Here is a 57,400-nt window from a genome sequence, read left to right as displayed (position 1 = left end):
GTCGCCTTCTCGTGGGAGCTGGCCTGGGACCACGCCGCGGGCCTGCTGCTCGTGGCGGAGGCAGGCGGCGCCGACCTGACGCTGACGGGGGAGCCGTTCCGCATCGGCGGCGGCAACACGCTGCCCTTCACCGCGGCCCGCGACGCGGCCACGGCCCGGCGCGTCGCGGACCTTCTCTCCAGCGGCGCCTGAGACGGCCGGGGCCCGGGCAGCGGCGCCGGTGGCCCGGCCTATCCTGGCGGCAGTGGCCATCGGCTGACAAAGGAGTCCGAAGGTGCCGTCGATGCTTGACGCCGTCATCGTGGGGGCGGGACCGAACGGGCTGACCGCAGCCGTGGAGCTGGCCCGCCGGGGCTTCTCCGTGGCCGTCTTCGAGGCCAAGGACACGGTGGGGGGCGGGGCGCGCACCCAGGAGCTGACGCTGCCCGGATTCCGGCACGACCCCTGCTCGGCCGCCCACCCGCTGGGCATCAACTCCCCGGCGTTCCGCGCCATGCCCCTGGACCGGTACGGACTGGAGTGGCTGCAGCCCCCGCTGCCCATGGCCCACCCCTTCCCCGACGGCACCGCCGCCGTGCTGTCCCGCTCCGTCGCCGAGACCGCCGCCTCGTTCGGGCCGCGCGACGCGGGGGCGTACCGAAGGCTGGTCGAGCCCTTCCTGCCCAAGTGGGACGCCCTGCTGCGGGACTTCATGGCGCTGCCGCTGAGCTCGCTGCCGAGGGACCCCGTGACGCTGGCCCGGTTCGGGCTCGTGGGGCTGCCGCCGTCGACATGGCTGATGCGCCGGTTCCGCGACGAGCGGGCCCGCGCCCTGTTCTCGGGCCTCGTCGCCCACGTCATCGCGCCGCTCGACGGCATCGTCACCGGTGGTGTCGGCCTGGTCTTCGCGCTGGCCGCGCACGCCCGCGGGTGGCCCGTCGCCCGGGGCGGCTCGCAGTCCATCTCCGACGCGCTCACCGCGTATCTGAAGGACCTCGGCGGCTCCGTCCACACGGACTACGAGGTCAAGCGGCTCGACGACCTGCCGCCCGCCCGCGCCTATGTCTTCGACACCTCGCCGACCGCGCTCGCCAGGATCGCGGGGCTCGGCAGCGCCTATGCCGGGTACCGGTACGGCGCCGGCGTCTTCAAGATCGACTATGCCCTTGACGGGCCCGTCCCCTGGACCGCCGAGGAGGCGCGGAGCGCCGGAACCGTGCAGGTCGGCGCGGACAGCAAGGAGATCGGCGCCGCACTGCACGCCGCCTCCCGGGAGGGCCGGGCGCCCGACGCGCCGTTCCTGATCACGGTGCAGCCCAGCGTCGTCGACCCCTCCCGCGCCCCGGCCGGCAAGCACGTCTTCTGGGCGTACGGCCATGTCCCGAACGGCTGGGAGGGCGACCTCACCGACGCGATCGAGCGGCAGCTGGAGCGCTTCGCCCCCGGCTTCCGCGACCGCGTCCTCGCACGCGCCACGGCGGGCCCACCGGAACTGGCCGCCCACAACGCCAACTACGTGGGCGGCGACATCGCCTGCGGCGCCGCGAGCGGCCTGCAACTGCTGCTGCGGCCCAAGATCTCCCTCTCCCCCTACACCACCCGCCACCCCGCGGTCTTCCTCTGCTCGTCCGCGACGCCCCCGGGCCCCGGAGTGCACGGCATGTCCGGGCACAACGCCGCGAAGGCCGTGTGGAAGACGCTCAGGAGGCAGCCGTGACCGTCCGCATCACCCTGGTCGAGGGCGACCTCACACAGGAGCACGCCGACGCCGTCGTCAACGCGGCCAACTCCTCGCTCCTCGGCGGCGGGGGAGTCGACGGCGCCATCCACCGGCGCGGCGGCCCCGACATCCTCGCCGACTGCCGCGACCTGCGCGCCTCGCGGTACGGCAAGGGTCTTCCCACCGGCCGGGCCGTAGCCACCACCGCGGGGCGCCTGCCCGCCGGGCACGTCATCCACACCGTCGGCCCGGTCTGGTCCGCCACCGAGGACCGCTCGGAGCTCCTCGCCTCCTGCCACCGCGAGTCGCTGCGCGTCGCCGCCGAACTGGGCGCGCGCACGGTCGCGTTCCCCGCGATCTCCACCGGCGTCTACCGCTGGCCGCTCGACGACGCTGCCCGCATCGCCGTCCGGACGGTCCGGGAGTCCGCGGATCCCGCGCTCTTCGACGAGGTGCGCTTCGTCCTCTTCGGCCAGGAGGCGTACGACGCGTTCGCCGCCGCGCTGACCCGCGAGCAGGCCCGCCGACGCGACGTCGATGTCGGATTCTCGCCAGCAACCCGGACCGCCGACCGCGATCCTTGAGCACATGCACACCGACACAGAGCGCTGTGTACGCGCCGTACAGTCGAAGGACGCCCGCTTCGACGGCTGGTTCTTCACGGCAGTCGTCACCACCCGGATCTACTGCCGCCCCAGCTGCCCGGTCGTGCCGCCCAAGGCCGAGAACATGACGTTCTACCCCAGCGCCGCCGCCTGCCAGCAGGCCGGCTTCCGGGCCTGCAAGCGGTGCAGGCCCGACAGCAGCCCGGGCTCGCCCGAATGGAACCAGCGCGCGGACCTCGTGGCCCGCGCCATGCGCCTCATCGACGACGGCGTCGTCGACCGCGAGGGCGTGCCCGGCCTCGCGGACCGCCTCGGCTACAGCACCCGGCAGGTCGAGCGGCAGCTGCTCGCCGAGCTCGGCGCGGGCCCGCTCGCGCTCGCCCGCGCCCAGCGGGCGCAGACCGCGCGGCTGCTCATCGAGACCAGCGCGCTGCCCATGGCGGAGATCGCCTTCGCCGCCGGGTTCTCCTCGATCCGCACCTTCAACGACACGGTGCGCGAGGTCTTCGCCCTCGCCCCGGGGGAGCTGCGGGCCCGCGCCCCGAAGCGGCCCGGCGCCGCGCAGGCCACCGGCGCGGGCGGCGTCCTCTCGCTGCGCCTGCCGTTCCGCGCCCCGCTCAACCCCGACAACCTCTTCGGACACCTCGTCGCCACCGCCGTGCCCGGCGTCGAGGAGTGGCGGGACGGCGCGTACCGCAGAACCCTGAGCCTCCCCTACGGGCACGGCATCGTCGCCCTCACCCCGCGCCCCGACCACATCGGCTGCCGGCTCGCCCTCACCGACCTGCGCGACCTGACCATCGCGATCAGCCGCTGCCGCCGCATGCTCGACCTGGACGCCGATCCGGCCGCCGTCGACGGCCGGCTGAGGGCGGACCCGCTGCTCGCGCCGCTCGTCGGCAAGGCGCCGGGGCGGCGCGTGCCCCGCACCGTCGACGAGGCCGAGTTCGCCGTGCGCGCCGTCCTCGGCCAGCAGGTGTCCACCGCCGCCGCCCGCACCCACGCCGCCCGCCTGGTCGCCGCCCACGGGACGCCGGTCGATGACCCCGAGGGCGGCCTCACGCACCTGTTCCCCACGCCCGCGCAACTCGCCGCGCTCGACCCCGAGTCGCTCGCGCTGCCCCGCAGCCGCCGTGCCACCCTGACCACGCTCGTGGACCGGCTCGCCGACGGCCGCCTCCGCCTCGGCGTGGCGAGCGACTGGGACGAGGCCCGCGCCAGGCTCACCGAGCTCCCCGGGTTCGGCCCCTGGACGGTCGAGGTCATCGCGATGCGGGCGCTCGGCGACCCCGACGCTTTCCTCCCCTCCGACCTCGGTGTCCGCCGCGCCGCGCAGGAGCTGGGCCTGCCGCACACCCCGGCCGCGCTCACCGCGCGCGCCGCCGCCTGGCGGCCCTGGCGGGCGTACGCGGTCCAGTACCTGTGGGCCACCGACGCCCACCCCATCAACTCCATCCCCGCGTACAACTCCATCCCCGCGTAAGGGACATCGAGGACCATGCTCATGGAACGTCTGCACACCCACGTCGACAGCCCCTACGGGACGCTCACCCTCGTCGCCACCGACGGCGTGCTCAGCGGCCTCTACATGACCGACCAGCGCCACCGCCCGCCCGAGGAGGACTTCGGCCACCGCGACCCGGCCCCGTTCGGCGAGGTGATCAGCCAGCTGGCGGCCTACTTCGCCGGAGAGCTGACGGAGTTCGACGTGCCGCTGAAACTCGACGGCACCCCGTTCCAGCGCACGGTCTGGCGCGAACTCCAGCAGATCCCCTACGGCGAGACCCGTACGTACGGCGAACTCGCCGACAACCTCGGCAAGCCGGGCGCCTCCCGCGCGGTAGGCCTCGCCAACGGCAAGAACCCGATCGGCGTCATCGTGCCCTGCCACCGCGTCATCGGCGCAGGCGGCAGCCTGACGGGGTACGGCGGCGGACTCGACCGCAAGCGGCGGCTGCTGGCCTTCGAGGGCGGGGCGGCGAGCGCGGGCGAGGACGTCCTGTTCTGAGGGGCTGTCTGTTCTGAGGGGCTGTCTTTGAACCCCCGCCTGCGCAGCGGCGCTCGGCGCGCGCGACAGGTGCCGGTCAGCCGACCCGGTGCCCGTCCTCCAGCTCCGCGGGCCCGCCGCCCCGCGCCAGCACGTCGAGGGCGACGGCGACCCGGCGCCCCAGCGAGCCGGACAGGTGCTCCGCGAGGTCGGCGGGTTCCACCAGGCGCCAGGAGAGCAGCTCCTCCTCCTGCAGCCTGATCGACTTCAGCTGGTCGGTGTCGAGCACGCCGCCGTCGTACAGATAGGCCACCAGCGGCGGCCGGTCGCGCACCGGGCCGGGCGGCACCCAGTCGACGACGAGCAGCGGCCCGAGCCCGACGTCGAGCCCTGTCTCTTCGAGGGTCTCCCTGCGCGCCCCCTGCCGCGGCGTCTCCCCGGCATCCGACTCGACCGTGCCGCCCGGCAGCGCCCAGCCCTCGCGGTAGTTGGGCTCGACGAGCAGCACCCGGCCCGCCGCGTCGCGGAAGAGAGCGGCGGCCGCGACGAGGACGCGGGGGAGGCCGGCGATGTACGTGGCGTAGTCCTGGATGGTCACGGGGGAAGGGTAGCCGGGGCCGCTCCGTCCCCGGGCGGATCCAGTTCGGCCAGCACGCGCCGGGTGGCCTGGGTGTCCGGATGGCCGGTGCCAAGGACGAGCTCGCGATCCTCGAGGACGGTGCGGGCGACGCGGCGGGCCATGGTGGTGTGGCCCGCACCCCCGAGCGCGATGGCCAGTTCGTGGCCGCTGCCGAGGGTGCTCGGATGCCGGCCGCCGAGGACGGCCGCGCGGCCGCTGCGGGCGAGGCGCGCCTCGTCCACCGCCTCGTCGTAGCGCCCCAGGGCGATGAGGGCGACGGCCAGGTTGTGGCGGCACAGCAGGGTGTCGGGGTGGCCGAGGCCCCGGACCTCCTCCCAGCGGCCGAGCACGGCGCGGTAGATCGCCTGTCCCTCGGCGTGGCGCCCCATGCGGCAGAGCACGAAGGCGCACTGCTGGCGCGCGGTCAGGGTGTCGACGTGCTCCGCGCCGAGCACGGCCTCGCGCCGTACCACGCAGTCCGAGAAGGAGGCGAGTGCTTCCGGCAGGAGATCCAGCGTGAGCTGGAGGTGGCCGATCTCGTAGCGGGTGGCGAGCAGGTGGGGGTGGTCGGGGCCCAGGTGCTGGTAATGGTCGGCGTCCAGCCGTTCCAGCCAGCTCAGCGCCTCCTGGTGATGTCCCTTGCGGCCGTGCGCCACGGCGGCGTGGAGCTCGCCGGCGAGGAAGGCCTCGTGCGGGACGCGGCGGGGGAGCGGGAGCCGGAAGGGAATGCCGGACGGGCGGGCGCCCGAGTGGTGGAGGACGGGGTTCCCGTCGGTGAGGTCGATGCGGAAGTCGAAGTCGACCGGACCTCTCGTGGTGCCCTCCAGGAGGAGGAGATGGATGCCCAGGTCCTCGAGCCAGCCCAGCTCGCCCGGCAGAGCCTGCGGCGTGAGGACCACGATCAGGCTGGTCAGCCGTGGGCGCGGATCGCCGTTCGCGCGCGCGGCGGCGAGCAGCGTCCGACGGCGGCCGCGCTCGGCGTCCAGGGCCTGTTCCAGGGTGCGGGGGTCCTCGTCCGTCACGATGTGGGGCAGCGCGGTCGCCGTCGTCGTACGCAGGTACCGCTCCGTCGAGTCGAGCAGGTGGAACTGCACCGCTGCCGGGGAGTGCTGGTCGGCCAGATCGCGGACGATCTTGTCGAGGACGGTGGAGCAGTCCTCGGGCGTGCCCCTCAGGACGCCGTGCGGGCCCATGGCGCGGAAGTCGAGGACGACGTCGGCGCCCTGCCCGTCGCGGCCGATGGCCACGGCGAGGCGGTCATCGGCCGCGCCGTGCGACGCGGGGTCGCGTACGTACGCGTCGATGAACGCCTCGAAGTGGGCGGCCACTTCGGCCGCGGTGGGCCGCCGGTCGAGCAGGGGGAAGCCGCAGCGCCGCAGGATGGCGGTCAAGGACCGGGGGACGGCGTCGCCCGCGGCTTCGAGGAGGACGAGGCCCAGCTTGGAGACGTCGTGGGCGGCGCCGTCACCGTGCTCCTGCACGCACCAGCCGGTGACGCACACGTCGCCCGGCGTGAGCAGCACCCTTCTCGGCGAGAGGTCACCGTGGTGGATGCCCAGCGCGTGGGCGTCCGCGAGCACTCCGGCGACCGCATGGGCGAGCCGGGCGAAGTGCAGGAGGTGGTCGGGGAGTGCCGCGGCCGGGAGCGGGCCATCGAGGTGCGGAAGCGGACGGCCGACGTCCGACAGCTGGAGCTCCGTCGCCAGCCAGGACGGCTCCGGCGCGGGGTCCACGCCGAGGAGACGCGGCACCCGTCTGCCGTCCAGGAGGTGCAGGGCCTCGGCCTGGCCCGCCAGGGAGAGGCGGCGCGCGGAACCGGGGCGCGTGAGCCTGATCGCCGCGACCTCGCCCTGCTCGGTCCGCCCGAGGAACATCCCGCTGCTGCTCCTGGCGCTGCTGTGCCGGGCGAACAGGTGCCAGGGGCCCGCCCGTCGGGGGTTCCCGGGGGTCAGCGACCGCCACAGTGAGCCCGGCGCGTCGACGTACGGCGGGGGCGCCGGACCCACGGGCGTTACGGGAACCGCCCTCGGCGCGCCCACCCCGAGACGCCGCATCAGCCGCTCGTCCACCCACCCGAACGGCCGCGCCCCGTCCCCGCCCCGGTCGGCCCCTTCCGGATGGGCGAGCCAGGCGGGGAAGTCGGCTGAGCGGCCCGCCAGTTCGGTCAGCCGGGCCGTCACCGCCCGGCCGGTGCCCAGGAGTTCACGGACCGGTGCGGTGCCGAGGAGGATCTCGCGGGCCTCGGCCGTGACGTCGTAACTCCGGTGCCGTGGGGCGAGCTCGGCGGCGTCGTCGCAGCGCCGGAACAGGCCGCTCAGGAACACCTCCGCCAGATGCCCGGTCGTCACGCCGGGCCCGAGCACGTCCTGCACGAGGCGCATCACCGGCACGGACACCGGGGCGACGGCCGCGAGATGGGCGGCGAGACGGTACGACTCCGGGGACGCCGTGTCCCGGAACCGCAGGATGTGCTCGCCCGCGTCCGGGCCGGCGGGTGCCCGTGGTGCCGTGTCGAAGGGGGCCGTCAGGAGCGGGAGCACCGCGCTCGCACCCGGGGAGGCGACCAGGCCCGCCCAGGCGCCGACCGCTCCCGGTTCGGGCGCGAGCACCGGGACCGGCACACCGTCGAACGCCGTGAGGCCCGCGGGCAGCACCGGATCGGCCACGTCCCAGGTGAGGTTGGGGGCGCCGCGGCGCCGGGTGGTGACCTGCCAGCGTTCGGCGCGGATGCCGGAGCCGTCCCACAGCTGTGGGGGCAGCGCGTGCAGCACGGCCGTCGGCCCGAACCGTCCCCACTGCTTCAGGAGTTCCCGCATCCGGCCGTCCCGCCAGGCCGCGCCGACGCCGTCGCTGAGGACGAGGATCAGGGTGTTGCCGCCGGGGTCGGTCACGGTGGCGGGCGGCAGCACGGCGGTGCCGGGCGTGAAGGGGCGGCGGCCGAGCAGCGGGGCGCCCGGAGTGCGGGTGTCCAGGCCGTGCACGCGTACGTCACGGAAGGCGCCGCTGCGCTCCAGGAGCAGCCGGGTCTCCGTGGCGAGCCGCTGCCAGAGCAGCATGGAGGCGCCGTCGTCCACGAGCAGCGTCAGATCGAGCCACCGCGCACGGGCGGGGCGCAGCACGGCGTCGGTGAGGCCGCTGTGGGCGGTCGAATCGGCGGTGGCTGTCTCGTCGAGCTCCCACCTTCTGCGGTCGGCCACGGTCTGCTTCAACGGGCGCAGTGCGCGGCCCAGTTGCAGCTGCCGGGAGCCGAGGGCGCGGGTCTCGGGCGTGCGGACGGGGCGGACGGGGGTGGTGCGGTGGGGTGGGGTGTGGCCGGGGGCGGTGCCGCCGTAGAGGGGCGCGTCGCCGGTCGGCTGCCGGACGCGCAAGGTCCGGGTCGAGCGCAGCGCGAGGTCGTCCTCGGGGTCGCCGGCGGCGTGTGGTCGCTCCCCGGGCGGCGGAGCCTGACTCCCGTCCGTCTCCCGGCTCTCGTCCGCGTCCGGCCTGAGCCCCCCGGGCCGCGCGGGCTTCGGCGCCACCGGTGTCCCGGCGGCCGGGGGCTGCCATCCGTCCCCGTACGCCTGCCGGGCCGGCGTGATCGTCCCCGAGGCCCGGGCCAGGGACGTCGACGCCCCCTCGGGCAGCCGCCCCGCGAGCCACAGCGCGTCGAGCAGTTCCTCCTGGGTGAGCTCCACGCCGCTCGCCGCGAACGCCCCGAGCACCCGGCGCAGCCCCTCGGGCCGCCCGCGGACGGCGGACTCCCTGATCAGCCGCCTGAGCAGGGCCATGTCCAGGTGCTCGGATCCCACCCCCTACACCGCCCCGCCGAGCCGGTGCAGGACGGCGTCGAGCAGCGCGCCCGGCTCCAGGTCGAGGCCGCCCTTGCGCAGGAACACGGCGTTCAGGAGCTGGTCCGTGGCCAGTTCGCCGGGGGCGCGGCGGCCGAGGAAGGCGTGCAGGAGGTCGTCGACGCCGTCGAGCGCCGCGTCGCCGAGGTGCGCCCCGACGATCTCGCGCAGCCGCTGCTCGTCCGGCTCCGCGAGGTCCAGACGCACGCAGCGGCGCAGGAACGCGGGCGGGAACTCGCGCTCGCCGTTGCTGGTGATGACCACCACGGGGAACTCGGAGCAGCGCACCCGGCCCCGCGTCACCGGCGCCCGCACCTGGGGATCCGAGGTCAGGACGTCGACGCGCGACTGGTCCTCGGGCAGCCTGGCCAGCTCCGGGATCTCGAACTCGCCCTCCTCGAAGACCGTGAGGAGGTCGTTCGGCAGGTCGACGTCGCCCTTGTCGAGCTCGTCGACGAGCAGGACGCGCGGGCGCTCGCCGGGGACCATGGCGGTGCCGAGCGGGCCGAGCCGTACGTACGAGCCGATGTCGGGGCCGCGCTCGGGCCGCTCCCCGACGGATCCGCCGGCGTCGGCCTCGCGGCGCAGGTTGGACTCCCGCAGGCGGCCGATCGCGTCGTAGTCGTAGAGGGCGTCGCGCAGTGTGGAGCGGCTGTTGACCGGCCAGGTCAGGACCCGGCCGAGCGCCAGCTCGTGGGCGACGGCGTGCGCGAGGGAGGACTTGCCGGTCCCGGGATGGCCGGTGACCAGGAGCGGACGGCGCAGCAGCAGCGCGGCGTTGACCACCTCCGACTCGTCGGGGCCGATCAGGTAGGGGCGCGGCCGTGGCGCGCCGTCCGCCGGGGCGAAGCGGCGCCACGGCGGAGCTTCCGGGAAGTCGACGGGCCGTGCGTCGCCGTCCCCGCGGAAGAGCCGCCAGTCGCCTTGCTGGGGTGCCGTCATGAACTGCGTACTCCTTCGTCGGAATGCGGGCGCGGGGCGTCGGGGTCGGTCAGCATCGGCTCGCGGTCGGCGCCGGTGAGGCCCTGCCACGTGACGTCCTCCCAGACGAGGGAGGGGCGCGCGAGGACCGCGGGGTCCGGCGGCGGCGCCGCCCGGTACCGGTGCACCCGGAAGGGCAGGTCGTGCAACAGGCCGGTGGGCGCCAGGGGTTCGAGGCGGTGGGCGTGGTCGTGGCCCTCGGCCTCGCGGTCCCAGAGCACCACGGGGACGCCGAGGGCCAGACAGAGGTCGAGCAGCTGGGCGCGGAGCGCGGGCGGGCCGTGCAGGACGACCTGGTTGGCGTCGCGGTGGGTGGAGCCGAGCAGCGCCGCGACCTGTCGCCCGTCCGCGCAGCTCGGATCGATGACCAGGGCTCTGCCGTGCCCGTCGCCCCAGCGGCGGCGGTGCTCCGTCTCGCGCCGCGGCACCCGGCGGCTCATCTCCGGGCAGCGCAGCATGAGCGGGAACGACGCGCCGAGCGGCAGGCTGGGCACGAATTCGTTGGGGCTGCCCGCGTCCCATTCGTCGACGGGCAGATGGAGTCCGGCGCGGTCGACCTCGATGTCGACGGCGGGCAGTCCGTCGCCGGACCGCTCGGCGCCCTCGCGGATCACCGCGCCCACCTGCGCGGGCGTCAGGGGCGTGTCCCCCGCAGGGGTCTCGAGGCGGCGCACCGTGCCGTCCTCGTGCTGCTGCCACAGCCGGCAGCGGAAGCGCTCGGCCCGCTCCGTGCCCTCACTCTCCGGCTCCGCCCGGGTGAGCCGCGCGAGCAGCCGGATCACCGCGGGGGGCCGGGTGTTCGTCCAGTGCGCGGCGTCGGCCCTGCGCTGGTCGCGGGCGGCGGGGTGCACGCCGAGGCGGGCGCAGACCCGCTCGCTCCAGCCGCACAGCGCCTCGCGGACCGGGCCGCCCGCGGCCGCGGCGATGAACTCGACGAGGTGCACGAGCGCGGGGACCCGCGAGGTCCCCTCCGGGACGCCGCCGCCGTCCTGGTACTCCTCCAGATCGGCGATGATCTGCCCGAGCGCCGCGACCGGCAGCCGCGCGGTGCACAGGGCCGAGGGCAGCGGCGTGTAGCGCAGCGCCTCCCGGGCCGCGCGGGCAGGCAGGGCCGGATCGGTCAGGACGACCTGTTCGAGCTGGTGCGCCAGGAAGGCGTACTCGCCGAGGGAGAGCAGCCCCGCCGCCTCGACCGCGCGGCCGGTGCCGAGCAGGGCGGTGAGCTGCTCGGGGCGTACGCCGTAGGGCCCCGCGGTCAGCAGGGACTCGCTGAGTGTCGGCAGGGCGCGGTGGTGGGTGAGCAGGACGGCGGCCAGCTCTTCGGCCGTGGGCGCCGTCCCGTCCTTCGGTACGGCGAGGCCGAGTTCGGCGGCGAGTCGCCGTGCGTGCTCGGCGCGCACCGCGGGGTCCGGCAGCAACGACCGCAGCAGCGCGGTCAGTTCGGCGCCGGGCGTGCCATCGGGCGGGATGGTGGGCAGCGTGCGGCAGTCGGCCACGATGTCGCCTGCCCCGGCCGTGTACAGCTGTTCGCACAGGGTCTGCCAGGGCAGGGCCCAGACGCGCCGCAGCGTGTCGGCGGGGCGCGCGGGGGCGTCGGGGCCGCCGAGCCGGCCGACGACGAGCCCGGCCGCGCTGTCGCCCGCATCGGTCCACAGCGGCCCGCCGCTGAAGCCGGGGCCGATCGCGGCGCCCGACAACTGCCCGTCCAGGTAGCCCACTCTGCCGTCGAGCAGTTTCAGTACCGTGTCCGCGAAGGTGATCGGCTCCCCGCAGCCGTGCCAGGCCCGCAGCGACTGGCCCTCCGCCATGTCCGTCCACACGACGGGGCGGGCGCCGGCCGGGGCGGGCTCGGCGAGGAGCAGCACGCACAGGTCGCCCTGCCAGGCGACGGCGTCGTGCCGGGGCGGCACCCACACCTCCACCTGTGCCTTGATCCGCACCGTGCGCCGGTCGAACCCCACTTCGAGGACCTCGTCGGAGGGGCTCGCGGCGCTCATCGGGGGCAGCCCGAGCGCTTCGTTGACCACGTGCGCGCAGGTGAGCACGCGCCCCGGGGAGAGCAACGCGGCCGCGCCGACCGCGGCGTCGCCGTGCCGCCCCAGGACGGCGACGACCGGCGGCGGCCCGTCCGCCCGCCGGAACCAGCCCACGGCTACGACCCGGAGGCGCCGCCGGCGGGACCGCCGGCGCCTGGGTCCCCCGTACGCCGCCACGTCGCCGACACGGTCATCGTGGCGGCCCCCTTCAGCCCGACGATGCCGAGCTTGAGGTCCTTGCCCACCTCGATGCCGAACTCGACCGTGAACTCCTCGGGCGGCCGCTGCGCCCCGGACACCGAGGCGTGCACCTCGTCGAGGAGCGGCCCGAGCGGGCGCAGGGTCGCCCGCAGCGCGTCCGCGGCGAGCGCGGCGGCGCGGCCGCCACCGCTGGAGACCGGCCCCGGCACCCCGAACTCCGGCGGCAGCGCCCCGGGTTCGGGCCGCTGCCCCACGTCGGCGAGCTCGACGCGCAGCGCGGCCCCTGCCAGGTCGAGTTCCAGGTACTCAGGCATGGGTTCATTGTGCGGCCAACCGGCCCCCGCGTGCCGCTGGTTCGCCGGTTACTCCCCGTCCCGGCTGCGGGACCTGACGATCCGTCGGAGCCGGTGGTGCCGGTCCGGACTCTGCTCGGTCATCGCGTCGCCGACCATCGTGCGCACCGCGTCCCGCAGCCCGTGCAGCGCCTGACCGCGTGCGGGGCCAGCGCCCGGGTCCTCGCGCAGCTCCTTGAGGAGCGCCCAGCACAGTGTCAGCATCACCACGACGAACGGCAGCGCTACGAGGATCGTCGCGCTCTGCAGGGAGTCCAGGCCGCCCGCGACCAGGAGCACCGCCGCCACCGCCGCCATCAGGACGCCCCAGACGACGACCAGCCAGGTGGGCGGGTGCAGCGAGCCGCGGCTGCTGAGCGAGCCCATCACCAGGGACGCGGAGTCGGCGCTGGTGACGAAGTACGTCATGACGAGGATCATCGCGACCCACGAGGTGACCGTGCCGAGCGGCAGCGCGTCCAGCATCGCGAAGAGCGAGGCCTCCGCGCCCTCCTCCGCCTTCGCCGCCATGTCCGCCCTGCCGGTCGCGTCGAGCCGGATGCCCGTGCCGCCCATCACGCAGAACCACACGACGGTGGCGCCGCTCGGCACGAGGAGCACGCCGATGAGGAACTCGCGGATCGTGCGGCCGTGCGAGATGCGGGCGATGAATGTGCCGACGAAGGGTGCCCAGGACAGCCACCACGCCCAGTAGAAGATCGTCCAGGTGCCGAGCCAGGCGCCGTCGGTGAACGCGCCGGTGCGCGAGGCCATCGGGAGCAGCTGATGCAGATAGCCGCCGACGCTCGCGGGGATCGCGTCCAGGACGTAGACGGTCGGGCCGAGGACGAACACGAACAGCATCAGGCAGGCGGCGAGGACGATGTTGAGGGTGCTGAGCCACTTCACGCCCTTGTGCACCCCGGAGAACGCCGAGACCACGAAGGCGCCGCCGAGCGAGACGATGATGATCAGCTGCAGGGTGGTCGAGTCCGCCACCCCCGTCGTGAGGTTGAGCCCCGTGGCGACCTGGAGCGCGCCGACGCCGAGGCTGGTCGCCGTGCCGAAGACGGTCGCGAAGACCGCGAGCAGGTCGATGAGGCGGCCGGGCCACCCAGCTGCCCGCCGGGCCCCGATGAGCGGCACGAAGACCGAGCTGAGGCGGTTGCCGCGGCCCTTGCGGAAGCCCGCGTAGGCGAGGGCGAGGCCGGCGATGCCGTAGATGGCCCAGGGGGTCAGCGTCCAGTGGAAGAAGGAGTACTCCAGGGCGGTGCGGGCCGCGGCGCCGGTGCGGGGTCCGACGCCGGAGGACGGGGGAGGGTTCAGGTAGTGGGTCAGGGGCTCCCCGACGCCGTAGAACATCAGGCCGATCCCCATGCCCGCGCTGAACATCATCGCGATCCACGCGAGGTTGGTGAACTCCGGCCGCGAGTCGTCCTTGCCGAGCCGGATACGGCCGAAACGGCTGAGCGCGAGGCCCACGCACAGGACGAGGAAGACGTCGGCGGCGATCACGAAGAGCCAGGCGAAGTTGGACAGGACCCAGCCGAGCGCGGTGTCCGACGCGTGCTCGAAGGAGTCCTTGCCGAGCGCGGCCCAGGCGACCACCGCGAGCACGCCCGCGACGCCGATGCCGACGACCACGAAGTCCGGGCCGCCGTCCGGGGGAGAGCCGCCCGCGGGGTCCCGGTCGCTCGACGGTGGGTCCGGCGGGCCCTCGTCGGGGAGGGGCTGATCGATCATTTCCGTGCTCATGGCGCACCACTATGGTGCGATACGGGCCGGTTTTTCGCCGGGGCGCGCCGTCTCGCGCTGTGGGTGGCCATGGGCAGCGGGCCCCGTCTGCGGTTATGGTCGCAGCGGCGCGACTGCCTTGACGCGAGCAAGGCCCGGAAAGCAAGGGGAAACCAAGGTGGCGGACGCTGCAGGGACGGCGGGACACGAGCGGCAGGCACACGCTGGGCGCGGCGACGCACAGCGCGGCACCGTGCAGCGTGTACTCATCGCCGCGGACAAGTTCAAGGGTTCGCTCACGGCCGTGCAGGTCGCCGAGCGGGTGACGGCCGGGCTGCACCGCGTCGCCCCCGGCGTGCGGGTCGAGGCGCTGCCGGTCGCCGACGGCGGCGACGGTACGGTCGCCGCGGCCGTCGCGGGCGGCTTCGAGCGCCGGGAGGTGCGGGTCACCGGGCCGCTCGGCGACCAGGTGACGGCGGCGTACGCGCTGAAGGACGGCACCGCGGTGGTGGAGATGGCCGAGGCCTCCGGCCTGCAGCTGCTCCCCGAGGGTGTCTTCGCGCCGCTCACCTCCACGACGTACGGCTCCGGCGAGCTGCTGCGCGCGGCGCTCGACGCGGGGGCCCGCAGCATCGTCTTCGGCGTCGGCGGCAGCGCCACGACCGACGGCGGCGCGGGCATGCTCGCCGCGCTCGGCGCGCGCTTCCTGGACGCGGACGGCGAGCCCGTCGCGCCCGGCGGCGGGCCGCTCAAGGAGCTGGCCACCGCCGATCTGTCGGGCCTCGACCCGCGTCTGAAGGACGTCGAGATCGTGCTCGCAAGCGACGTCGACAACCCGCTCACCGGCCCGAAGGGCGCGCCCGCCGTCTACGGCCCGCAGAAGGGCGCGTCCCCCGGGGACGTCGAGGCCCTGGACGCGGCTCTGGCCCACTTCGCCACGGTCCTGGAGAAGTCCATCGGCCCCAAGGCCGCGGAGTACGCGCAGTCGCCGGGCGCGGGTGCCGCGGGCGGCATCGGGTACGGCGCGCTGGTCGGACTCGGCGCGGGCTTCCGCCCCGGCATCGACGTCATGCTCGACGTGCTCGGCTTCGCGCCCGCCCTGGAGCGGGCCACCCTCGTCATCACCGGCGAGGGCTCGCTCGACGAGCAGACCCTGCACGGCAAGGCCCCCGCCGGGGTGGCCGCCGCCGCGCGGGCCGCGGGGATCGAGGTCGTCGCGGTCTGCGGCCGCCTCGCACTCGCCCCGGCGGTCCTCGGCAAGGCGGGCATCCGCCGCGCGTACGCCCTGACCGACGTCGAGCCGGACGTGGCCCGGTGCATCGCGGAAGCGGGCCCGATCCTGGAGACGGTCGCGGAGAACATCGCCCGCGACTTCCTCGCCTGACCCCAGCGGTACGCCGGGGGCGCCCGGGACGAGCCACTCGCGCGCCTCCGGGTGTCACCGGCTCGGTGGCACCGCCGCCCGTCCCCGTGTCGTACCGGCTACGTGATCGTTTCTTCCGTACGTGAAGAGGAGACGATCTTGACCGGGTGGGCGCAGCTCGGCGGTCTCGGCATCGTGGCGACGCTGTGCCCCGTGGGCGGGCTCTCCGTGCACGCGCAGGTCGAAGCCCTCGGCGTGGTGCTCTCCGAGCGGCTCGAGATCTGCCAGGAGGACCTGCCGGGCGCCCCGGACGACGAGGTGCCGAAGCCATCGCCGGAGCCGGGGCCGAAAGAGCGGGAGCCGGGGGCCGGACCCGCCCCCGCCCCCGACCCCACCTCCCGCGCGAAACCCGCCGCTCCACCGCCCCCCGAGCCGCCGCCCCCCGCGGCCCACCCCGCACCCCTTCCGGCCACCCGCCCGGCGCACCGCCCCCGCGCCGCGCCCCGGGTGCGGGAACTCCTCGTTCCCGTACGCCTGGAGTCCGCCCCGCGCCCCGCGCGCCCCGCACCACCGCCCCCGCCACCCTCCCTCGCGGCGCCGGGCTACCACCCCGCCGAGGAGCGCGAGCGCGCGGCCGGGCGGTCCATGGTCACCACGACGATGGTCGTCACCACCCCCGCGGTGCTCGCCGCCGCACTGCTGCGCCCGCGCTCGCGCTCCGCCGCGTCCGGCGCCCGATCACGCCCCAACCCGCCCTCCGGAGGCCCCTCGTGACGGAATGGTTCGTACTCGGTCTGGCCATGGTGCTCGCCTGCGCGGTCGTGCTGACCGTCACCGTGCTCAGGCAGCGCCGGGTGCCCGAGGACGACGATCCCAGCCAGACGCCCGACGTGCTCGAATACATGGTGATGATGGTCGGCGTCGTGTACGCGATCGTCCTCGGTCTCGCCATCGCCGGTGTCTGGGAGGCCCGCGGCGCCGCCCAGGACGGCAGCCGCGACGAGGCCCAGGCCCTGCACGAGATCAGCAGGCGCGTGGAGGTCTACCCGGCGGACGAGCGGGAGCGCATCCAGCAGGACGTGCGGCGCTACAGCGAGCACGTGTCGAGCGTCGAGTGGCCCCGCATGATCGAGGAGCACCGGCTCACCGACCGCGGCGGCGAACTCCTCGACACCCTGCGCAGGGACATCGCCGCACGGCCGCCCGCGAACGACCTGGAGGCCCAGACCTACCAGCCGTTGCTCGACCAGGTGGCCGCCGCCGACGAGGCGCGCAGGGCGCGGGCCGACAACGCGGAGGAGACGCTGCCCGGAGTGGTCTGGTTCGGTCTCGTGGCCGGGGCGCTCGTCACCGTCGGACTGATCTTCACGCTGCAGATCAGACGCTCCTCGCGCGAGATGCTGCTCGCCGGCACGTTCAGCGCGCTCATCGCCTTCCTGCTCTTCCTCGTCTGGAACTTCGACGCGCCCTTCGGCAGGTCGACGACCGAGACCGCGAGCGCCTTCCAGGACCTGATCAGCACCTGACCGGCATCCGGTCAGCACCTGGTCGGCACCTGATCAGCACCTGAACAGCGGCTTAACTCCCGCCCCGCAGAGGCCCGTTCCGCGTCCGCCCGGCTCACGCCGGGCGGGCCCGCGGGGCGAGCCGGTGCGCCTCCACCGCGAGCGCCACCTCCACCAGGTCGCGCGGCCGTGCCAGGGAACGCGAGGTCAGCTGCTCCAGGCGGCGCAGCCGGTTGAAGACCGTGTTGCGGTGGCAGTAGAGCCGCCCCGCCGCCCGGCCCGCCGAACCCTCGCAGGCCAGCCAGGCGTCCAGCGTCTCCAACAGCACTGCCCGGTCGGCCGGTTCGAGCGCGAGGACCTCGCCGAGTACATCGGTCACCAAGTGCCCCGCCAGTTCCGGCTGGCTCACCACCAGGGCCGTCGGCATCCGCCGGTCCAGCCGTACGATGCCGGTCGCGTCCGGCGGGCAGGTGCGCAGCGCGAGCTCCGCGAGCCGCCGGGCGTGGCCGAGCTCCGCGAGGCCCCCGACCACGGGACTGATCCCGCCGGGCCCCGGACAGCGCCCGTCGAGCAGCCCGGCCAGCCCGTCGAGGCCGGTCTCCGCACCGCTCTGCGCACCCCCCTCCGCCCCGCCGAGGGCGACCACGCCGACCTCGCAGTCCGTCCGCATCCGCCAGATGAAGCGGAACCCTGCCCGCTGGATCTGCCGGTGGAAGGCCTCCCGCCCGTCGCGCCGCTCCACGCGGAGCACCACCACCGCGTACGGGCCGTGTTCGGGCAGGTCGAGCCCGGCCGCCGCACGCGCCGCGAGGCCCGGCGCCGACCGGCCCTCAAGGAGCGCGTCGAGCAGCGCCTGCAACTGCTCGTCCGTGCGCCGGCGCAGCTCCAGCTCCGTCGCGCGGTACGCGTCGGACGCCACCGCCGCCTGGGCGTCCACCGCCGACCACACCATCGTCGCCGACCGCATCAGGACCGCGAGCTTCTCGGGGTCCTTGCCCGCCGTGCCCTCCAGGAGCGAGTCCCAGACCAGATAGCCCGCGTTGCGGTACGAGTGGACCAACAGGTCAAGCGGCAGGCCCTGTTGGGCACGGCGCCGGCCAGCCTCCTCCGCGTACTCCAGGTCGCGGCGCGGCGAGGCCCGCGGCGCCGAGATCGCCTCGATGCCGATCCGGATGGCCTCCTCGGCCTCCCGCCACTGCACGTCGTACGCCAGGACCCGCCCGTACACCGGCGAGTGCTCGCCGAGCTGGCGCAGATGCTCGTCGACCAGTTCGGGCAGGCGCGGCAGGAGGGCGGTGCACGCCTCCTTGAGGAGCTTCCAGTCGTGCCCGGTACGAGGCCTTCGGGTGTGTGTGGGCCCGGTCATCGTCCCCCCCCCGTCGCCGCGCCCGGGACGTTCCCTGGACGGCGTTGCTGCGGAGGATGCCATTGGTTCGCCCGCTCCGGCAGGCCCCTGACACGCGGTGTTGTGCGCGTGCACAGCGGCGGGGCGCCACCGCTGGTCTCCCGCAGCGTTTCGTCCGCGGCCCGTGGACGGGCCCGTCCCGCGGTGCTGGGGTGAGCGCCACGCGACGGCGGACGGGCCGTGCCGGACAGCCGTGCGGGACAAGGGAGTCGATACGTGGGCGGGTTCGATGGGGGAGGCGCCGGCAAGGCCGGATCCGGCGCGCGGGGCGGGGGGCTCGTCGTGCGCGACGTGTCGGTCGGCTACGGTCCGGTGCGGGCCCTGCGCCGGGTCTCGCTCGAACTGCCCGAAGGGGCGGTCGTTGCCGTGCTCGGCGGCAACGGCGCGGGCAAGTCGACCCTGCTGCGCGCGATCTCGCGCACCCTCTCCTTCCACGGCGGCTCGCTCACCTCGGGCGACATCAGCTTCGACGGGCGGCGCACGGACTCCCTCGCGCCGGACCGGGTGGTGGCCGCCGGGATCTCCCAGGTCCCGGAGGGCAGACGGGTGTTCGCCAGGATGACGGTCACCGACAATCTGCGGGCCGGGGCGCTGGGCTCCACCGGCTCGCGCGCGGCCAAGGCGCAGGCCCTGCGGCGCGTGCACGACCTGTTCCCCGTCCTGGCCGAGCGCGGCGCGCAGCGCGCCGGACTCCTCTCCGGCGGCGAGCAGCAGATGCTCGCGGTGGGCCGGGCGCTGATGGCATCGCCGCGCCTGCTCCTCCTGGACGAACCCTCCCTGGGACTCGCCCCGTTGATGGCCGCCCGCATCGCCGACACCGTCCGGGAGATCAACGCGCAGGGCACCTCGGTGCTCCTCGTCGAGCAGAACGCCGCCCTCGCGCTGCGGCTCGCCTCCACCGCGTACGTCCTCGACGTCGGCGAGGTCGCCCTCTCGGGCCCCGCGGACGAGCTCGCCGCCTCCGACGAGGTGTGCCGCCGCTACCTCGGCGTGGTCGACGAGGACGCGGCGGCCGACGCCTCCCGCTGCCTCGGCGCACCGCCCGTCCTCGCGCGGTGGAAGGCCACGTCATGAGCGATCCCGCCGCCGTGGCCGGGCCGGACGGCCGCACGCCCGTACCGCCCCTTGAAGTGCGCGACCTGACCGTCCGCTTCGCCGGGCTCACCGCACTCGACGCCGTCAGCTTCACCGTCCGCCCCGGCACCGTGCACGCCGTCATCGGCCCCAACGGCGCGGGCAAGTCCACCTGCTTCAACGTCCTGTCCGGCGTCTACCGCGCCACGGGCGGCAGCGTCCGCTTCGGCACCCACGAGCTCACCGGCCTGCGCCCGCACCGCATCGCGGGCCTCGGGGTCGCCCGGATCTTCCAGAACCTCGCCCTGCCGCCGCGCGCCACCGTCGCCGACAGCCTGCTGCTCGGCCGCCACCGGCTCACCCGCACCGGATTCGTGGCCGCCGGGCTCCGGCTCCCCTCCGCCGCCCGCGAGGAGCGCCGCCACCGCGAACGCGTCCGCGAGATCGCCGCGTTCGTCGGCCTGGAGCGCCAACTCGACCTGCCCGCGGGCTCCCTGCCCTACGGCCAGCAGAAACTCGCCGAGCTCGCCCGCGCCCTGTGCATGGAGCCGAGGCTGCTGCTCCTGGACGAGCCCGTCGCCGGCATGACCGCCGACGAACGGCGCCGCACCGCGGCCGTCATTGCGGGGGTCCGCGACAGCCTCGGCATCTCGATCGTCCTGGTGGAACACGACATGGGGGTGGTGATGCGGCTCGCGGACGCGGTGACCGTACTCGACTTCGGACGCCGGATCGCCGACGGCCCGCCCGCGGAGGTCCAGCGCGACCCCGCGGTCGTACGCGCCTACCTGGGTGAGGAGCGACCGTGACCACGTTCACCGAACTCCTGCTCAACGGCGTCTCGTTGGGCTCCGTCTACGCCCTCATCGCCCTCGGCTTCGTCGTGATCTTCCGCGCCACCGAAGTGGTGAACTTCGCGCACGCCTCGCTGCTCCTCGCGGGCGGCTACATCACCGCCTCGCTCCACGACGACGTCGGCTTCTGGCCGGCGCTGCTCGTCGGCATCGCGGGCGCGGCGGTGGTCGGGGCCGCCGTCGAGTTCCTCGTCATGCGCCGCTACCGGGGCCACGACCACAGCGTCCTCGCCATCGTCACCATCGGGGTCGACATCCTGCTCACCACCGAACTCACCCGCCGCCTCGGCACGGACGTCCTGCCGCTCGGTGACCCGTGGGGCGACGACGTGCTCACCGTCGGTCCTGTCTCCCTCGCCCACACCCGCATCGCGGCGTTCGTCGCGGCCGCCCTCCTCATCACCGTCTTCCTGCTCGCCTTCCGCTACACCTCGTGGGGCGTGGCGACCCGGGCGGCCGCCGAGAGCCCCGAGACCGCCGCGCTGATGGGCGTACGGCTCGGCAGGGTCTCGCTCGGGGCCTGGGCGGTGGCGGGCGCGCTCGCCGCCGTGGCCGCGCTGTTCCTCACGGTCTTCCCGACACCGGGCCTGGAACGCACGACGTCCCTGGCCGCCCTGAAGGCGTTCCCCGCCGCGATCCTCGGCGGCCTCGACTCCACCACCGGCGCCCTCGTCGGCGGACTCGTGGTGGGCGTGACGGAGTCCCTCGCCACCGGCTACCAGAGTGATCTGACCTTCCTGGGGCGCGGCCTGGGCGACCTCGCGCCCTACCTCGTCATGACCGCGATCCTGCTGATCAGACCCGCGGGGCTCTTCGGCACGAAGGAGCTCGCCCGTGTCTGACACCCGCACCCGGGCCGGGCGCTCCCGCGGCCACGCCCTGGTCACGAGCGGTCGTACGTACCTGTGGGCGGCCGGAGCGGTCCTGCTCCTCGCCCTGCCGTTCTACCTCGACCGCTTCTGGCTCCAGGCGGGCCTCTTCGCGATGGCCGCAGCGATCGGCGCGATCGGCATCAACCTCCTCACCGGCGCCACGGGCCAGCTCTCCATGGGGCACGCCTTCTTCCTGGCCGTCGGGGCGTACGGGTACTGCGCCCTCGCGGGCGACGGGGAGGACGGCCTGACCGGACTCGGCCTGCCCACCTGGCTCGCCGCGGCCCTCGCGGTGGCCGTCGCCGGGCTCGCGGGCGGCCTCTTCAGCCCCATCGCGGGCCGCCTGCACGGCGCCTACCTCGGCATCGCGACGCTCGCGCTGATCTTCATCGGCCAGCACGTGCTCTTCAACGCGCACGATCTGACCGGCGGCTCCAACGGGCGTGACGTGCCGCCCCTGGACCTCTTCGGCCTCACCTTCGACGAGCACGAGGTCGTGGTCGCCGCCGTCCCGTTCGGCTCCGCCGAGAAGCTCTGGTACGCGGGCCTCGTGCTGCTCCTGGGCTGCGGCCTCTTCGCCCGCGGGGTGCTGCGGGGACGCCCCGGCCGCGCCATGAACGCGATCAGGGACCACAAGGTCGCCGCGGGCGTGATCGGCGTACCGGTGGCCCGCTACCGCGCGGGGGTCTTCGTCCTGTCGTCGATGTACGCGGGCCTCGCCGGGGTGCTGCTCGCCCTGGTCTTCCAGCGCACCGTGCCCGACTACTTCGGCATGACGCTCTCCCTGGAGTACCTCGCGATGATCGTCATCGGCGGCCTGGGTTCGGTGGCCGGGGCGGTGGCGGGCGCCGCCCTCGTCTCCCTGCTGCCCCAGCTGCTCAGCCGGTACAGCGACGCGCTGCCCCTCGTCTCCGCGCCCGGCACCGGCGGGATCTCACCGGGCGAGGCGTCCCGGTATCTGTACGGCGCCGCCGTCGTGGCGGTGGTGCTCTTCCTGCCCGGCGGCCTGGTGAGGCTCGCCGCCCGGCGCGACACGGCAAGTCCAGGCACTCCAGGGGAGGAAGCATGAACACACTGACCAGGGCCACGGCGGCCGGCACCGCTCTCGCCGCGCTGCTCGCGCTCACCGCGTGCAGCTCGAAGGCGAAGGACGACGACGGCGGGGGCGAGAGCGCGGGAGGGGTGAAGACCGGCGTCGGCGTGACGGGCAGGACCATCGACCTGGGCGTGCTCACCGACATGACCGGCGTCTACGCCACCCTCGGCAAGAGCGTCACCCAGGCCCAGCAGCTCTACGTGGACCAGGCCAACGCGGACGGCGGCATCTGCGGCCGCAAGCTGAAGCTCACCGTCCGCGACCACGGATACGACCCGCAGAAGGCCGTCGCCGTCTACACCGAGCTGGAGCCGAAGGTCCTGGGCTTCGCCCAGTTCATCGGCTCCCCGTTCGTCGCGGCCGTCAAGCAGCGCGTGGCCCGGAACAAGGGCCTGGTCCTGCCGCAGGCCTGGTCGGCGAACCTCCTGGGCAGCCCGTACGTGCGCGTGGTCGGCTCCACGTACGACCTGGAGACGATCAACGCGATCGACTTCCTGATGAAGGAGAAGGGCCTCAAGAAGGGCGACAAGCTGGGCCACGTCTACTTCGAGGGCGACTACGGAGAGAGCGCCCTCAAGGGCTCGAAGCACATGGCCGCGGAGTCCGGCCTCACGGTCGTCGAGCAGAAGATCAAGCCGACCGACAACGACATGACCGCCCAGGTGTCCGCCCTGAAGAAGGCGGGCGTCAAGGCCGTCGTGATCAGCGCGGGCCCCCGCCAGGCCGCGTCCCTGGTCGGCGTCGCCGCGGCGGGCCGCTTCGACGTCCCCGTCATCGGCAACAACTCGGCGTTCGCCCCGCAGCTCCTCGCCACCCAGTCGGGCCCCGCCCTCACGAAGAACTACTACGTGGCCTCGCCCACCCTGCCCATCGGAGCGGACACGCCCGCGGCGAAGAAGCTCGTCGCCGACTACGAGAAGGCCCACCCGGCGGACTCCCTCGACAACGGCGTCGTGGCGGGCTGGACGGCGGCGTCCGTCTTCGGCGAGGCCCTGAAGAAGGCGTGCGCGGACAAGGACCTCACGCGCGAGGGCGTGGACAAGGCCCTCCTGACCATCGACGACTTCGACGCGGGCTTCGGCGTCCCCCAGGACTTCACCGACCCGAAGGCACCCTCTTCGAAGGAGAGCGTGATCCTCCAGCCGGACAAGAAGGCAACGGGCGGCATGAGGGTGGTCCGCAAGCCGAGCACGGCGGAGGCGGCTGAAAGTTTTAGCCCGTCCGGCGATTGAGGACGAGCCCGAAGGGCGACAGAGGGTACGCAAAGGGGGCCTGAACCAGACGGTTCAGGCCCCCGGTGCCACGTACAAGCAAGCAAGCCACTACGGCAACTGAGTAGCCCGCGCCTCACGACGGTTGTCGCGGAAGTTGTTCACCCGTCGAGCCGTGGCGAAGAGGGGAATCACCGCGCCGAGGACGAGCTGGAGCGCGCAGCCGGTCTGCAGGAGCAGCTGCCCGCCCGGGGCCTCGAAGGCCCAGGCCGCGAGGAGACCCATGGCCGAGACGATCCACGCGAGCATGGCCACCGCGAGGGGGCCCCGCGGCTTCGGGTACTCGACGCGGCTGACCATGAGCCAGGCCGTGCCGATGATCGCGAGGAGCGTCGCCACGAAGGGCAGCTCCAGGAGCACGATCGAGACGACCGTCAGCGCTCCGAAGGGCGACGGCATGCCCTGGAAGGTGCCGTCCTTCACGGTCACGCAACTGAACCGCGCAAGCCTCAGCACCACCGCCAACAGCACGACGATCGCGCCGACCGCCGCCACCCGCTGGTGGGCGTCGTCGGCGACCATGCCGTAGACGAGGACGAAGTACGCCGGCGCCAGACCGAAGCTGATCAGGTCCGACAGGTTGTCCAGTTCCGCGCCCATCGGCGAGGACCGCAGCTTCCGGGCCACGAGACCGTCGAAGAGGTCGAAGACGGCCGCGCAGAGCATGAGGATCACGGCGGTCGCGGCGGAGTGCCGCGCCATGCCGCTTTCGTTGCTGCCCTGGAGGTGCGGGATGAGGATGCCCGTGGTGGTGAAGTACACCGCCATGAACCCGCACGTGGCGTTACCGAGCGTGAGGGTGTCCGCTATCGAGAGGCGGAGTGAAAGAGGCATCTCCTCGTCGGCCTCGTCCTCCACCGCCTCGGGCACCCAGCCCGCTTGTGTTTCAGGATCAACCACGGTCAATGCGAGTCACCCCAGCCACGGTCTTCTGACCGACCTCGACGTCCACCTCGACACCCTCGGGGAGGTAGATGTCGACGCGCGAGCCGAAGCGGATCAGACCGATCCGCTCGCCCTGCTCCACCTTCGAGCCCTGCGGCACATACGGCACGATGCGCCGTGCGACAGCGCCCGCGATCTGGATCATCTCGATGTCGCCGAGCTCGGTGTCGAAGTGCCAGACAACACGTTCGTTGTTCTCGCTCTCCTTGTTGAACGCCGGGACGAACCCGCCGGGGATGTGCTCCACGGACGTCACGGTGCCCGCGAGGGGCGCACGGTTGACGTGGACGTTCAGCGGGCTCATGAAGATGGCGACGCGGGTACGCCCGTCCTTCCACGGCATGATGCTCTGCACCACGCCGTCGGCGGGGGAGATGACCCGGCCCTGAGCGATCTCGCGCTCGGGGTCGCGGAAGAACCACAGCATGCCCGCCGCCAGAGCGGTGGCGGGTACGGCGACGGCCGCGGCGCCCTTGGAGCGACGCGCGCGGGCGAGACTGAGTGCCGCGGTTGCGACGGTCGGCAGGAGCCACGGCGATGCTCCGCGAGCAAGGCGTCCCTGAAGAATGCCGTCGCGTGGTGCAGAGGTTTGGCTGTGGGGCATGGATGACCTTCGTAGCGGATGATGCCGCGCAGTGAACGGGGGGACGGCGGCTTTTTCCGGATGCTATCGGTTGCGAGCCACAACTGGGCAAGCCAGGAAGCCGAGTCGGCGGCCGAAGAGTGTTGACAGGGTGTGATCTTCTTCTCGGCGAAAACCGATCAAACCGGGCATCTAGCCCTGGAATCGATACTCTTCGAGTAGACGTCGGCCAATGATCATTTTCTGGATCTCGGCGGTACCTTCACCGATGAGCAGCATCGGGGCCTCCCGGTACAGGCGCTCGATCTCGTACTCCTTCGAAAAGCCGTAACCGCCGTGGATCCGGAACGCATCCTCCACGACTTCCTTGCAGTACTCGGAGGCGAGGTACTTCGCCATCCCTGCTTCGAGGTCGTTTCGTTCCCCGGAGTCCTTTTTGCGCGCTGCATTCACCATCATCGCATGGGCGGCCTCGACCTTGGTAGCCATCTCGGCCAACTTGAACTGAATCGCCTGGTGCTGCGCGATCGCCTTGCCGAAAGTATGGCGTTGCTGGGCATATGAGACACCCAGCTCGAACGCACGCTGAGCGACACCGCAGCCACGCGCCGCGACATTGACGCGGCCGACCTCGACGCCGTCCATCATTTGGTAAAAACCTCGGCCGGTGACCCCGCCGAGCACACGATTGGCCGGAATTCGCAGGCCGTCCATGATGAGTTCGGTCGTGTCGACGCCCTTGTAACCCATCTTGTCGATCTTGCCGGGGATGGTGAGGCCGGGCCTGACCTCTCCGAAGCCGGGCTCTTTCTCGACAAGGAACGTCGTCATCGACTTGTGCGGCGCCGTGCCCTCGGGGTGTCCTTCGTCACTCCGGCACAGGACGGCCACCAGAGTCGACGTCCCGCCGTTGGTCAGCCACATCTTCTGACCGCCCAGAACGTACTCGTCGCCGTCCTTCACGCCCTTCGACGTGATCGCCGACACATCGGAGCCGAGCCCCGGCTCCGACATCGAGAACGCGCCGCGCACCTCGCCGGCCGCCATCCGCGGCAGGAAGGTCTCCTTCTGCTCCTGCGTGCCGTGCTGCTTGAGCATGTAGGCGACGATGAAGTGGGTGTTGATGATGCCGGAGACCGACATCCAGCCACGCGCTATCTCCTCGACGCACAGCGCGTACGTGAGCAACGACTCGCCCAGGCCGCCGTACTCCTCCGGGATCATGAGCCCGAAGAGGCCCAGTTCCTTGAGGCCGTCCACGATCTGCTGCGGGTACTCGTCACGGTGCTCCAGCTCCGTGGCGACCGGAATGATCTCCTTGTCGACGAAGTCCCGGACGGTGGACAGGATCTCCCGCTGGATGTCGGTGAGACCTGCGGTCTGCGCGAGTCGGCTCATGGCTTCACTTCTCCTGGGACTTGAGCTCCGGGCGGCCGGGCTGTTCGCCGCCGCGCTCCTTGATGTACGTCTCGGTGGGCACCATCACCTTGCGGCGGAACACGCAGACCAGCGTGCCGTCCTGCTTGTAGCCCCTGGTCTCCACGTAGACGATCCCGCGGTCGGACTTGGACTTCGACGGGGTCTTGTCCAGGACCGTGGTCTCGCCGTAGATCGTGTCACCGTGGAAGGTCGGCGCCACGTGCTTGAGCGACTCGACCTCCAGGTTGGCGATGGCCTTGCCGGAGACGTCCGGGACGGACATGCCGAGCAGCAGCGAGTAGATGTAGTTGCCCACGACGACGTTCTTCCCGAAGTCCGTCGTCTGCTCCGCATAGTTGGTGTCCATGTGGAGCGGGTGGTGGTTCATGGTGAGCAGACAGAAGAGGTGGTCGTCGTACTCGGTGACCGTCTTTCCGGGCCAGTGCTTGTACACGGCGCCGACGTCGAACTCTTCGTAGGTGCGGCCGAACTGCATGATGTCTTACGCCTCCGGGGCCTCGAACTTGGACGTGCGCTGCATGCCCGCCGCACGGCCCTTCCCGGAGATGACGAGCGCCATCTTCCGGCTCGCCTCGTCGATCATCTCGTCGCCGAGCATCGCCGAGCCCTTCTTGCCGCCCGCCTCGGACGTGTAGTACTCGTACGCGTCCAGGATCAGTTCGGCGTGGTCGAAGTCCTCCTGCGAGGGCGAGAAGACCTCGTTGGCGGCCTCGACCTGGCCGGGGTGCAGGACCCACTTGCCGTCGAAGCCGAGCGCCGCGGCGCGGTTCGCGACCTCGCGGTAGCCGTCGACGTTCTTGATCTGGAGGTAGGGGCCGTCGATCGCCTGGAGGTTGTTGGCGCGGGCCGCCATCAGGATCTTCATCAGGATGAAGTGGTAGGCGTCCGCCGGGTAGCCGGGCGGCTGCTCGCCGACGACCAGGGACTTCATGTTGATGGACGCCATGAAGTCGGCCGGGCCGAAGATGATCGTCTCGACGCGCGGGGAGGCCTCGGCGATGGCGTTGACGTTGTTGAGGCCCCGCGCGTTCTCGATCTGCGCCTCGATGCCGATCTTGCCGGCCTCGAAGCCCATCGTCTTCTCGATCTGGGTGAGCAGCAGGTCGAGCGCGACGACCTGCTCGGCCGTCTGGACCTTCGGCAGCATGATGCAGTCGAGGTTCTGGCCCGCGCCCTCGACGACCGTGACGACGTCGCGGTACGTCCACTCGGTCGTCCAGTCGTTGACGCGCACGACCCGCGTCTTGCCCGTCCAGTCGCCCTCGTTGAGGAACTTGACGATGGTGTGCCGCGCCTCAGGCTTGGCGAGCGGCGCGCAGGCGTCCTCCAGGTCGAGGAAGACCTGGTCGGCGGCCAGGCCCTGGGCCTTCTCCAGGAAGCGCGGATTCGAACCCGGTACCGCGAGGCAGGAGCGGCGCGGACGCAGACGGTTCACGGGCTGGGTCATGCGGGGACCTCCAGAGGGTCGAGCTTGTTCGCTTTCCGGATCTCGTCGACGATACGGCCGATGATCTCGGTGATGCCGAAGTCCTTGGGCGTGAACACGGCGGCCACTCCCGCCGCCTTCAGGTCCTCGGCGTCGCTGTTGGGGATGATGCCGCCGGCGATGACGGGGATGTCGGGCGCGCCGGCCTCCCGGAGCCGCACGAGGACGTCGGGCACGAGCTCCGCGTGCGAGCCGGAGAGGATCGACAGGCCCACCGCGTGCACGTCCTCGGCGAGCGCCGCGTCGACGATCTGCTCGGGCGTGAGGCGGATGCCCTGGTAGACCACTTCGAAGCCGGCGTCCCTGGCGCGCACGGCGATCTGCTCGGCGCCGTTGGAGTGCCCGTCGAGGCCGGGCTTGCCGACCAGGAAGCGGAGCCTGCCGCCGCCGAGGTCCTCGGCGGTCCTGGCCACCTTCTCGCGGACGAGCGCGAGGGGCGAGCCCTCCTCCGCTGCGACGGCCACCGGAGCGCTGGAGACGCCCGTGGGCGCCCGGAACTCCCCGAAGACCTCCCGCAGGGCCCCCGACCACTCGCCGGTCGTCACACCGGCGCGTGCGCACTCCAGAGTGGCCTCCATGAGGTTGCCCGTGCCTGCGGCCACCTCCTTGAGCCGCTCCAGGGCCTTGCAGGGGCGCGGGTGGTTGAACGGCGGCTGGTAGCGGGTGTCGCGCCAGTGCTTGATGGCCCGCACGGTGCGTGCCTCGCCGGCCGGGTCGACCGTCATGATCGCCGCGTCCAGGTCGGCGGTGAGCGGGCTCGGCTCGGTCGACTCGTAGGAGTTCACGCCCACGATCTTCTCCTCGCCGGACTCGATGCGCGCCCGGCGCTCGGCGTGCGAGGAGACGAGCTGCGACTTGAGGTAGCCGGACTCGACGGCGGCCATCGCGCCGCCCATCTCCTCGATCCGGTCCATCTCGGTCAGAGACTCCTTGACGAGCTCCTCGACCTTGGTCTCGATCACGTGCGAGCCCGCGAAGATGTCCTCGTACTCCAGGAGGTCGCTCTCGTGCGCGAGCACCTGCTGGATGCGCAGCGACCACTGCTGGTCCCAGGGCCGGGGCAGGCCGAGGGCCTCGTTCCAGGCCGGCAGCTGCACGGCACGCGCGCGTGCGTCCTTGGAGAGGGTGACGGCCAGCATCTCCAGGACGATGCGCTGGACGTTGTTCTCCGGCTGGGCCTCCGTCAGACCCAGCGAGTTGACCTGTACGCCGTAGCGGAACCGGCGGTGTTTCGGGTTCTCGATGCCGTACCGCTCGCGCGTGACCTGATCCCAGATCCGCCCGAACGCCCGCATCTTGCACATCTCCTCGATGAAGCGGACACCCGCGTTCACGAAGAAGGAGATGCGGGCCACGACGTCCCCGAACTTCTCCTCGGGGACCTGCCCTGAGTCGCGTACGGCATCGAGAACCGCGACGGCGGTGGACATCGCGTACGCGATCTCCTGGACCGGTGTGGCCCCCGCCTCCTGGAGGTGGTAGCTGCAGATGTTGATGGGGTTCCACTTGGGGAGGTGGGCCACCGTGTACGTGATCATGTCGGTGGTCAGGCGCAGCGACGGGCCCGGCGGGAAGACGTGCGTCCCGCGCGAGAGGTACTCCTTGACGATGTCGTTCTGCGTCGTCCCCTGGAGCTGGGTGATGTCCGCACCCTGCTCCTCCGCGACCACCTGGTAGAGCGCCAGGAGCCACATGGCGGTGGCGTTGATCGTCATCGAGGTGTTCATCTGCTCCAGGGGGATGTCCTGGAACAGCCGCCGCATGTCACCGAGGTGCGAGACCGGTACGCCGACCCGGCCCACCTCGCCGCGGGCGAGGATGTGGTCGGGGTCGTAGCCGGTCTGCGTGGGCAGGTCGAAGGCGACCGAGAGTCCTGTCTGCCCCTTGGCGAGGTTGCGCCGGTACAGCTCGTTGGACGCCTCCGCCGTGGAGTGACCGGCGTAGGTCCGCATCAGCCACGGCCGGTCCTTCTGGCGCTCTGTCATGTTCCGCTGCTCCTCAGTGGGTTCAGACGTTGCGGAAGCGGTTGATCGCGTCGATGTGCTTGGCGCGCATCTCGGGGTCGCGCACACCCAGGCCCTCTTCGGGCGCGAGGGCGAGGACGCCGACCTTGCCCTGGTGGAGGTTGCGGTGGACGTCGTAGGCGGCCTGGCCGGTGTCCTCCAGGCGGTACGTCTTGGAGAGCGTCGGGTGGATCTTGCCCTTGGCGATCAGGCGGTTGGCCTCCCACGCCTCGCGGTAGTTGGCGAAGTGCGAGCCGATGATGCGCTTCAGGGACATCCACAGGTAGCGGTTGTCGTACTCGTGCATGTAGCCCGAGGTCGAGGCGCAGGTGGTGATCGTGCCGCCCTTGCGGGTGACGTAGACCGAGGCGCCGAAGGTCTCGCGGCCGGGGTGCTCGAAGACGATGTCGATGTCCTCGCCGCCGGTGAGCTCGCGGATGCGCTTGCCGAAGCGCTTCCACTCCTTCGGGTCCTGCGTGCGCTCGTCCTTCCAGAACTTGTAGTCCTCGGCGTTGCGGTCGATGATCGCGTCGGCGCCCATGGCGCGGCAGATCTCCGCCTTCTGGGGGCTGCTCACCACACAGACGGGGTTGGCGCCGCCCGCCAGCGCGAACTGCGTGGCGTAGCTGCCGAGTCCGCCGCTCGCGCCCCAGATGAGCACGTTGTCGCCCTGCTTCATGCCGGCGCCGTTGCGGGAGACGAGCTGGCGGTAGGCGGTGGAGTTCACCAGGCCCGGCGAAGCCGCCTCCTCCCAGCTGAGGTGACCCGGCTTCGGCATCAGCTGGTTGGACTTGACGAGCGCGATCTCGGCGAGGCCGCCGAAGTTGGTCTCGAAGCCCCAGATGCGCTGCTCGGGGTCGAGCATCGTGTCGTTGTGTCCGTCGGAGGACTCCAGCTCGACGCTGAGGCAGTGCGCGACGACCTCGTCGCCCGGGTTCCAGGCGTTCACGCCGGGGCCGGTGCGCAGCACGACGCCCGCCAGGTCGGAGCCGATGATGTGGTGCGGCAGGTCGTGGCGCTTGGTGAGCTCGCTGAGCCTGCCGTACCGCTCCAGGAAGCTGAACGTGGACACGGGCTCGAAGATCGAGGTCCACACGGAGTTGTAGTTGACCGAGGAGGCCATGACGGCCACCAGGGCCTCACCGGGGCCGAGTTCGGGGATCGGCACGTCGTCCAGGTGGAGCGACTTGCGCGGGTCCTTGTCGCGGGTCTCAAGGCCCGCGAACATCTCCGCCTCGTCCTTGTGCACGGTGATCGCGCGGTACGAGTCGGGCAGGGGGAGAGCGGCGAAGTCGGCGGACGTGACCGCGGCGGAGCCGCTCGCGGTCGCGGTCTGGGCCTGAATCGCGTCCAGGATTTCCTTCACGGTTTTGCCTCCGGCGAAGAAGCGTCCGAGGGGAACGCTCTTGAGGGTTGCGTCGGGTGCTGAAGTTGCGGTGGAGGGTGTGCCGTCGGTTCGGCGAAGGGTGGTGCTCGGCGACGCCTTGGTGGGGCGTGGGAGGTGCCTGTGACGCAGGCGTCCGGGCGCACAAGCCGTGGCTTGCGGGGACAGCCGGCGTACGCGAGATCTCTGCACGCCGGCCGCCCGGACACCATCAACGTATGGCACCGCGTGCCAACGGGCAAGACACTGGGTGCCATTAATTTTTGACCGATGATCGATCAGTGCAGGTCAGAGGGGGTAAGGGCGCGGCGAAGGGGGCGCTACCGGCTGGTAGCGCCCCCTGGAATGGCACAGTCAAAACGGGACAAATGGGTGACTATGAATACCCGCGAAGTGCTCTACGCATGCTCGCGCAGCGCCTTCTCGATGGTCCGCATGACCTCGTCGAGAGGCGCGTCCGTGCGCGCCACCGTGACCAGGACCTCACCCTGTGCCGAGGCCGTCGCCGCGGCCGCGGCGGGCAGGGTGTCGCGGCCCGCGCCGATGCCGCTGCCGAACGTGCGGCGGACGATCGCGAAGGCGTGGTCCAGCTGAGTCTCCACGTCGCCCTGGCCACCGGCCCGCAGCCAGCGCCGCAGGACGTGGTTGTGGGCGGTGACGACGGCGGAGGCGGCGACCTCGGCAAGCAGTGGGTCGTCGTTGCCGTCGTGGTGCGCCTGCTCGTCGAAGTGGCCCAGGAGATAGCGGGTGAACAGCCGCTCGTAGCGGGCCACCGAGGCGATCTCGCGCTCGCGGAGCGTGGGGACCTCGCGGGTGAGGCGGTAGCGCTCCACGGAGACCGCGGGCGATGCCGCGTACATCTTCATGACTTCCTTGATGCCCCGGCACACCGTGTCCAGCGGGTGCTCGTGCGGCGGCGCGGCGTTGAGCACCGCCTCCGCCCGGATCAGGGTGTCGTCGTGGTCCGGGAAGATCGCCTCTTCCTTGGAGCGGAAGTGCCGGAAGAAGGTCCGGCGGGCGACGCCCGCGGCGGCGGCGATCTCGTCGACCGTCGTCGCCTCGTACCCCTTGGACGCGAAGAGTTCCATGGCCGCGGCCGCCAGCTCCCGGCGCATCTTGAGCCGTTGGGCGGCGGCACGGCTGCCCGCGGCGCTTTCCGGAGCGTCGGGGCTTGCGGTGCGTGAGGATTTGGCGGCCTTGGACATGCCATGAACGTACTGCATGTGCGCGGCGAGGTGCTCCTGAGGGACGGGGCTGCCCGAGGGCCCGAGCAGCCCGCCCCAGTCCGTCCGATCCGCCAGGTGCCCCTCGGCCGGCTCAGCGCCGGGCATATTCGCGGAAGCCACGACCCGTCTTGCGGCCGAGGCAGCCCGCGGCCACCAGGTGCTCAAGCAGCGGCGCCGGAGCCAGGCCCGGGTCGCGGAACTCGCGGTGCAGGACCTTCTCGATCGCCAGTGAGACGTCCAGGCCGACGACGTCAAGGAGCTCGAAGGGGCCCATGGGGTAGCCGCCGCCGAGCTTCATCGCGGCGTCGATGTCGTCCAGCGTGGCGTAGTGCTGTTCCACCATCTTGATCGCGTTGTTGAGGTAGGGGAACAGCAGCGCGTTCACGATGAACCCCGCGCGGTCGCCGCAGTCCACCGGGTGCTTGCGGATCTTCGCGCAGACCTCGCGGACGGTGGCGTGCACGTCGTCCGCGGTCACCACGGTGCGGACCACCTCGACCAGCTTCATCGCCGGGGCCGGGTTGAAGAAGTGCATGCCGATCACGTCGCGCGGCCGCGAGGTGGCGCGGGCGCAGGCGACGACCGGCAGCGAGGACGTCGTGGTGGCCAGAATCGCGCCGGGCTTGCAGATCTTGTCGAGCACCGCGAAGAGCTGCCGCTTGATCTCCAGGTCCTCGGCGACGGCCTCCAGGGCCAGATCGACGTCGGCGAACGCCTCGTACGACCCGGCCGGGGTGATCCGCTCCAGCGTCAGCGCCGCGGCCTCGGCCGTCATCCTGCCCTTGTCGACGGAGCGCAGCAGGGACGTGCCGATCCGGGACTTGGCCGTCTCGGCCTTCTCCTGCGAGCGGGCGGCGAGGACCACGTCGAAGCCGGCCTTGGCGAAGACCTCCGCGATGCCGGACGCCATCGTGCCGGAGCCAGCGACCCCCACCGAGCGGACCGTGCGCCCCGGCCCGCGGACCTCGTCCTCCGGCGGCGTCAGCGCGTCGCGGACCACCTCGGTGCTGCCCGGGGCGGCGTACGTGTAGAAGCCGCGGCCCGCCTTGCGCCCGGTCAGCCCCGCCTCGCTGAGCTGCTTGAGGATCGGCGCGGGCGCGTGCAGGCGGTCGTGCGACTCCGCGTACATGGCGTCGAGGACGGTGCGGGCGGTGTCCACGCCGATCAGGTCGAGCAGCGTGAGCGGGCCCATCGGCAGTCCGCAGCCCAGCTTCATCGCGGCGTCGATGTCCTCGCGCGATGCGTACTTCGCCTCGTACATCGCGGCGGCCTGGTTCAGGTAGCCGAAGAGCAGCCCGTCGGCGACGAAGCCGGGCCGGTCGCCGACCGCGACGGGCTCCTTGCCCAGGGCGTACGCGAGCTCGGTGACGGCGGTGACGGCGGCGGGCGCGGTCAGCACGGACGAGACGATCTCGACGAGCTTCATCGCCGGGGCCGGGTTGAAGAAGTGCAGCCCCAACACCCGCTCGGGGCGCGCCGATTCGGCGGCCAGACGGGTCACGGACAGCGCGTTGGTGCCGGTCGCGATGATCGTCTCGGGGCGCACGACGGTGTCGAGCTCACGGACGACCTGCTGCTTGATCTCGTACGACTCCGGGACGACCTCGACGACCAGGTCCGCGTCGGCCGCGGCCCGCAGGTCGGTGAAGGTGCGGAAGCGGGCGAGGATGCCGCGGCGCTCCTCCTCGGTGAGGCGCTCCCGGCGCACGGCGCGGGCGGTCGAGGCCTCCAGGGACTCGACCGCGCGGGCGGCCGCCGCCTGGCTGATGTCGATGCCGATGACCTCGCGGCCCGCACGGGCCAGGACCTCGGTGATGCCGGTGCCCATCGTGCCCAGGCCGATGACGGCGACGGTGTTCAGGGGAGTGTCCATGCGTGGACTCCAGGAAGAGAGTGACGACTGAGGGGCGCGCGCGGGTACGGCGACTGCCGTACGGCGGGCGGGAGGTGGCGTGTCGTGTCCGGGCGGCGCGCAGGGCACGCCCGGTGAGAAGTCGACCGGCCCTGTCCCGGAGCCGCGTCGTACTGAGGTACCTGAAGTACCGAACCGACCAGACACTCACGGTGGCTGCGTCACCAGGCCACCGCGAGAAAGGAACTGCTACGGGGAGTGTGCCCCGCTCACATGAGACTAACCGGCGAGTAACGAGCGCGCCAGCCCGCGATGTTCTCCGATGTCTGTGATCTACATCGCGGCCACCCACAAGGCTTAGGCTCTCGCCATGGATGAGGAGTTGCGGACGGTGACGGAACGCTTACGGGCCGAGGCGGGCGGATCGCGGGAGTACGAGAGGCTGGTCGCCACCGGTGACGTCGATGAGCTCGCCGAGGCGCTCGTCTCGCCCGGGCAGCCCCTGTGGGCCCGGGAGTTGGTGGCGGTCAGGCTCGGCGTCGCGGGGGACCGCAGGGCCTTCGAGTCGCTCGTCCTCCTCCTCAACCACCGGGACCCGCCGCGGTGCGCCGCCGCGGCCTACGCCCTGGCGCGGCTCGGCGACCCGCGCACGGCACGCGCGGCGGCCGCCCTCGCGACGAACGAGCTCCGGATCGCCTACGCGCTCCACCCCGTGCGCCTGCTGACCGAGCTGCGCGCCCCCGAGTCGGCGCCCGCGCTCATCGCCACGCTGCAGCGCAGACTGGCCCCGCACGACCCCTACGGCAAGATCGCCCTGGCGTGCGTGGAGGGGCTCGGCGCGTTGGGCGACGGCCGGGCCCGCCCGGTCCTGATGGCCGCACGCGGCCACCCCCGCCTCGCGGCCGCGGCCTCGGCGGCGCTGGCCCGGCTGCCGGAGTGACCGGAGCGACGTGCGGGCGGGGCGGGCGGGGCGGGCTCAGGTGAGGTCGCGGCTGTAGCGGAGCGCGGTGCCGCTCCGCACGGGCCGCACCCGGTCCGCCGCCACTACTCCGCCACCACCGTGAACACCTCTGTCTCCATCAGGAACGGGACCGGCCAACGCCCCCACCTGCACCGCTGAGGACGCGGGGAGCCGCTGCGGGGCAGTCGGCTCATGCCCCCATGGTGGACCACGGGTGTGACAACGCCCCGCGCCGCGTCCCCGACGTGCCCTTCCCGGCCTTCGCGGGCTTCGGGTCCGGCAGCGCGTCGCACACCGCGTCGACCTCGCCGTCGCCCTCCGGCGCCTTGCCGTTCGCCAGGTACGCGGCCAAGTGCCGGTCCAGGCAGGCGTTTCCGCTCAGGGTGACGCCGTGGTTGCCGCCGCCCTGCTCGACCACCAGACGGGAGCCGCGCAGCTTCTGGTGCAGGGCGATGGCGCCGTCGTACGGAGTGGCGGGGTCGTCGGTCGCCTGGAACAGCAGGACCGGCGGCAGTTCGGAGTTGGCGGTGTCCGGCGCGCTCAGGTGGTGCGTCGGCCAGAACGCGCACGGGGCGTTGTACCAGGCGTTGTTCCAGGTGGAGAACGGCGCCTTCGCGTGCGCCGCGTCGTTGTCGTCGCGCCACGTGCCCCAGTCGCGCGGCCACTGCGCGTCCCGGCACTGCACGGCCGTGTAGACGCTGTAGCTGTTCTCGCCCGCGGCGTCCACGGCGCCGAACCTCTCGTACGCCTTGACGAGCGGAGCGGTCTTCCCGCCCTTCGCGTACGCGGCGAACGCCTCGGCCAGGGGCGGCCAGTAGCCGTTGAAGTAGCCGCCGGGAATGTAGGTGTCCTCCAGCTCCGCGCCGCCCACCTTCTTGCCCGCGGGCTTCTTGGTGACCGCGTCCCGCATCGCGTACCACTTGGCCTCGACCGCGGCGGGGTCCTTGCCCAGTTTGTACGTCGCGTCGTGCCGGGCGATCCAGGCCATGAACGCCTTGTGGCGGGCGTCGAAGGCGTAGTCCTGGCGGAGGTTGTCGTCGTACCAGATGCCCGTGGGGTCGACGAGGGAGTCCAGGGCCATGCGGCGCACCCGGTGCGGATAGAGCTTTCCGTAGAGGGCGCCCAGGTAGGTGCCGTACGAGTAGGCGTAGTAGTTGACGCGCTTCGCGCCGAGGGCCGCGCGGATGGCGTCCATGTCCTGGACCACGCTCACCGTGTCGATGAACGGCAGGATGTCCCCGTACTTCGAAGAGCACGCCTGCCCGAACTTCCGTGCCCTGTCGAGGTTGGCGTGCTCCAGGGCGGGCGTGGTGGGGACGGTGGCGGGGCGCACGGGGGAGAAGTGCCCGGGGCGGCAGTTGAGGGCGGGCTTGCTCTTGCCCACGCCCCGGGGATCGAAGCCGATCACGTCGTACTGCGCCGCCACCTTCTTCGGGAGTTTCCTGGCGACGAACCCCGCCATGCTCAGCCCGCTGCCACCCGGCCCGCCGGGGTTCACCAGGAGCGGCCCCTGGAAGGTCTTCGCGGTGTGCGGGACGCGCGAGAGGGCGATGGTGAGCTGTCTGCCGCCCGGGTCCTGGTGGTCGAGCGGGACCTTCAACGACGCGCACTGGAGCGTCGGGCTGTTCTTGGTGGCGCACTTCTTCCACGGGAGCGGGGGGTGTGCGCGCGTGTACGGGGCCGGGGCGGTGTACGAGGTGGCCGGGGCGCCCGTTGCGGGTGGCACCGCTGTGACCATTCCCGCCGCCACGGCGGCGACTGAGCAGAGTACGACGGTGCGCTTTTTCATCCGGCCTCCCAGAGCGATGGGTTCGGGCCCGGCAGGCCGCGAACCTTGGCGCATGCTCCCGGAAACCGCGTCTGGAAGGGGCTGGTCCGGCGGGAAATGACCCGAAAGGGGGCACGCCGCCTCAGAGCAGCGTGAGCTGCGTGGGGCCGGCCGCGGACTCCGCCGCCTCGGGGGCGGGTATCCGCCGGGCCGCCCTCGCGCGCGTGGGGCCGATGCCGAACTCCTCGGCCAGCTCGTGCACGTGACGGGTGATGCGGCGTTGGTACCACTTCGGGGCGTATGCCCCTTCCGCGTAAAGCCGTTCGTACCGTCGCACCAGGTGCGGGTGGTGCTGCCCGAGCCAGGCCATGAACCATTCGCGCGCGCCCGGCCGCAGATGCAGGACCAGCGGGGTCACCGAGGTGGCGCCGGAGGCGGCGACCGCCCGCACCGTGGCGCGCAACTGGTCGGGGTGGTCGCCGAGGAACGGGATGACGGGCGCCATCAGGACGCCGCAGCCGATGCCGTGTCCGGTCAGGGTGCGGACGACGTCGAGACGCCGCTCCGGAGCGGGCGTGCCCGGTTCGACGGTGCGCCACAGCTCCTGGTCGGTGAAGCCCACGGACACGGAGATCCCGACGTCCGTCACCGCGGCCGCCTGCCGGAGCAGGTCGAGGTCGCGCAGGATCAGCGTGCCCTTCGTCAGGATCGAGAAGGGGTTCGCGTGGTCGCGCAGTGCCTCGATGATCCCCGGCATCAGGCGGTAGCGGCCCTCCGCGCGCTGGTAGCAGTCCACGTTCGTGCCCATGGCGATGTGGTCGCCGTGCCAGCGCGGCGAGGCGAGGCGGCGCCGCAGCAGCTCGGCGGCGTTGACCTTGACGACGATCTGGCTGTCGAACCCGAGACCGGTGTCCAGGTCCAGATAGCTGTGGGTCTTGCGCGCGAAACAGTAGACGCACGCGTGCGTGCACCCCCGGTAGGGGTTGACCGTCCATTCGAACGGCATGCGGGACGCGCCCGGCACGCGGTTCACGATCGACCTGGCCCGGACCTCGTGAAAGGTGATCCCCCTGAACTCAGGGGTGTCGAAAGTCCTGGTGGTCACCGCGTCCGCGCCGAACAGCGCGGCGTCGACGGTCCCCGGACGTGGCTCGTCGGAGAGGTTCTCCCAACGCATGACGCCTCCTCGGTAGCACTGACCACAGAATAGAACACATGTTCCCTTGATCGTGCGAGTCGGGTTCCGGGGGCTAGGACCCTAGTGGCGGCCGCCCTCGCCGCACCGGGCGTCACCGTGGCCCACGCCGACGCTGTCGCGGAGAGCCCGGCGCAGGGCGACGACGTGACCGGGCGGCGGGCGATGCATGATCGGAGGCATGCTCGTCGAGTCCCTGTCCGTCGCCGCCCTGGCCGTGGTGCTCATCTGCGCCGTCGTCCGGCCCTTCCGCTGGCCGGAGGCCGCCTTCGCCGTGCCCGCCGCCGGTGTCGTGATCGCGTCCGGGGCGATCCCGCTCGACGGCGTACGGGACGAGGCCGCGCGGCTCGGCCCGGTGATCGGCTTCCTCGCGGGCGTCCTGGTCCTCGCCAGGCTCTGCGCCGACGAAGGGCTCTTCCACGCCTGCGGCACCTGGATGGCGCGCCGGGCCGCGGGCCGCCCCCGCCGGCTGCTCGGCGCCGTCTTCGCGCTCGCCTCGGTGATCACCGCGGCCCTGAGCCTGGACGCCACCGTCGTCCTGCTGACCCCGGTCGTCTTCGCCACGGCCGCACGCATGGGCGCCCGGCCCGCGCCGCACGTCTACGCGAGCGCCCACCTCTCCAACACCGCGTCCCTCCTGCTGCCGGTCTCGAACCTGACGAACCTCCTCGCCTTCACCGCGACCGGCCTGAGCTTCACCCGGTTCGCGCTGCTCATGACGTTGCCCTGGCTGGTCGCCATCGCGGTCGAGTACGCCGTCTTCCGGCGGTTCTTCGCCGCCGACCTCGACGCCCCCTCGGAGGGCGCCGAGGCCGCGGAGCCGCCGGAGATGCCGCTGTTCGCCCTGGTGACCGTCGCGGTCACGCTCGCCGGGTTCGCGGTGGCCTCCACCGTCGGCGTCGACCCCGCCTGGGCCGCCGCGGCCGGGGCGGCCGTCCTCGCGGTCCGCTCGCTCGTACGCCGTCGTACGACACCGGTGGCAATCCTGCGCTCCGCCTCCCTGCCGTTCCTGGCCTTCGTCCTCGCCCTCGGCATCGTCGTCAGGGCCGTCGTCGACAACGGCCTGGGCGACGCGCTGGGGCGGGTCCTGCCGGACGGCACCGCGCTGCCCGCGCTGCTCGCCACCGCCGCCGTCGCCGCGCTGCTCGCCAACCTGATCAACAACCTGCCGGCCGTGCTCGCCCTGGTCCCGCTGGCGGCACCGTCCGGCCCCGGCGCCGTCCTCGCCGTCCTGCTCGGCGTGAACATCGGACCCAACCTCACCTACGCCGGTTCCCTCGCCACCCTCCTGTGGCGCCGCATCGCCCACCAGCACGACCACGACGTGCACCTCGGGCGCTTCACCCGCCTCGGGCTCCTCACCACTCCCGCCGCCCTCGTCCTGTCGACGCTCGCGCTGTGGATCTCGCTTGGGCTCCTGCCGGGCTGACCAAGCCGCCGACCAGGGACCCGATTTGGGAGGCCGGTAGGCCGGGTGGTTGGCTTTCCACGAAGCCCCCGAGAAACACACATGCTGGAGGAAGTGCAATGGCGCAGGTCGAAGCGGTCGCGGAGCGGATCATCACGGCAAAGCCGGACGACGTCTTCGACGCGCTTGCCGACTACAACGGCACGCGCGAGAAGCTCCTTTCGGAGCACTTCAGCGAGTACGAGGTGCGCGAGGGCGGCGACGGCCAGGGCACCCTCGTCCACTGGAAGCTCCAGGCCACCAGCAAGCGGATCCGCGACTGTCTCCTCGACGTCAGCGAGCCCACCGACGGCGAGCTGGTCGAGAAGGACCGCAACTCCTCCATGGTCACGACCTGGACGGTGACCCCCGCGGGCGAGGGCAAGTCCCGCGTGGTCGTCACCACCGTGTGGAACGGCGCGGGCGGCATCGGCGGCTTCTTCGAGAAGACGTTCGCGCCCAAGGGCCTCGGACGCATCTACGACAGCGTGCTCGGCAACCTCGCCGCCGAGGTCGAGAAGTAGGACCCGAGAGGGGCGGGCGGCCGCGGTCGCCCGCCCAACTCCCGCATAACCCATCAGGGTTGCTCTCACGCTCACCGTTTCGAGTGGTTTTCCGTCCGGCTCCGTTGTACGCCGTAGGGCTCCTACCGGCGCTTACACCCGCCAGGCCCCCGCGAGGGCGACTCGTCGCGCTTGCTCGCTGTTGTCGCGTAATGCGAGAAATGGGCGGCGCAGGCGCGACGAGGGGAGCAGGATGTGGGCGGGACGACGCTGGTGAAGGTCGCCGGACAGGACGAGCGGAGCAGGCGGCTCGACCGGGACGAGCGGCACCGCGCCGAGGGCAACGCGCCCCCGGCGCAGGACGACCGGGGACGCGGCCAGGGCCCGCCGGCGGCTCCGGACCCGGCGGGCCACGGGCTCAGCCCCAGCCGCGTCCGGATGGTCTTCGTCGGCCTGATGCTCGCCCTGCTGCTCGCCGCACTGGAGCAGATGATCGTCGCCACCGCGCTCCCGAAGATCGTCGGCGAGCTGCACGGCCTCGACAAGATGTCCTGGGCGATCACCGCCTACCTGCTCACCTCCACCATCGGGCTGCCCGTCTACGGCAAGCTCGGCGACCTCTTCGGGCGCAAGGGCGTCTTCCAGTTCGCCATCGTCGTCTTCGTCATCGGCTCGGCGCTCGCCGGCTGGTCGCGGACGATGGACCAGCTCATCGCCTTCCGTGCGCTCCAGGGCGCCGGTGCGGGCGGCCTGATGATCGGCGTCCAGGCGATCATCGCGGACATCGTGCCGCCCCGGCAGCGCGGCCGCTACATGGGCCTGATCGGCGCCGCGTTCGGCCTCGCCTCGGTCGCGGGCCCGCTGCTCGGCGGCTTCTTCACCGACCACGTCTCCTGGCGCTGGTGCTTCTACTTCAACGTGCCCTTCGGCCTGGTCACCCTCCTCGTCGTCACGGTCGTCCTGAAGCTGCCCAAGCCCACCGCGCGGGCCCGGCTCGACGTGCTCGGCGCGCTTCTGCTCGCCGCCGCCTCCACCTGCCTCGTGCTGCTGACCAGTTGGGGCGGTACCGAGTACGAGTGGGGCGACCGCGTGATCCTCGGGCTCGGCGCCGGGGCCGTCGTGGCGAGCGTGCTCTTCCTGATCGCCGAGAAGTACGCCGCAGAACCGATCATTCCGCTTCGCTTCTTCCGTGATCCGGTCTTCAACATCACCTCTCTGGTGGGGATGGTCGTCGGAATCGCCCTCTTCGGAGCGGCCAGTTATCTGCCGACCTTCCTGCAGATGGTCGACGGCGCCAGCGCCACCGAGTCCGGCCTCCTGATGCTGCCGATGATGGGTGGCATCGTCGGCGCGTCGATCGTCTCCGGGCAGCTCATCAGCCACACCGGGCGTTACAAGATCTACCCGATCGCCGGCGGCGTCCTGTCCGTCGTCGGCATGTGGCTGCTCTCGCGGCTCGAAGCCGACACCTCCCGGCTGCAGTACAGCATCTGGATGGCCGTCCTCGGCGCGGGCATCGGCCTGGTCATGCCGGTCCTGGTCCTCGCCGTGCAGAACGCGGTACGCCCCGCCGACCTGGGCACCGCCACCAGCGCCAACAACTACTTCCGGCAGATCGGCGGCAGCGTGGGCGCCGCGATCTTCGGCACGCTCTTCGCCGACCGGCTCGCCGACGCGCTGCGGGACCGGATCCCCGCCGGTGCGGGCCGGTCCCTGCCCGACGCCGAGTCCATCACCCCCCAGCTCGTCCACACGCTGCCCGCGCCGCTGCGCGACGGCTACATCCGGGCCTACGCCGACGCGATGCCGCGGATCTTCCTCTATTTGGTGCCGGTGCTCGTTCTCGGCATGCTGCTCGCCTTCTTCCTCAAGGAGACCCCCCTGTTGTCCAGCGCCGCCACCCCCAACGCAACCGCCGCCGAGCCCACGCCCGTACCCCGGGCCCGCACGGCGTCGTACACCGCCGGAGTCCCGGTCTGCGGCACCGTGCAGCACCCCGACGGCACCGTGGTGCCCCGCGCGGCCCTCACCCTCATCGACGTGGGCGGGCAGCAGATCGGGCGCGGCGCGAGCGGAGAGGACGGCCGGTACGCGCTGGCCACGCCGGGCACCGGCTCCTTCGTGCTCATCGCTGCCGCCGGCGGACACCAGCCCCAGGCCGTCACCGTCACCGTCGGCGAGCGGCCCGTCGAGCTCGACGTGGTCCTCGGCGGGGCGGGACGCCTCGCCGGGACCGTGGTGACCGCCGACGGCACCCCCGTCAGGGACGCCGCCGTCACCCTCACCGACGTCCGCGGCGAGGTCGTCGCCACCACCCGCAGCGGGCGCGAAGGCAGCTACGTCATCACGGAGTTGGTGGCAGGCGAGTACACGCTCGCGGCGAGCGCCCCCGCGTTCCGCCCCGCCGCGCTGCCCGTCAGCGTGCAGGCCTCCCGCGAGACCCGCCAGGACGTGGAGCTCGCGGGCGGCGCCGTGCTGCGCGGCACCGTGCGGGCCAGCGGTGGACGGACCGTCGAGGACGCGCGCGTGACCCTGCTCGACGCGGCGGGGAACGTCGTCGACACCCTGACCACCGGAGCGGACGGCACCTTCCGCTTCGTCGACCTGTCCTCCGGCGAGTACACCGTCATCGCGGCGGGTTACCCGCCGGTCGCCACCGTCCTCCAGGTCGCGGGCGGCGGCCGCACGGAGCGGGACCTCCAGCTCGGCCACGAGGACTGAGCGAGTCCGGCCCAGGGGGGCGTGCGCCGGTGGCCCGGTCCTGCCGGGCAATTCCCGCAATGCCCGGCACGGCAACCCGCGGCGGCCGTACGGTGGTTGGTGGCGGCCCAGATCTTGCGCTGCCGCGGGAAGGAGCATGGGCCATGGAACAAGGCACTCCAGGCGAGCCGGTGACGCAGAGTGCCGCGTCCGGGCGCATCCCCCTCGCCGTGGTCGTGGTCGACGGCGCGGGCCTCGTCTCGCACTGGAGCGTCGGCGCGCGCCGCCTCTTCGGGTACGCCAAGGAGGAGGCCGTAGGCCGTCCGGTGGGCGATCTGCTCCCGGTGCACGGGGCGATCCAGGAGGACCGCGAGCCGTACGGCGCGTACGACGACGGGCTCGGACCCGACCTGGAGACCTCCCTCGACGGACGCATCTCCTACCCCGCGGCGGGGCGCGCCAGGCTGACCGGGCCGGGCGACACCGGCGAGCGCGCCAGAGTCGACGTGCTGTGGTGGGCGTATCCGCTGGTCGGCCCCGGCCCCGAGCGGCTCCTCGTGCTCGCCGCCGACGCCGCGCGGCTGACCGCGTCCGTGGCGCCGGAGGGTGAGCGGGAGGAGAACGACGAACAGGTCGAGCGCATCGCGCCCGGCTTCGCGCTGCACACCGACTTCCCCGGCGCGGACGAACTCGCGGCCAGGCTCCCCGAGATCCTGCCGAGCATGAGCGTGGGCGAAAGTGCCCGGATCGTCTCCCAGGTCCTCGAACTGGGCTACCCCGTCCTTGAGTTCAGCCGCCATGACCGGGTGCCCGTCACCCCGGACTGGGGCGTCGCCCGCCGGGCCGAGCGCAAGGAGCGCAGACAGCGCGCCGCGCGGGACGCCGCGGCCGGCCTGCCGCCGGCTCCGGGCGCGGTGGACGACGAGGCCGAGGACCTGGAGTACGCGGCGGTGCGCGAGCACCTCGAATTCCTCAACGAGGTCAGCGGGCGCATCGGCTCCTCGCTCGACCTGGCGCGGACGATCGTGGAGGTCAGCAAGGCGGTCGTACCGCGCTTCACGGACGTCGCGGGCACCTATCTGCGCGAGCAGGTCGTCGCGGGCGAGGGGTTCCCCGAGGGCGTGCCGGACGAGACCACCATGTGGCACCGGGTCGCTCTGGAGCACACCGACGAGCCGGGGCGCTGGGACGACGTGGTGCCGGTCGGGGAGTCCATGCCCTTCCCCGTGCACACTCCGTTCTTCCAGTGCATGACCTCGGGCGACCCGGTGCTCGTACCGCGCATCTCCGAGGAGATGGGCAACGCCATCGCCTCCCAGTTCGAGAAGCGCGACATCCGCCCGCTCATCAACCACCGCTCGATGCTCGTCGTGCCCCTGAAGGCGCGCAATGTGGTGCTCGGCTTCATGATCCTGCTCCGGCACCGGGAGCGGCCCGTCTTCAATGACATGGACCGCGTCACCGGCGCCGAACTGGCCGCCCGCGCGGGCCTCGTGCTCGACAACGCCCGCATGTACACCTACCAGGAGAGCGTCGCCGACACCCTCCAGGACAGCATGCTGCCGCACATCCAGCCCCGGATGTCCGGCTGCGACATCGCGACCCGCTATCTGCCCGGCACGCTCCTCGGCCGGGTCGGCGGTGACTGGTTCGACTCCGTCAAACTGCCCGGTTCCAGGACCGCGCTCGTCGTCGGCGACGTGATGGGCCACGGACTCAACTCCGCCGCCATGATGGGCCAGTTGCGTACGGCCGTGCAGACCATGGCCGCCCTCGACCTGCCGCCGGAGCAGCTCCTGCGCAACCTCGACGACCTCGCGCAGCGCCTCGGCGAGCACTATCTGGCGACGTGCCTGTACGCGGTCTACGACCCGATCGCGAGCGAGCTGCACCTCGCCAACGCCGGGCACATCCCACCCGTACTCGTCCGCGCCGAGGACGGCCGCAGCGAACTCCTCGACCTGCCCACGGGCGCGCCCATCGGCGTCGGCGGCGTGCCCTTCGAGTCGGTCGTGGTGCGGGTGGCGCCCGGCGACCGGCTGCTGATGTGCACCGACGGCCTCGTCGAGGTGCGCGGCGAGGACATCGGCGTCGGCCTCGCCACGCTCACCGAGTCCGCCGCGCACCCCGCCGCCTCCATGGACGACGCCTGCGACACGATCATCCGCGCGCTCAACACGCGGGGCGGCCGCAAGGACGACGTGGCGCTCCTGATGGCCAGGCTCAACGGCATCGCGGCACAGGACGTCGCGCACCAGCGGCTCGCGGTCGACCCCAGTGAGGTGGGCAGGGCCCGCGAGCTGGTCCGCGCCCAACTGCGGGCGTGGTCCCTGCAGTCCCTGAGCGACACCGCCGAACTGCTCGTCGACGAGCTCGTCACCAACGTCGTGCGCCACTCCCGCAGCAGCCGGGTCGACGTGCGCCTGGTCCGCTCCGGCGTGCTCCTGTGCGAGGTCGAGGACGACGACCAGACACTGCCGACGCTGCTCAGCGCGGGCCCCGGCGACGAGTTCGGGCGCGGCCTGCGCGTGGTCAGCGCCCTGGCGAAGGAGTGGGGCACGAGCCGGACGCGGCAGGGCAAGACGGTGTGGTTCGAACTGAGCCTGCCACGGCGCTAAGAGCCTGTCTTTGAACCCCCGCCTGCGCCCCGCCGGGCGCGCGCCCGGCGGTCCCGCCTCGATTGACCGGTGAAGGAAATGCGCGGGTGCCTTGTCCGCGTGCCCGGGGCGCGGTAGACCGATCTTGTCGCCGGCTTCGGCGGCTTTCGTCGCACCCCGGGGAGCACGGACATGAGCGTCACGAGCCGGTACAGGGAGGCCTGGGAGGGCTTCTGGCGGGAGGCACCCGACGAGCCCGGAGCGGTCTTCTGGGACGCCGAACCCGCCCTCACGGCAGGGCTCCATCTCGCGCTCTTCGAACCGCACATGAGCGCGGCAGGCCTGCCCCTCGTCGACCTCGGCTGCGGCAACGGCACCCAGACCCGCTTCTTCGCCGACCGCTTCCCGCGCGTCCTGGGCGTCGACCTGTCGGCGGCCGCCCTCGACCACGCCCGGCGCGCGGACCCGGCGGGGCAGGTCGACTTCCGTCAGCTCGACGTGGCCGCGACGAGCGAGGCGGCGCAGCTGCACGCGGAAGTCGGCGACGTGAACATCTACATGAGGGGCGTCCTGCACCAGTGCGATGCCGCCGACCGGCAGCCGCTGCTCGACAGCATCGCCACACTGCTCGGCGACCGGGGCCGCGCCTTCCTCGTCGAACTCTCGGAGGCGGCGCGCCCCGTCCTGATGGGCCTGGTGCAGAGCCCCGCGGGACCGCCGCCGAAGCTGGCCCCGGTCTTCGCGCACGGCCTCGCCCCGGCCGAGGCCGTCGACGCCGCGGTGGACGAGGGGGTCGAAGCGGCCGGGCTCACGATTCTCGCGGGCGCCGATCTCCCGCTGGCGTCAACGGAGTTCACGCCGGACGGCGCGCGCATCGAACTTCCGGCGCGGTGGCTGGTGGTGGGGCGCGCGGCCTGACCGGGGCTCCGCCCCACGCCGTCACACGGCCGGGGGTGGCGGCCGGACGTCGAGGAGGGCGAGGAAGGCGGCGGCCGCGGGCGACGGGGTGAACCTGCTCCATACCAGGCGCTCCACCCGTACGGGGCCGTCGCGGACCGGCACGCTCCGCAGGCCGGGCAGTTCGGCGGCGAAGGGAGCGGGCAGCAGGGCGATGCCCAGTCCGTGGCGGACCAGCCGGGCCATCAGCTCGACGCCGGCCTCGAAGGCGACCTCGCGCCGCAGCCCGGCCGCCGCGAACGCCTCGTCCGACTGGGCGCGGGCGACGGTGCCGTCGGCGAAGTCCACGAACACCTCCTCGGCGAGGCGGGGGAGGCCCACCTCGTCCTCCCCCGCCAGGGGGTGGTCCGGGGCGACCACGGCGACGTGCCGCCCGTGGGCGAGTTCCCGGTCGTGGACGCCCTGCGGGCGGAACCCGGGCTGCACGCCGAGGAACGCCGCGTCCAGAGCGCCGTCGCGCACCTGCTCCACGAGCCGCTCGCTGGAGGCGGTCCGCAGGCTGATCCGCACCCGGGGGTAGCGCAGGCGGTAGTCCCGCAGCACCGCGGGGAGGTCGACGGCCGTGACCGTCGGGATCGATCCGACGGTCAGCCTGCCCCGGATCTCGCCGGTGGCGGCCGCCACCTCGGCCCGGGCCCGCTCGGCTGCTTCCAGGGCCTGACGTGCGGCGGGCAGGAACGCCTCACCGGCGGCGGTCACCCGCACCCGGCGGCTGGTCCGCTCGAACAGCCGGGCGCCCAGCTCCTTCTCCAGCCGGGCCACCTGGTGGCTGAGCGCGGACTGGACGACGTGGCACCGCTCGGCGGCGCGGGTGAAGCTCGCGGTCTCCGCCACCGCGACGACGTACCGCATCTGCTGGAGGTCCATTGATCCATCGTGAAACACGATGGATCACATGACAAGCATGTGTTGGACCGATGGATGGCTGCTCGGCGATGCTGAACCCACCGGCCAACGGCCACCACCGGCGCCGCAGGCGCCCCGAAGTCACGGAGACCCCCATGCGTGTGATCGCCTTCGACCACCTCGTCCTGAACGTCGCCGACATCGAGCGCTCGCTGGCCTTCTACACGGGCCCGCTCGGCCTCGAACCGGTACGGGTGGAGGAGTGGCGGGCGGGCAAGGTCCCCTTCCCGTCCGTGCGGGTCAGTCCCACCACCATCATCGACCTCATCACGGGGCCCGACGGAGAGCGGCAGGGCTCCAACGTCGACCACATCTGCCTGGTCGTCGAGCCGCTCGACTGGCAGCAGGTCATCGACTCCGGCGTCTTCACGGTGGTGGACGGCCCGGGGGAGCGGTTCGGGGCCCGGGGCACCGCACTCTCCCTCTACGTGCAGGACCCCGACGGCAACACCATCGAGCTGCGCTGGTACCCGCAGGATTCCTGAGCGGGCTCAACTCCCCGTATCGCCATAGGAGTTCGACGGCACTTCTTTTGTCAGAAGCGTTGACGGACTCCGGGCGCCCTCTTAGCTTCTACGCGTCGTACTTCGTACGTCATATATGAGACGTGATACGCGATACGTGAGATCTGAGGGTGCCCATGACGTCCGCGCCGACCCCGATCCCCTCGCGCACGCAGTTCGTGCTCGAAGCGATCAAACATCGCATCCTCACCGGGGAGTTGAGGCCGGGCCAGCCGCTGGTCGAGACGGAGCTCGCCGGGGAGTTCGGGGTCTCCAAGACACCTGTGCGCGAGGCCCTCAAGACCCTGGCGGGCACCGGGCTCGTCTCGATGAGCCAGTACAAGGGCGCCGCGGTGCGCACCGTCGACGCGGCCATGGCGCGCGAGGTGTACGACGTGCGGCTGCTCCTGGAGCCCGAGGCGCTGCGCCGCACCGTCCGGCGCGGCGCGCCGCTCGCCGCCGCGCGCGACGCCCTGGACCGGGCCGACGCCGCCGAGGACGCGGCCGAACGCTCCCTTGCCAACCGGGAGTTCCACCGCGCGCTGTACTCCGCCTGCGGCAACCCGCTCCTCGGCCGCCTCCTCGACGAGGTGCGGGACCAGGCGGCGCTCGTCTCCGCCGTCGCCTGGGCGGCCGACCCGTCCTGGGCCCGCGAGGCGGGAGAGCACCAGGAGATCCTGCGGCTCGCCGCCGCCGGGGACGCGGACGGCGCGGCCGGGGCGCTGCACCGCCACATCGCGTCGTTCGTGGAGCGTGCCTTTCCCGCACGGGTGGACCGTACGGCCATGGGGGGCGGTCCCAAGTGACGTACGAGGCACAGCGTTCCGCACTCGCCGACGTGGTGGCGATCCCGGTGACCCCCTTCGCCGAGGACGGCTCGGTCGACCACGGCGTCCACCGCGCACTGCTGCGCAGGCAGCTCGACGCCGGGGTGCGCACCCTCACGCCGAACGGCAACACGGGGGAGTTCTACGCCCTCACCCCGCAGGAGCGCCGCGCCGTCGTCGAGACGACCGTCGAGGAGGCGGCGGGGCGCGCCGCGGTCCTCGTAGGGATCGGCCACGACGTGCCCACCGCGGTGGCCGCCGCCCGGCACGCGGAAGCGGTCGGCGCCGCCATGGTGATGGTGCATCAGCCCGTGCACCCCTACGTGTCCGACGCGGGCTGGGTCGACTACCACCGGGCGGTCGCACAGGCCGTGCCGGCGCTCGGCGTCGTCCCCTATGTGCGGGACGCGGCGCTGCCCGGCGCCCGCCTCGCCGAACTCGCCGACGCCTGCCCGAACGTCATCGGCGTCAAGTACGCCGTGCCGGACGCGGCGCGCTTCGCCGGGTTCGCCCGCGACGCGGGGCTCGGGCGGTTCGTCTGGATCGCCGGGCTCGCCGAGCCCTACGCCCCCGCGTACTTTTCGGCGGGCGCCACCGGGTTCACCTCCGGCCTGGTGAACGTCGCCCCGCGGCTCTCGCTGCGCATGATCGAAGCGCTTCGACTCGGCGACTACCCGGCCGCCATGGACGTATGGGAGCGGATCCGCCGCTTCGAGGAGCTGCGGGCGGCCGACGGCTCCGCCCACAACGTCACCGTCGTCAAGGAGGCGCTCGCCGCGCTCGGCCTGTGCCGCCGCGACGTGCGCGCCCCGAGCGGCCCGCTGCCGGAGGCCCAGCGGGCCGAGGTGGCCCGCATCGTCGCGGGGTGGGCCGTATGAGCGGGGCGGCCCAAGTGGGCGGCGTCGAGGGGGAGTCGGCTGCGCGGGCGCCGCGCGAGCTGCGCAGCGGCCAGTGGTACGGGGACAGCGTCTCGGCCGGACTGCGGTCGTTCAGCCACCGCGCCCGCACCCGCCAGCTCGGCTATCTCCCCGAGGAGCACCTGGGCAAGCCGGTCATCGCCGTCCTCAACACCTGGTCCGACATCAACCCCTGCCACTCCCACCTGCGCGAACGCGCCCAGGCCGTGAAGCGCGGGGTGTGGCAGGCGGGCGGCTTCCCCCTCGAATTCCCGGTCGCCACCCTCAGCGAGACCTTCCAGAAGCCGACCCCCATGCTCTACCGGAACCTCCTCGCCATGGAGACCGAGGAGCTGCTGCGCTCCTACCCCGTCGACGGTGCCGTACTGCTCGGCGGCTGCGACAAGACGACGCCCGCGCTGCTCATGGGCGCCGCGAGCGTCGACCTGCCGGCCGTCTTCGTGCCCGCGGGACCCATGCTGCCGGGCCACTGGCGCGGCGAGAGGCTCGGCTCGGGCACGGACATGTGGAAGTACTGGGACGACCACGCCGCCGGACTCATCGGCGACTGCGAGCTGACCGAGCTGGAGAGCGGTCTGGCCCGTTCCCCCGGCCACTGCATGACCATGGGCACCGCCTCGACGCTCACCGCCGCGGCGGAGGCGCTCGGAGTGACCCTGCCCGGCGCCTCGTCCGTGCCCGCCGTCGACTCCGGGCACGACCGGATGGCCGCCGCGTCGGGTCTGCGCATCGTCGAACTCGTCCGCCAGGACCTGCGGTTGTCGCGGATCCTCACACCGGACGCCTTCGAGGACGCCGTCACCGCCGTCCTCGGGCTCGGCGGCTCCACCAACGCCGTCATCCACCTCATCGCGCTGGCCGGGCGCGCCGGAGTGAAGCTCACCCTGGACGACTTCGACCGGATCGCCCGCACCGTGCCCGTGCTCGCCAACGTCCGGCCGGGCGGCCGCACCTACCTGATGGAGGACTTCCACTTCGCGGGCGGGCTGCCCGGCTTCCTGTCGCGGATCACCGACCTGCTGCACCTGGACCGCCCCACCGTCGCGCACGCCACCCTGCGCGAGCAGCTGGCCGGTGCCCGGGTCCACCACGACGACGTGATCCGCCCGCGCGGCAATCCGGTCGCCGGGGAGGGTGGTGTCGCCGTGCTGCGCGGCAACCTCTGCCCGGACGGCGCCGTCATCAAGCACATCGCCGCCGACCCGCGCCTGCTCCGGCACACCGGCCCCGCCGTCGTCTTCGACGACTACCGCACGATGCAGCGCACCATCCACGACCCGGCCCTCGGCATCACGCCCGATCACGTCCTCGTGCTGCGCGGCGCGGGCCCCAAGGGCGGCCCCGGCATGCCCGAGTACGGAATGCTGCCCCTGCCCGACTACCTGCTGAAGCAGGGCGTACGGGACATGGTGCGGATCTCCGACGCGCGGATGAGCGGCACCTCGTACGGCACGTGCGTGCTGCACGTCGCGCCCGAGTCACATGTGGGCGGTCCGCTCGCCCTGGTGCGCACCGGCGATCCCATCACGCTCGACGTAGCCCGCCGCACGCTCGAACTCGGCGTGTCCGACGAGGAGTTGGCGCGCCGTCGCAGCGCCTGGTCGCCGCCGCCCGTCCGCTACGAGCGGGGCTACGGCGCCCTCTACGCCGAGCAGATCACCCAGGCCGACACGGGGTGCGACTTCGCGTTCCTCGCCAGGCCCGGCGCCGTACCGGACCCCTACGCGGGCTGAACTCCGGCACCGGCCGGAGGGGTACGCCCCGCCTTGCCCGATATCTCGAACACCGTACGCGAAGCGCTTCACCCGTACGCCTGCGTCCGCTTCACCCGCACCTCCAGGATCGGAGAAGTGTCATGGCCCACGCCGCAGCCGTGGCGAAGTCGCCGCCCGGCGCCGAGGCGTCACCGCCCCCGGCGGGGCGGCTGCGCAGGACCGGCGCGGCCCCGCGCCGCCTGCCGTATCTGCTGATCGCCCCGGCCGTCCTGCTGATGCTCGGCTTCATCGCCTACCCGGTGCTCAGCGTCTTCTACTACAGCCTGCGCCATCACAACCCCACCAAGCCCTGGCGCAACGGCTACGCGGGCTTCGAGAACTTCGTCACGGCGTTCACCGACGACCCGGATTTCTGGCGCACCCTCGGTTTCAGCTTCCAGTGGGTCGCCGTCGAGGTCGTCCTGCAGCTGCTGCTCGGACTCGCGCTCGCCCTGCTGGTCAACCAGACCTTCGCAGGCCGCGCCCTCGCCCGCGCCCTCGTCTTCTCGCCGTGGGCCGTCTCCGGTGTGCTCACCTCCACGATCTGGCTGCTGATCTTCAACTCCCAGACGGGGGTCACCCGTTACCTCGCGGACCTCGGCATCGGCAGCTACGGGACGTCCTGGCTCTCCGACACCGGCACCGTCTTCCCCGCCGTCGTCGTCGCCGAACTCTGGCGCGGCGTCCCCTTCTTCGCGATCCTCATCCTCGCCGACCTCCAGTCCGTGTCGAAGGACCTCTACGAGGCGGCCGAGGTGGACGGCGCGAGCCGGTGGCGGCAGTTCCTGCACATCACGCTGCCGCACCTGAAGGACGCGATCATCCTGTCCACGCTGCTCCGCGCGGTCTGGGAGTTCAACAACGTCGACCTGCTCTACACCCTCACCGGCGGCGGGCCCGCGGGCGAGACCACGACCCTGCCGCTGCGCATCGCGTCCATCGCCGTCGACTCCCACGACTTCGGCTACGCCTCCGCGCTCACCGCCGTCGCCTTCGTGATCCTGCTCTTCTGCTCGCTGCTCCACCTGCGGCTCAGCAAGTTCGGAGGGCAGGAGAAGTGAGCAGCGTCAGCGCGCCGTCCCGTCGGCAGATCTACCTCCCCCTCGGCCTCTACCTCCTCTTCACCCTCATCCCCTTCTACTGGATCCTGCTCTTCGCCCTGCGGCCCAGCGGCTCCACCTCGCTCCTGCCGTGGCCCCTCACCTTCGAGCACTTCGACAAGGTGTGGAACGAGCGCAGCTTCGCCACCTTCTTCCGGAACAGCCTGCTGGTGGGCGCCGCCTCGATGGTGATGACCACGCTCGTCGCCCTCGCGGGCGGCTACGCCCTGGCCCGCTTCGACTTCCGGATCAAGCGCGGCTTCCTGCTGGCGCTGCTGTGCTCGCAGTTCATTCCCGGCGCCCTCATGCTCGTTCCGCTCTTCCAGATCTTCGCCGAACTCCGGATGATCAACTCGCTCGGCAGCGTGATCGTCGCGGAGACCGTCTTCCAGCTCCCGCTCTCCATGATCCTGCTCAGCGGCTTCATCAAGAACGTCCCCTACGCCCTGGAGGAGGCCGCCTGGGTCGACGGCTGCGGGCGCTTGCGGGCCTTCTGCGCCATCGTCCTGCCGATGCTCCGGCCCGGCCTGGTCGCGGTCGGCTCCTTCGCCTTCGTGCACAGCTGGAACCACTTCCTGTTCGCCCTGATGTTCCTCAGCGACCAGGGCAAGCAGACGATCCCGGTGGGCCTCGCGACCCTCATGGGCGCCGACAGCGTCGACCTGGGCGCGCTCGCCGCGGCCGTGCCCGTCGTGATCGTCTTCGCCTTCATCCAGAAGTGGCTGGTCACCGGGTTCAGCGCCGGGGCGGTGAAGGGATGAGCGGGCTCCGGCGGCCCCTGCCCGTCGTGCTGGCCGGCGCGCGCGGCCACGGCGCCCGGCACCTGGAGAACATCCGCCGCCTCCAGCACGCCGGTCTGCTGCGCCTCGTGGGCGTCTGCGAACTGCGGCCGCTCACCGGCGAGGAGCTCGCGGGCTTCGGCGCGGTGCGGCAGTCCGCCGACTTCGCGGGGCTCCTCGACGCGACCGGCGCCGCCGTCGCCGTCGTCTGCACCCCCATCCCCACCCACACCGCGCTGGCCCTCGCCGCGGCAGCCCGCGGCGTCCACCTCCTCCTGGAGAAACCGCCCGCCCCCTCGTACGAGGAGTTCCTGCGCATGGCCGACGGGGCGGCCGCGGCGGACATCGCCGTCCAGATCGGCTTCCAGTCGCTCGGTTCGCACGCGGTCCCCGCGATCCGCCGGCTGATCGCACAGGGGGCGGTCGGCGAGGTGACCGGGGTCGGGGCGGCGGGCGCCTGGGTGCGCGACGAGGCCTACTTCCGCCGCGCGCCGTGGGCCGGGCGCCGCCGCCTCGACGGCGCGGACGTCGTCGACGGAGTCCTGACCAATCCGCTCGCCCACGCCGTCGCCACCGCACTCGCCCTGGCGGACGCCACCGCCGCCGACGCCGTCACCACGGTGGAGACCGAACTGTTCCGGGCCCACGCCATCGAGTCCGACGACACCTCGTGCGTCCGCGTGCGCACGGCCGACGGCGGCCGGATCGCCGTGGGCGCGACGCTGTGCGCGCACACCGCCGATGAGCCGTACGCCGTCGTGCACGGCACCCGGGGACGCATCACCTTCTGGTACCGGCAGGACCGGCTGGAGGTCCACCGCGCGGGCCCCGCCCCTGCCCTGGCCTCCACCACCCGCCACGGCAGGACCGACCTCCTGGAGAACCTGGTCGAACACCTCGCGGGGCGCGCCAGGCTCCTCGTCCCGCCCGCCGCGACCGGCGCGTTCATGAGGGTCGTCGAGGCCGTCAGGACCGCGCCCGAGCCGGTGGCGCTGCCCGCGCGTGCCTGGCGCGCCGCCCCGGGCGAGCGGGCGGAACGCCGCATCGTGCACGGCGTCGACGGGCTGGTCGCCGCCTGCGCCGACACCCTCCGCCTCTACTCCGAGCTGGGCGCCGACTGGGCCCGGCCCGCCCCGACGACCTTCACCACGAGGTGAGTACGCCATGAACCATTCCCTCGTCCTGCGCTGCGCGGGCCGGCCCGTCGGCCGCTACGCCTACCGGACCGAGCAGGCCCCGCAGCTGTCCCCGCGCCCCTGCCTGCACCCCGTCACCACCCTCGCGGGCACGACCGTCAGCGACCTCGGCCCGGCGGACCACCCCCATCACCTCGGGGTCGGCGTGGCCGTGCCCGACGTGGCGGGCCACAACTTCTGGGGCGGCCGCACCTTCGTAAGGGACCGGGGCCCCAGCGACCTCGACAACCACGGCGTGCAACGGCACCAGGGGTTCAAGCTGCGCGACCCGGACGGCTTCGTGGAGGACCTGACCTGGTCGGCGGGCGGGCGGGTGCTGCTGCGCGAGCGCCGCACCGTCGCCGCCGCCGGACTGACCGCCGCCGCCTGGGCCCTGGACTTCACCTTCTCCCTCACCAACGCCACCACCGAGGAGGTGTCCTTCGCCAGCCCCGCCGTCAACGGCCGCCCCGGCGCCGGATACGGCGGTTTCTTCTGGCGCGCCCCGAAGGCGTCCGCGCCTCCGCGCGTGTTCACCGCGGACACCGAGGGCGAGGCGTCCGGACACGGCGCACGCGCCGACTGGCTCGCGCTGGCCGGGGACGGCTGGACCCTGGTGTTCGCCGGAGCCACCGCGGCCACCCGGCGCGACCCGTGGTTCGTGCGCGCCGCGCAGTACCCCGGCGTCGGCTCGTCGCTCGCCGCCGTCACCCGCCTGCCCCTCGCCCCGGGCGACACCGTCGTACGCCGGGTCGTGACCGTCGTCGCCGACGGTGCCCCGGGCCGGGACGAGGCGGCGGCGCTGGTGCGCAGGGCGGTGACGGCATGAACGCGTGCCCTCCGGACGGAGCGTCCCCTCCGGACGGAGTCTGCGGCGGCCTCGGGGTCTACGGCGACCTCGGGGACGGCACCTACCGCAATCCCGTCCTCGCCGCAGACTGGTCCGACCCCGACGTGCTGCGGGTCGGCGACGACTTCTACCTCACCGCGTCCAGCTTCGGCCGCGCCCCCGGCCTGCCGCTGCTGCACTCCCGCGACCTGGTCAACTGGACCCTGATCGGCCATGCGGTGGAACGCCTGGAGCCCGCCGGGGCGTACGCCGTGCCCCGGCCCGACCGCGGGGTGTGGGCGCCGTCCCTGCGCCACCACGGCGGGCGGTTCTGGATCTTCTGGGGCGACCCCGACCACGGCGTCTTCCAGGTCAACGCCCCCGGAATCCGCGGCCCCTGGACCCGGCCGCACCTCCTCAAGCCCGGCAAGGGCTTCATCGACGCGTGTCCCCTCTGGGACGAGGAGACCGGCGCGGCCTACCTCGTGCACGCCTGGGCCGCCTCGCGGTCCGGCGTGAAGAACCTGATCACGGGACACCGCATGAGCGCCGACGGCCGTGAACTCCTCGACGGGGGGCGGGTTTTGATCGACGGCGACCGGCTCCCCGGCTGGTTCACCCTCGAAGGGCCCAAGCTCTACCGGCACGACGGCCGGTTCTGGATCCTCGCCCCGGCCGGGGGAGTGGAGACCGGCTGGCAGGGCGCCTTCCGCTCCCGCGCCTTCGGCGGCCCCTACGAGGAACGGATCGTGCTCCAGCAGGGCGCCACGGACGTCAACGGCCCGCACCAGGGAGGCTGGGTGCGCACCGCGCGCGGCGAGGACTGGTTCCTGCACTTCCAGCAGCGCGGCGCGTACGGGCGGGTCGTCCACCTCCAGCCGATGCGCTGGGACACCGAAGGCTGGCCCGTGCTCGGCGACGACGGCGTCCCCGTCCCCGTACACGCGAAGCCGGACCTGCCACCGCAGCCGGTTGCCGCGCCCGCCACCGACGACGACTTCCCCGGCGGCCGTTTCGGACGGCAGTGGCAGTGGGCCGCCAATCCCCGGGACGGCTGGGCGAGCGCGCACGTCGGGGACGGCCTGCGACTGGCGTGTCCGCGCACCGCGGCGGTCGACGATCCGCGTGCCCTGCCGCACGTCCTCACCCAGCGCCTGCCCCTGCGGCCGTGCACCGCGGAGGTCCGGCTGAGCCTGGCCGCGCACGCGCCGGGGGCACGGGCCGGGTTCGCGGTGCTCGGTGACGCGTACTCCTGGACCGGGCTCGAGCGGGGTGCCGACGGCGGGGTCCGGCTCGTGCACCGGTTCGCGGAGCGCGGCGGGCGCGAGCGCGACGCCGAGCACCCGCGGCCGGCGCCGGACGACAGCGCCCGGCTGCGCATCGAGGTCACCGAGGGCGCCCGCTGCCGGTTCCTCGCCGACACCGGGGACGGCTTCCGCGCCTCGGGCCCCGTCTTCGCCGCGACGCCCTGGAACTGGGTCGGCGCGCTGCTCGGCCTGTTCGCCGCCGCGCCCGCCGGTTCGGGCCCCACCGGCACGGCCCTGTTCACCCGCTTCCGCATCACGCACTGACCGCATCCCGCACGGAACCGCATCACTCAACCGAAGAGGAGAGCCGAAGATGACCAGGAAGAACGCCCGCGTACGGTCCCGTGGCAGCGCCGCGCTCGCGCTGACCGCCGCCCTCGCCCTCACCGCCACCGCCTGCGGCGACGACGGCGGCGGCGCGGCCGGGGACAAGGGGAGCGAAGGCTCGGGCAAGGGCGAGATCACCTTCTGGGACAACAACACCGCCGTACGGCACGACATCTGGCAGGAGATCATCGGGGACTTCGAGAAGGCCAACCCCGACATCGACGTCCGCTACGTCGGGGTGCCCGCGGAGAGCGTTCAGTCCAAGTACGACACCGCCATCCAGGGCGGCGGCCTGCCCGACGTCGGCGGGGTCGGCGCCGCCATGCTCGCCGGGATCGCCGCGCAGGGCGCGCTGGAGCCCCTGGACAAGCGCATCGACGACAGCGCGCTGAGCGGCAGGCTGAACCCGGCCATGGTGGACAGCGTGCGCACCGCGGGCGGCGGCAACCGGCTGTACACGGTGCCGAC

General features: G+C 72.7%; 48 protein-coding genes (2 of these 48 running past the window's edge). 29 read left to right on the top strand and 19 right to left on the bottom strand.

Translation table 11 applies throughout. From position 1 onward, the window contains the following. The 5 genes from ACFVYL_RS02440 to ACFVYL_RS02420 all read left to right on the top strand — a co-directional run. Window positions 1-192: the end of an inositol monophosphatase family protein gene (locus tag ACFVYL_RS02440; RefSeq protein ID WP_389712407.1), read on the top strand. The gene continues 636 nt to the left of window position 1, outside the view; 192 of the gene's 828 nt are visible here — the last part of the coding sequence; the start codon falls outside the window, past its left edge; it ends in the stop codon at window positions 190-192. Between the two features lie 91 nt (window positions 193-283). After that, window positions 284-1,696, top strand: a complete 1,413-nt coding sequence (locus tag ACFVYL_RS02435; protein WP_389712460.1) for a phytoene desaturase family protein — start codon at window positions 284-286, stop codon at window positions 1,694-1,696. Next, window positions 1,693-2,283, top strand: coding sequence for an O-acetyl-ADP-ribose deacetylase (locus tag ACFVYL_RS02430; protein WP_389712406.1), 591 nt, complete (start codon window positions 1,693-1,695; stop codon window positions 2,281-2,283). The genes ACFVYL_RS02435 and ACFVYL_RS02430 overlap by 4 nt, the downstream gene beginning before the upstream one ends. Before the next feature lie 4 nt (window positions 2,284-2,287). Beyond that, window positions 2,288-3,787 carry an AlkA N-terminal domain-containing protein gene (locus ACFVYL_RS02425; RefSeq protein ID WP_389712405.1) on the top strand — a complete coding sequence of 500 codons (1,500 nt, stop codon included), beginning with the start codon at window positions 2,288-2,290 and terminating at the stop codon, window positions 3,785-3,787. Window positions 3,788-3,808: 21 nt separating this feature from the next. Further along, window positions 3,809-4,312, top strand: coding sequence for a methylated-DNA--[protein]-cysteine S-methyltransferase (locus ACFVYL_RS02420; protein WP_389712404.1), 504 nt, complete (start codon window positions 3,809-3,811; stop codon window positions 4,310-4,312). 76 nt (window positions 4,313-4,388) lie between these two features. On the opposite strand, the gene ACFVYL_RS02415 is transcribed toward ACFVYL_RS02420, so the two are convergent. The 6 genes from ACFVYL_RS02415 to ACFVYL_RS02390 are packed head-to-tail and all read right to left on the bottom strand — an operon-like array spanning window position 4,389 to window position 14,042. Then, complete coding sequence (locus tag ACFVYL_RS02415) at window positions 4,389-4,889, bottom strand: NUDIX domain-containing protein (protein ID WP_389712403.1); 501 nt, start codon at window positions 4,887-4,889, stop codon at window positions 4,389-4,391. Next, window positions 4,886-8,698 carry an SAV_2336 N-terminal domain-related protein gene (locus ACFVYL_RS02410; RefSeq protein WP_389712402.1) on the bottom strand — a complete coding sequence of 1,271 codons (3,813 nt, stop codon included), beginning with the start codon at window positions 8,696-8,698 and terminating at the stop codon, window positions 4,886-4,888. The genes ACFVYL_RS02415 and ACFVYL_RS02410 overlap by 4 nt, the downstream gene beginning before the upstream one ends. Window positions 8,699-8,701: 3 nt before the next feature. Beyond that, window positions 8,702-9,679: an AAA family ATPase gene (locus tag ACFVYL_RS02405; protein ID WP_389712401.1), complete on the bottom strand. Its 978-nt coding sequence runs from the start codon at window positions 9,677-9,679 to the stop codon at window positions 8,702-8,704. Continuing rightward, window positions 9,676-11,868 carry a trypsin-like peptidase domain-containing protein gene (locus tag ACFVYL_RS02400; RefSeq protein WP_389712400.1) on the bottom strand — a complete coding sequence of 731 codons (2,193 nt, stop codon included), beginning with the start codon at window positions 11,866-11,868 and terminating at the stop codon, window positions 9,676-9,678. The genes ACFVYL_RS02405 and ACFVYL_RS02400 overlap by 4 nt, the downstream gene beginning before the upstream one ends. A gap of 2 nt (window positions 11,869-11,870) precedes the next feature. Then, window positions 11,871-12,269, bottom strand: coding sequence for a CU044_2847 family protein (locus ACFVYL_RS02395; protein WP_389712399.1), 399 nt, complete (start codon window positions 12,267-12,269; stop codon window positions 11,871-11,873). A gap of 48 nt (window positions 12,270-12,317) precedes the next feature. Then, the gene (locus ACFVYL_RS02390; protein WP_389712398.1) at window positions 12,318-14,042 is read right to left on the bottom strand and encodes a BCCT family transporter; all 1,725 of its coding nucleotides are present in this window, start codon (window positions 14,040-14,042) and stop codon (window positions 12,318-12,320) included. A gap of 232 nt (window positions 14,043-14,274) precedes the next feature. On the opposite strand from ACFVYL_RS02390, the gene ACFVYL_RS02385 reads away from it, so the two are divergent. The 3 genes from ACFVYL_RS02385 to ACFVYL_RS02375 all read left to right on the top strand — a co-directional run bounded on the left by ACFVYL_RS02385 (window position 14,275) and on the right by ACFVYL_RS02375 (window position 16,910). Continuing rightward, window positions 14,275-15,405, top strand: a complete 1,131-nt coding sequence (locus tag ACFVYL_RS02385) for a glycerate kinase (protein WP_389712459.1) — start codon at window positions 14,275-14,277, stop codon at window positions 15,403-15,405. 138 nt (window positions 15,406-15,543) lie between these two features. After that, window positions 15,544-16,158 (top strand): hypothetical protein, encoded by a 615-nt coding sequence (locus tag ACFVYL_RS02380; RefSeq protein ID WP_389712397.1) that lies wholly within the window; start codon window positions 15,544-15,546, stop codon window positions 16,156-16,158. After that, window positions 16,155-16,910, top strand: coding sequence for a hypothetical protein (locus ACFVYL_RS02375; protein ID WP_389712396.1), 756 nt, complete (start codon window positions 16,155-16,157; stop codon window positions 16,908-16,910). Before ACFVYL_RS02380 ends, ACFVYL_RS02375 begins: the two co-directional genes overlap by 4 nt. A gap of 94 nt (window positions 16,911-17,004) precedes the next feature. Here the strand turns inward: ACFVYL_RS02375 and ACFVYL_RS02370 are convergent, their stop codons facing one another. Then, window positions 17,005-18,255 carry a PucR family transcriptional regulator gene (locus ACFVYL_RS02370; protein ID WP_389712395.1) on the bottom strand — a complete coding sequence of 417 codons (1,251 nt, stop codon included), beginning with the start codon at window positions 18,253-18,255 and terminating at the stop codon, window positions 17,005-17,007. A 321-nt stretch (window positions 18,256-18,576) separates the two neighbouring features. Between ACFVYL_RS02370 and ACFVYL_RS02365 the strand changes: the two genes are divergently transcribed. Genes ACFVYL_RS02365 through ACFVYL_RS02345 form a run of 5 tightly spaced genes read left to right on the top strand, consistent with a single transcriptional unit; the run spans window position 18,577 to window position 23,422 of the window. After that, window positions 18,577-19,368, top strand: a complete 792-nt coding sequence (locus ACFVYL_RS02365; protein WP_389712458.1) for an ABC transporter ATP-binding protein — start codon at window positions 18,577-18,579, stop codon at window positions 19,366-19,368. Further along, window positions 19,365-20,177, top strand: a complete 813-nt coding sequence (locus ACFVYL_RS02360) for an ABC transporter ATP-binding protein (RefSeq protein WP_389712394.1) — start codon at window positions 19,365-19,367, stop codon at window positions 20,175-20,177. The genes ACFVYL_RS02365 and ACFVYL_RS02360 overlap by 4 nt, the downstream gene beginning before the upstream one ends. Then, window positions 20,174-21,064, top strand: a complete 891-nt coding sequence (locus tag ACFVYL_RS02355) for a branched-chain amino acid ABC transporter permease (RefSeq protein WP_389712393.1) — start codon at window positions 20,174-20,176, stop codon at window positions 21,062-21,064. The genes ACFVYL_RS02360 and ACFVYL_RS02355 overlap by 4 nt, the downstream gene beginning before the upstream one ends. Further along, window positions 21,057-22,163: a branched-chain amino acid ABC transporter permease gene (locus ACFVYL_RS02350; RefSeq protein ID WP_389712392.1), complete on the top strand. Its 1,107-nt coding sequence runs from the start codon at window positions 21,057-21,059 to the stop codon at window positions 22,161-22,163. The genes ACFVYL_RS02355 and ACFVYL_RS02350 overlap by 8 nt, the downstream gene beginning before the upstream one ends. Next, a complete protein-coding gene (locus tag ACFVYL_RS02345) occupies window positions 22,160-23,422 on the top strand; it encodes an ABC transporter substrate-binding protein (RefSeq protein ID WP_389712391.1) in 1,263 nt (420 codons plus the stop codon). Before ACFVYL_RS02350 ends, ACFVYL_RS02345 begins: the two co-directional genes overlap by 4 nt. A 90-nt stretch (window positions 23,423-23,512) precedes the next feature. Here the strand turns inward: ACFVYL_RS02345 and pssA are convergent, their stop codons facing one another. The 9 genes from pssA to ACFVYL_RS02300 form a co-directional block, all read right to left on the bottom strand. Beyond that, the gene (pssA, locus tag ACFVYL_RS02340; RefSeq protein ID WP_361731473.1) at window positions 23,513-24,367 is read right to left on the bottom strand and encodes a CDP-diacylglycerol--serine O-phosphatidyltransferase; all 855 of its coding nucleotides are present in this window, start codon (window positions 24,365-24,367) and stop codon (window positions 23,513-23,515) included. Beyond that, window positions 24,354-25,010, bottom strand: coding sequence for a phosphatidylserine decarboxylase (locus ACFVYL_RS02335; RefSeq protein WP_055555195.1), 657 nt, complete (start codon window positions 25,008-25,010; stop codon window positions 24,354-24,356). Before ACFVYL_RS02335 ends, pssA begins: the two co-directional genes overlap by 14 nt. A gap of 171 nt (window positions 25,011-25,181) precedes the next feature. Beyond that, complete coding sequence (locus ACFVYL_RS02330; protein ID WP_389712390.1) at window positions 25,182-26,387, bottom strand: acyl-CoA dehydrogenase family protein; 1,206 nt, start codon at window positions 26,385-26,387, stop codon at window positions 25,182-25,184. Between the two features lie 4 nt (window positions 26,388-26,391). Then, entirely contained in the window at window positions 26,392-26,904 is a 513-nt protein-coding gene (locus ACFVYL_RS02325; RefSeq protein ID WP_389712389.1) for a MaoC family dehydratase, read from the bottom strand. 6 nt (window positions 26,905-26,910) lie between these two features. Then, entirely contained in the window at window positions 26,911-27,876 is a 966-nt protein-coding gene (locus tag ACFVYL_RS02320; RefSeq protein ID WP_389712388.1) for an HpcH/HpaI aldolase/citrate lyase family protein, read from the bottom strand. After that, a complete protein-coding gene (locus tag ACFVYL_RS02315; protein WP_389712387.1) occupies window positions 27,873-29,900 on the bottom strand; it encodes a protein meaA in 2,028 nt (675 codons plus the stop codon). The genes ACFVYL_RS02320 and ACFVYL_RS02315 overlap by 4 nt, the downstream gene beginning before the upstream one ends. A 22-nt stretch (window positions 29,901-29,922) precedes the next feature. Further along, window positions 29,923-31,284: a crotonyl-CoA carboxylase/reductase gene (gene ccrA, locus ACFVYL_RS02310; RefSeq protein ID WP_389712386.1), complete on the bottom strand. Its 1,362-nt coding sequence runs from the start codon at window positions 31,282-31,284 to the stop codon at window positions 29,923-29,925. A gap of 416 nt (window positions 31,285-31,700) precedes the next feature. Next, a complete protein-coding gene (locus ACFVYL_RS02305; RefSeq protein ID WP_389712457.1) occupies window positions 31,701-32,525 on the bottom strand; it encodes a TetR family transcriptional regulator in 825 nt (274 codons plus the stop codon). A 94-nt stretch (window positions 32,526-32,619) separates the two neighbouring features. Next, a complete protein-coding gene (locus tag ACFVYL_RS02300) occupies window positions 32,620-34,401 on the bottom strand; it encodes a 3-hydroxyacyl-CoA dehydrogenase family protein (RefSeq protein WP_389712385.1) in 1,782 nt (593 codons plus the stop codon). A 349-nt stretch (window positions 34,402-34,750) separates the two neighbouring features. On the opposite strand from ACFVYL_RS02300, the gene ACFVYL_RS02295 reads away from it, so the two are divergent. Next, window positions 34,751-35,320, top strand: coding sequence for an adenylosuccinate lyase (locus ACFVYL_RS02295; RefSeq protein ID WP_389712384.1), 570 nt, complete (start codon window positions 34,751-34,753; stop codon window positions 35,318-35,320). Window positions 35,321-35,531: 211 nt separating this feature from the next. On the opposite strand, the gene ACFVYL_RS02290 is transcribed toward ACFVYL_RS02295, so the two are convergent. After that, window positions 35,532-37,130 (bottom strand): alpha/beta hydrolase, encoded by a 1,599-nt coding sequence (locus ACFVYL_RS02290; RefSeq protein WP_389712383.1) that lies wholly within the window; start codon window positions 37,128-37,130, stop codon window positions 35,532-35,534. A gap of 121 nt (window positions 37,131-37,251) precedes the next feature. Further along, window positions 37,252-38,286, bottom strand: a complete 1,035-nt coding sequence (locus tag ACFVYL_RS02285; protein ID WP_389712382.1) for an Rv2578c family radical SAM protein — start codon at window positions 38,284-38,286, stop codon at window positions 37,252-37,254. Window positions 38,287-38,485: 199 nt separating this feature from the next. Here ACFVYL_RS02285 and ACFVYL_RS02280 point away from each other — a divergent pair, with 199 nt between their 5' ends. From ACFVYL_RS02280 to ACFVYL_RS02260, 5 genes are all read left to right on the top strand, one after another. Next, on the top strand, window positions 38,486-39,733 hold the full coding sequence (locus ACFVYL_RS02280; protein WP_389712381.1) for an SLC13 family permease: 1,248 nt from the start codon (window positions 38,486-38,488) through the stop codon (window positions 39,731-39,733). Between the two features lie 98 nt (window positions 39,734-39,831). Further along, on the top strand, window positions 39,832-40,275 hold the full coding sequence (locus ACFVYL_RS02275; protein ID WP_389712380.1) for an SRPBCC family protein: 444 nt from the start codon (window positions 39,832-39,834) through the stop codon (window positions 40,273-40,275). Window positions 40,276-40,509: 234 nt separating this feature from the next. Next, window positions 40,510-42,975, top strand: a complete 2,466-nt coding sequence (locus ACFVYL_RS02270) for an MFS transporter (RefSeq protein ID WP_389712379.1) — start codon at window positions 40,510-40,512, stop codon at window positions 42,973-42,975. 143 nt (window positions 42,976-43,118) lie between these two features. Beyond that, window positions 43,119-45,572: a SpoIIE family protein phosphatase gene (locus ACFVYL_RS02265; RefSeq protein ID WP_389712378.1), complete on the top strand. Its 2,454-nt coding sequence runs from the start codon at window positions 43,119-43,121 to the stop codon at window positions 45,570-45,572. 171 nt (window positions 45,573-45,743) lie between these two features. After that, complete coding sequence (locus ACFVYL_RS02260) at window positions 45,744-46,469, top strand: class I SAM-dependent methyltransferase (protein WP_389712377.1); 726 nt, start codon at window positions 45,744-45,746, stop codon at window positions 46,467-46,469. Window positions 46,470-46,490: 21 nt separating this feature from the next. Here the strand turns inward: ACFVYL_RS02260 and ACFVYL_RS02255 are convergent, their stop codons facing one another. Continuing rightward, window positions 46,491-47,375, bottom strand: a complete 885-nt coding sequence (locus tag ACFVYL_RS02255) for a LysR family transcriptional regulator (protein ID WP_389712376.1) — start codon at window positions 47,373-47,375, stop codon at window positions 46,491-46,493. Window positions 47,376-47,509: 134 nt separating this feature from the next. On the opposite strand from ACFVYL_RS02255, the gene ACFVYL_RS02250 reads away from it, so the two are divergent. The 10 genes from ACFVYL_RS02250 to ACFVYL_RS02205 form a co-directional block, all read left to right on the top strand. Continuing rightward, a complete protein-coding gene (locus tag ACFVYL_RS02250) occupies window positions 47,510-47,899 on the top strand; it encodes a VOC family protein (protein WP_389712456.1) in 390 nt (129 codons plus the stop codon). A 155-nt stretch (window positions 47,900-48,054) separates the two neighbouring features. Beyond that, a complete protein-coding gene (locus ACFVYL_RS02245) occupies window positions 48,055-48,723 on the top strand; it encodes a GntR family transcriptional regulator (protein ID WP_389712375.1) in 669 nt (222 codons plus the stop codon). After that, window positions 48,720-49,622 carry a dihydrodipicolinate synthase family protein gene (locus tag ACFVYL_RS02240; protein WP_389712374.1) on the top strand — a complete coding sequence of 301 codons (903 nt, stop codon included), beginning with the start codon at window positions 48,720-48,722 and terminating at the stop codon, window positions 49,620-49,622. Before ACFVYL_RS02245 ends, ACFVYL_RS02240 begins: the two co-directional genes overlap by 4 nt. Continuing rightward, window positions 49,619-51,394, top strand: coding sequence for an L-arabinonate dehydratase (gene araD / locus ACFVYL_RS02235; protein WP_389712373.1), 1,776 nt, complete (start codon window positions 49,619-49,621; stop codon window positions 51,392-51,394). The genes ACFVYL_RS02240 and araD overlap by 4 nt, the downstream gene beginning before the upstream one ends. A 122-nt stretch (window positions 51,395-51,516) precedes the next feature. After that, window positions 51,517-52,476 carry a carbohydrate ABC transporter permease gene (locus tag ACFVYL_RS02230; protein WP_389712372.1) on the top strand — a complete coding sequence of 320 codons (960 nt, stop codon included), beginning with the start codon at window positions 51,517-51,519 and terminating at the stop codon, window positions 52,474-52,476. Then, window positions 52,473-53,276: a carbohydrate ABC transporter permease gene (locus ACFVYL_RS02225; protein ID WP_389712371.1), complete on the top strand. Its 804-nt coding sequence runs from the start codon at window positions 52,473-52,475 to the stop codon at window positions 53,274-53,276. Before ACFVYL_RS02230 ends, ACFVYL_RS02225 begins: the two co-directional genes overlap by 4 nt. Further along, a complete protein-coding gene (locus tag ACFVYL_RS02220) occupies window positions 53,273-54,451 on the top strand; it encodes a Gfo/Idh/MocA family protein (RefSeq protein WP_389712370.1) in 1,179 nt (392 codons plus the stop codon). The genes ACFVYL_RS02225 and ACFVYL_RS02220 overlap by 4 nt, the downstream gene beginning before the upstream one ends. 7 nt (window positions 54,452-54,458) lie before the next feature. Continuing rightward, the gene (locus ACFVYL_RS02215; protein WP_389712369.1) at window positions 54,459-55,298 is read left to right on the top strand and encodes a PmoA family protein; all 840 of its coding nucleotides are present in this window, start codon (window positions 54,459-54,461) and stop codon (window positions 55,296-55,298) included. Continuing rightward, window positions 55,295-56,869 (top strand): family 43 glycosylhydrolase, encoded by a 1,575-nt coding sequence (locus ACFVYL_RS02210; RefSeq protein ID WP_389712368.1) that lies wholly within the window; start codon window positions 55,295-55,297, stop codon window positions 56,867-56,869. Before ACFVYL_RS02215 ends, ACFVYL_RS02210 begins: the two co-directional genes overlap by 4 nt. Before the next feature lie 49 nt (window positions 56,870-56,918). After that, window positions 56,919-57,400, top strand: partial view of an ABC transporter substrate-binding protein gene (locus ACFVYL_RS02205; RefSeq protein ID WP_389712367.1) — the 5' portion only. 862 nt of this gene lie beyond the right edge of the window; 482 of the gene's 1,344 nt are visible here — the first part of the coding sequence; it begins with the start codon at window positions 56,919-56,921; the stop codon falls past the right edge of the window.

This window comes from Streptomyces sp. NPDC058308 (genome assembly GCF_042880275.1).
Classification (GTDB): Bacteria; Actinomycetota; Actinomycetes; order Streptomycetales; family Streptomycetaceae; genus Streptomyces.
Note: the sequence above shows the minus strand (reverse complement) of the source record. Positions and strands in the feature narration are given on the sequence as shown.

Excerpts from the sequence above, each read along its gene's own strand:
- ACFVYL_RS02435 (WP_389712460.1), top strand. The coding sequence starts at position 284 with ATGCTTGACGCCGTCATCGTGGGGGCGGGACCGAACGGGCTGACCGCA.
- ACFVYL_RS02425 (WP_389712405.1), top strand. The coding sequence starts at position 2,288 with ATGCACACCGACACAGAGCGCTGTGTACGCGCCGTACAGTCGAAGGAC.
- ACFVYL_RS02420 (WP_389712404.1), top strand. The coding sequence starts at position 3,809 with ATGGAACGTCTGCACACCCACGTCGACAGCCCCTACGGGACGCTCACC.
- ACFVYL_RS02405 (WP_389712401.1), bottom strand. The coding sequence starts at position 9,679 with ATGACGGCACCCCAGCAAGGCGACTGGCGGCTCTTCCGCGGGGACGGC.
- ACFVYL_RS02395 (WP_389712399.1), bottom strand. The coding sequence starts at position 12,269 with ATGCCTGAGTACCTGGAACTCGACCTGGCAGGGGCCGCGCTGCGCGTC.
- ACFVYL_RS02390 (WP_389712398.1), bottom strand. The coding sequence starts at position 14,042 with ATGAGCACGGAAATGATCGATCAGCCCCTCCCCGACGAGGGCCCGCCG.
- ACFVYL_RS02370 (WP_389712395.1), bottom strand. The coding sequence starts at position 18,255 with ATGACCGGGCCCACACACACCCGAAGGCCTCGTACCGGGCACGACTGG.
- ACFVYL_RS02360 (WP_389712394.1), top strand. The coding sequence starts at position 19,365 with ATGAGCGATCCCGCCGCCGTGGCCGGGCCGGACGGCCGCACGCCCGTA.
- ACFVYL_RS02345 (WP_389712391.1), top strand. The coding sequence starts at position 22,160 with ATGAACACACTGACCAGGGCCACGGCGGCCGGCACCGCTCTCGCCGCG.
- ACFVYL_RS02335 (WP_055555195.1), bottom strand. The coding sequence starts at position 25,010 with ATGCCCCACAGCCAAACCTCTGCACCACGCGACGGCATTCTTCAGGGA.
- ACFVYL_RS02330 (WP_389712390.1), bottom strand. The coding sequence starts at position 26,387 with ATGAGCCGACTCGCGCAGACCGCAGGTCTCACCGACATCCAGCGGGAG.
- ACFVYL_RS02325 (WP_389712389.1), bottom strand. The coding sequence starts at position 26,904 with ATGCAGTTCGGCCGCACCTACGAAGAGTTCGACGTCGGCGCCGTGTAC.
- ACFVYL_RS02320 (WP_389712388.1), bottom strand. The coding sequence starts at position 27,876 with ATGACCCAGCCCGTGAACCGTCTGCGTCCGCGCCGCTCCTGCCTCGCG.
- ACFVYL_RS02315 (WP_389712387.1), bottom strand. The coding sequence starts at position 29,900 with ATGACAGAGCGCCAGAAGGACCGGCCGTGGCTGATGCGGACCTACGCC.
- ACFVYL_RS02305 (WP_389712457.1), bottom strand. The coding sequence starts at position 32,525 with ATGCAGTACGTTCATGGCATGTCCAAGGCCGCCAAATCCTCACGCACC.
- ACFVYL_RS02300 (WP_389712385.1), bottom strand. The coding sequence starts at position 34,401 with ATGGACACTCCCCTGAACACCGTCGCCGTCATCGGCCTGGGCACGATG.
- ACFVYL_RS02295 (WP_389712384.1), top strand. The coding sequence starts at position 34,751 with ATGGATGAGGAGTTGCGGACGGTGACGGAACGCTTACGGGCCGAGGCG.
- ACFVYL_RS02290 (WP_389712383.1), bottom strand. The coding sequence starts at position 37,130 with ATGAAAAAGCGCACCGTCGTACTCTGCTCAGTCGCCGCCGTGGCGGCG.
- ACFVYL_RS02285 (WP_389712382.1), bottom strand. The coding sequence starts at position 38,286 with ATGCGTTGGGAGAACCTCTCCGACGAGCCACGTCCGGGGACCGTCGAC.
- ACFVYL_RS02280 (WP_389712381.1), top strand. The coding sequence starts at position 38,486 with ATGCTCGTCGAGTCCCTGTCCGTCGCCGCCCTGGCCGTGGTGCTCATC.
- ACFVYL_RS02275 (WP_389712380.1), top strand. The coding sequence starts at position 39,832 with ATGGCGCAGGTCGAAGCGGTCGCGGAGCGGATCATCACGGCAAAGCCG.
- ACFVYL_RS02265 (WP_389712378.1), top strand. The coding sequence starts at position 43,119 with ATGGAACAAGGCACTCCAGGCGAGCCGGTGACGCAGAGTGCCGCGTCC.
- ACFVYL_RS02260 (WP_389712377.1), top strand. The coding sequence starts at position 45,744 with ATGAGCGTCACGAGCCGGTACAGGGAGGCCTGGGAGGGCTTCTGGCGG.
- ACFVYL_RS02255 (WP_389712376.1), bottom strand. The coding sequence starts at position 47,375 with ATGGACCTCCAGCAGATGCGGTACGTCGTCGCGGTGGCGGAGACCGCG.
- ACFVYL_RS02250 (WP_389712456.1), top strand. The coding sequence starts at position 47,510 with ATGCGTGTGATCGCCTTCGACCACCTCGTCCTGAACGTCGCCGACATC.
- ACFVYL_RS02245 (WP_389712375.1), top strand. The coding sequence starts at position 48,055 with ATGACGTCCGCGCCGACCCCGATCCCCTCGCGCACGCAGTTCGTGCTC.
- araD (WP_389712373.1), top strand. The coding sequence starts at position 49,619 with ATGAGCGGGGCGGCCCAAGTGGGCGGCGTCGAGGGGGAGTCGGCTGCG.
- ACFVYL_RS02230 (WP_389712372.1), top strand. The coding sequence starts at position 51,517 with ATGGCCCACGCCGCAGCCGTGGCGAAGTCGCCGCCCGGCGCCGAGGCG.
- ACFVYL_RS02220 (WP_389712370.1), top strand. The coding sequence starts at position 53,273 with ATGAGCGGGCTCCGGCGGCCCCTGCCCGTCGTGCTGGCCGGCGCGCGC.
- ACFVYL_RS02215 (WP_389712369.1), top strand. The coding sequence starts at position 54,459 with ATGAACCATTCCCTCGTCCTGCGCTGCGCGGGCCGGCCCGTCGGCCGC.
- ACFVYL_RS02210 (WP_389712368.1), top strand. The coding sequence starts at position 55,295 with ATGAACGCGTGCCCTCCGGACGGAGCGTCCCCTCCGGACGGAGTCTGC.